General features: G+C 65.7%; 61 protein-coding genes and 1 tRNA gene (2 of these 62 cut by a window edge). 38 read left to right on the top strand and 24 right to left on the bottom strand.

The genetic code is table 11. The features are described from left to right. From ABMA46_RS06480 to ABMA46_RS06470, 3 genes are all read right to left on the bottom strand, one after another. On the bottom strand, window positions 1–355 hold the 5' portion of the coding sequence (locus tag ABMA46_RS06480; RefSeq protein ID WP_348998478.1) for a sensor histidine kinase. The gene continues 674 nt to the left of window position 1, outside the view; only the first 355 of its 1029 coding nucleotides appear in the window; the start codon lies at window positions 353–355; its stop codon lies off the left edge, out of view. Window positions 356–523: 168 nt separating this feature from the next. Beyond that, window positions 524–688 carry a DUF1328 domain-containing protein gene (locus ABMA46_RS06475; protein ID WP_348998477.1) on the bottom strand — a complete coding sequence of 55 codons (165 nt, stop codon included), beginning with the start codon at window positions 686–688 and terminating at the stop codon, window positions 524–526. Window positions 689–778: 90 nt separating this feature from the next. After that, a complete protein-coding gene (locus tag ABMA46_RS06470) occupies window positions 779–1573 on the bottom strand; it encodes a response regulator (RefSeq protein ID WP_348998476.1) in 795 nt (264 codons plus the stop codon). Window positions 1574–1799: 226 nt separating this feature from the next. On the opposite strand from ABMA46_RS06470, the gene ABMA46_RS06465 reads away from it, so the two are divergent. Then, a complete protein-coding gene (locus ABMA46_RS06465; RefSeq protein ID WP_348998553.1) occupies window positions 1800–1985 on the top strand; it encodes a NepR family anti-sigma factor in 186 nt (61 codons plus the stop codon). 2 nt (window positions 1986–1987) lie between these two features. Beyond that, complete coding sequence (locus ABMA46_RS06460; protein ID WP_348998475.1) at window positions 1988–2536, top strand: sigma-70 family RNA polymerase sigma factor; 549 nt, start codon at window positions 1988–1990, stop codon at window positions 2534–2536. A gap of 46 nt (window positions 2537–2582) precedes the next feature. Here ABMA46_RS06460 and ABMA46_RS06455 read toward each other — a convergent pair whose 3' ends face one another. After that, a complete protein-coding gene (locus ABMA46_RS06455; protein ID WP_348998474.1) occupies window positions 2583–2966 on the bottom strand; it encodes a response regulator in 384 nt (127 codons plus the stop codon). Window positions 2967–3091: 125 nt separating this feature from the next. Here ABMA46_RS06455 and ABMA46_RS06450 point away from each other — a divergent pair, with 125 nt between their 5' ends. The 4 genes from ABMA46_RS06450 (at window position 3092) to ABMA46_RS06435 (ending at window position 5059) form a co-directional block, all read left to right on the top strand. Next, window positions 3092–3853 (top strand): Crp/Fnr family transcriptional regulator, encoded by a 762-nt coding sequence (locus tag ABMA46_RS06450; protein WP_348998473.1) that lies wholly within the window; start codon window positions 3092–3094, stop codon window positions 3851–3853. 114 nt (window positions 3854–3967) lie between these two features. Continuing rightward, complete coding sequence (locus ABMA46_RS06445; RefSeq protein WP_348998472.1) at window positions 3968–4303, top strand: ElaB/YgaM/YqjD family protein; 336 nt, start codon at window positions 3968–3970, stop codon at window positions 4301–4303. Between the two features lie 6 nt (window positions 4304–4309). Beyond that, window positions 4310–4777 carry a hypothetical protein gene (locus tag ABMA46_RS06440; protein WP_348998471.1) on the top strand — a complete coding sequence of 156 codons (468 nt, stop codon included), beginning with the start codon at window positions 4310–4312 and terminating at the stop codon, window positions 4775–4777. A gap of 117 nt (window positions 4778–4894) precedes the next feature. Next, a complete protein-coding gene (locus ABMA46_RS06435) occupies window positions 4895–5059 on the top strand; it encodes a hypothetical protein (RefSeq protein WP_348998470.1) in 165 nt (54 codons plus the stop codon). A 16-nt stretch (window positions 5060–5075) separates the two neighbouring features. Here the strand turns inward: ABMA46_RS06435 and ABMA46_RS06430 are convergent, their stop codons facing one another. After that, window positions 5076–5984 carry a diacylglycerol/lipid kinase family protein gene (locus ABMA46_RS06430; RefSeq protein ID WP_348998469.1) on the bottom strand — a complete coding sequence of 303 codons (909 nt, stop codon included), beginning with the start codon at window positions 5982–5984 and terminating at the stop codon, window positions 5076–5078. Between the two features lie 202 nt (window positions 5985–6186). Here ABMA46_RS06430 and ABMA46_RS06425 point away from each other — a divergent pair, with 202 nt between their 5' ends. The 6 genes from ABMA46_RS06425 to ABMA46_RS06400 all read left to right on the top strand — a co-directional run bounded on the left by ABMA46_RS06425 (window position 6187) and on the right by ABMA46_RS06400 (window position 10927). After that, the gene (locus ABMA46_RS06425; RefSeq protein WP_348998468.1) at window positions 6187–7593 is read left to right on the top strand and encodes a PRC-barrel domain-containing protein; all 1407 of its coding nucleotides are present in this window, start codon (window positions 6187–6189) and stop codon (window positions 7591–7593) included. Between the two features lie 194 nt (window positions 7594–7787). After that, a complete protein-coding gene (locus tag ABMA46_RS06420) occupies window positions 7788–8720 on the top strand; it encodes a VOC family protein (RefSeq protein WP_348998467.1) in 933 nt (310 codons plus the stop codon). Between the two features lie 8 nt (window positions 8721–8728). Next, window positions 8729–9358 carry an alpha/beta hydrolase gene (locus tag ABMA46_RS06415; protein WP_348998466.1) on the top strand — a complete coding sequence of 210 codons (630 nt, stop codon included), beginning with the start codon at window positions 8729–8731 and terminating at the stop codon, window positions 9356–9358. Further along, the gene (locus ABMA46_RS06410; RefSeq protein WP_348998465.1) at window positions 9355–9654 is read left to right on the top strand and encodes a GNAT family N-acetyltransferase; all 300 of its coding nucleotides are present in this window, start codon (window positions 9355–9357) and stop codon (window positions 9652–9654) included. The genes ABMA46_RS06415 and ABMA46_RS06410 overlap by 4 nt, the downstream gene beginning before the upstream one ends. A gap of 101 nt (window positions 9655–9755) precedes the next feature. Next, window positions 9756–10292 (top strand): sigma-70 family RNA polymerase sigma factor, encoded by a 537-nt coding sequence (locus ABMA46_RS06405; protein WP_348998552.1) that lies wholly within the window; start codon window positions 9756–9758, stop codon window positions 10290–10292. Next, complete coding sequence (locus ABMA46_RS06400) at window positions 10289–10927, top strand: NrsF family protein (protein WP_348998464.1); 639 nt, start codon at window positions 10289–10291, stop codon at window positions 10925–10927. The genes ABMA46_RS06405 and ABMA46_RS06400 overlap by 4 nt, the downstream gene beginning before the upstream one ends. Window positions 10928–10980: 53 nt before the next feature. Here ABMA46_RS06400 and ABMA46_RS06395 read toward each other — a convergent pair whose 3' ends face one another. The 7 genes from ABMA46_RS06395 to ABMA46_RS06365 all read right to left on the bottom strand — a co-directional run bounded on the left by ABMA46_RS06395 (window position 10981) and on the right by ABMA46_RS06365 (window position 16347). After that, the gene (locus ABMA46_RS06395) at window positions 10981–11859 is read right to left on the bottom strand and encodes a 3-hydroxybutyryl-CoA dehydrogenase (RefSeq protein WP_348998463.1); all 879 of its coding nucleotides are present in this window, start codon (window positions 11857–11859) and stop codon (window positions 10981–10983) included. A gap of 117 nt (window positions 11860–11976) precedes the next feature. Further along, window positions 11977–12906, bottom strand: coding sequence for an electron transfer flavoprotein subunit alpha/FixB family protein (locus ABMA46_RS06390; protein ID WP_348998462.1), 930 nt, complete (start codon window positions 12904–12906; stop codon window positions 11977–11979). 23 nt (window positions 12907–12929) lie between these two features. After that, window positions 12930–13679: an electron transfer flavoprotein subunit beta/FixA family protein gene (locus tag ABMA46_RS06385; RefSeq protein WP_348998461.1), complete on the bottom strand. Its 750-nt coding sequence runs from the start codon at window positions 13677–13679 to the stop codon at window positions 12930–12932. A 205-nt stretch (window positions 13680–13884) separates the two neighbouring features. Continuing rightward, entirely contained in the window at window positions 13885–14655 is a 771-nt protein-coding gene (locus ABMA46_RS06380; RefSeq protein ID WP_348998460.1) for a rhomboid family intramembrane serine protease, read from the bottom strand. A gap of 24 nt (window positions 14656–14679) precedes the next feature. Further along, complete coding sequence (locus tag ABMA46_RS06375) at window positions 14680–15261, bottom strand: cob(I)yrinic acid a,c-diamide adenosyltransferase (RefSeq protein ID WP_348998459.1); 582 nt, start codon at window positions 15259–15261, stop codon at window positions 14680–14682. Window positions 15262–15277: 16 nt separating this feature from the next. Then, the gene (locus ABMA46_RS06370; RefSeq protein WP_348998458.1) at window positions 15278–15469 is read right to left on the bottom strand and encodes a twin transmembrane helix small protein; all 192 of its coding nucleotides are present in this window, start codon (window positions 15467–15469) and stop codon (window positions 15278–15280) included. Between the two features lie 17 nt (window positions 15470–15486). Continuing rightward, window positions 15487–16347: an SDR family oxidoreductase gene (locus ABMA46_RS06365; RefSeq protein ID WP_348998457.1), complete on the bottom strand. Its 861-nt coding sequence runs from the start codon at window positions 16345–16347 to the stop codon at window positions 15487–15489. 56 nt (window positions 16348–16403) lie between these two features. Between ABMA46_RS06365 and ABMA46_RS06360 the strand changes: the two genes are divergently transcribed. Beyond that, on the top strand, window positions 16404–17258 hold the full coding sequence (locus ABMA46_RS06360) for a YihY/virulence factor BrkB family protein (RefSeq protein ID WP_348998456.1): 855 nt from the start codon (window positions 16404–16406) through the stop codon (window positions 17256–17258). On the opposite strand, the gene ABMA46_RS06355 is transcribed toward ABMA46_RS06360, so the two are convergent. Together ABMA46_RS06355 and gluQRS are read right to left on the bottom strand one after the other, a co-directional pair. Then, on the bottom strand, window positions 17225–18115 hold the full coding sequence (locus ABMA46_RS06355) for a DMT family transporter (RefSeq protein WP_348998455.1): 891 nt from the start codon (window positions 18113–18115) through the stop codon (window positions 17225–17227). The genes ABMA46_RS06360 and ABMA46_RS06355 overlap by 34 nt on opposite strands. A gap of 113 nt (window positions 18116–18228) precedes the next feature. Then, the gene (gene gluQRS / locus ABMA46_RS06350) at window positions 18229–19101 is read right to left on the bottom strand and encodes a tRNA glutamyl-Q(34) synthetase GluQRS (RefSeq protein WP_348998454.1); all 873 of its coding nucleotides are present in this window, start codon (window positions 19099–19101) and stop codon (window positions 18229–18231) included. Window positions 19102–19192: 91 nt separating this feature from the next. On the opposite strand from gluQRS, the gene ABMA46_RS06345 reads away from it, so the two are divergent. Together ABMA46_RS06345 and ABMA46_RS06340 are read left to right on the top strand one after the other, a co-directional pair. Then, window positions 19193–19834 (top strand): DNA-3-methyladenine glycosylase family protein, encoded by a 642-nt coding sequence (locus tag ABMA46_RS06345; RefSeq protein WP_348998453.1) that lies wholly within the window; start codon window positions 19193–19195, stop codon window positions 19832–19834. Between the two features lie 129 nt (window positions 19835–19963). Beyond that, window positions 19964–20521, top strand: coding sequence for an HNH endonuclease (locus tag ABMA46_RS06340; RefSeq protein WP_348998452.1), 558 nt, complete (start codon window positions 19964–19966; stop codon window positions 20519–20521). A 42-nt stretch (window positions 20522–20563) separates the two neighbouring features. Here the strand turns inward: ABMA46_RS06340 and ABMA46_RS06335 are convergent, their stop codons facing one another. Both ABMA46_RS06335 and ABMA46_RS06330 read right to left on the bottom strand, forming a co-directional pair. Beyond that, window positions 20564–21082, bottom strand: coding sequence for a disulfide bond formation protein B (locus ABMA46_RS06335; RefSeq protein WP_348998451.1), 519 nt, complete (start codon window positions 21080–21082; stop codon window positions 20564–20566). A 25-nt stretch (window positions 21083–21107) separates the two neighbouring features. Beyond that, on the bottom strand, window positions 21108–21695 hold the full coding sequence (locus tag ABMA46_RS06330; RefSeq protein WP_348998450.1) for a YqaA family protein: 588 nt from the start codon (window positions 21693–21695) through the stop codon (window positions 21108–21110). A 298-nt stretch (window positions 21696–21993) separates the two neighbouring features. Here ABMA46_RS06330 and ABMA46_RS06325 point away from each other — a divergent pair. Continuing rightward, window positions 21994–22078, top strand: a tRNA-Leu gene (locus ABMA46_RS06325). 184 nt (window positions 22079–22262) lie between these two features. On the opposite strand, the gene ABMA46_RS06320 is transcribed toward ABMA46_RS06325, so the two are convergent. From ABMA46_RS06320 to secA, 3 genes are all read right to left on the bottom strand, one after another. After that, a complete protein-coding gene (locus ABMA46_RS06320) occupies window positions 22263–23546 on the bottom strand; it encodes a GNAT family N-acetyltransferase (RefSeq protein WP_348998449.1) in 1284 nt (427 codons plus the stop codon). After that, window positions 23546–24946 (bottom strand): oligosaccharide flippase family protein, encoded by a 1401-nt coding sequence (locus ABMA46_RS06315; RefSeq protein ID WP_348998448.1) that lies wholly within the window; start codon window positions 24944–24946, stop codon window positions 23546–23548. The genes ABMA46_RS06320 and ABMA46_RS06315 overlap by 1 nt, the downstream gene beginning before the upstream one ends. Window positions 24947–25207: 261 nt before the next feature. After that, window positions 25208–27985, bottom strand: coding sequence for a preprotein translocase subunit SecA (gene secA / locus ABMA46_RS06310; protein WP_348998447.1), 2778 nt, complete (start codon window positions 27983–27985; stop codon window positions 25208–25210). A gap of 240 nt (window positions 27986–28225) precedes the next feature. On the opposite strand from secA, the gene ABMA46_RS06305 reads away from it, so the two are divergent. Beyond that, complete coding sequence (locus tag ABMA46_RS06305) at window positions 28226–29149, top strand: peptidylprolyl isomerase (protein ID WP_348998446.1); 924 nt, start codon at window positions 28226–28228, stop codon at window positions 29147–29149. A gap of 40 nt (window positions 29150–29189) precedes the next feature. Here the strand turns inward: ABMA46_RS06305 and ABMA46_RS06300 are convergent, their stop codons facing one another. Further along, on the bottom strand, window positions 29190–29789 hold the full coding sequence (locus ABMA46_RS06300) for a TetR/AcrR family transcriptional regulator (protein WP_348998445.1): 600 nt from the start codon (window positions 29787–29789) through the stop codon (window positions 29190–29192). 115 nt (window positions 29790–29904) lie between these two features. On the opposite strand from ABMA46_RS06300, the gene ABMA46_RS06295 reads away from it, so the two are divergent. The 6 genes from ABMA46_RS06295 to ABMA46_RS06270 all read left to right on the top strand — a co-directional run bounded on the left by ABMA46_RS06295 (window position 29905) and on the right by ABMA46_RS06270 (window position 33554). Continuing rightward, window positions 29905–30231: a putative antibiotic biosynthesis monooxygenase gene (locus ABMA46_RS06295; protein ID WP_348998444.1), complete on the top strand. Its 327-nt coding sequence runs from the start codon at window positions 29905–29907 to the stop codon at window positions 30229–30231. A gap of 187 nt (window positions 30232–30418) precedes the next feature. Next, the gene (gene argJ, locus ABMA46_RS06290; RefSeq protein ID WP_348998443.1) at window positions 30419–31660 is read left to right on the top strand and encodes a bifunctional glutamate N-acetyltransferase/amino-acid acetyltransferase ArgJ; all 1242 of its coding nucleotides are present in this window, start codon (window positions 30419–30421) and stop codon (window positions 31658–31660) included. Continuing rightward, on the top strand, window positions 31660–32439 hold the full coding sequence (locus ABMA46_RS06285) for a GNAT family N-acetyltransferase (RefSeq protein ID WP_348998442.1): 780 nt from the start codon (window positions 31660–31662) through the stop codon (window positions 32437–32439). The genes argJ and ABMA46_RS06285 overlap by 1 nt, the downstream gene beginning before the upstream one ends. A gap of 1 nt (window position 32440) precedes the next feature. Then, the gene (mutT, locus tag ABMA46_RS06280) at window positions 32441–32854 is read left to right on the top strand and encodes an 8-oxo-dGTP diphosphatase MutT (protein WP_348998441.1); all 414 of its coding nucleotides are present in this window, start codon (window positions 32441–32443) and stop codon (window positions 32852–32854) included. Between the two features lie 125 nt (window positions 32855–32979). Beyond that, window positions 32980–33294, top strand: coding sequence for a hypothetical protein (locus ABMA46_RS06275; protein ID WP_348998440.1), 315 nt, complete (start codon window positions 32980–32982; stop codon window positions 33292–33294). Between the two features lie 86 nt (window positions 33295–33380). After that, entirely contained in the window at window positions 33381–33554 is a 174-nt protein-coding gene (locus ABMA46_RS06270; RefSeq protein ID WP_348998439.1) for a Flp family type IVb pilin, read from the top strand. A 77-nt stretch (window positions 33555–33631) separates the two neighbouring features. Here the strand turns inward: ABMA46_RS06270 and ABMA46_RS06265 are convergent, their stop codons facing one another. Beyond that, window positions 33632–34501: a methyltransferase domain-containing protein gene (locus ABMA46_RS06265; RefSeq protein WP_348998438.1), complete on the bottom strand. Its 870-nt coding sequence runs from the start codon at window positions 34499–34501 to the stop codon at window positions 33632–33634. Between the two features lie 117 nt (window positions 34502–34618). Here ABMA46_RS06265 and ABMA46_RS06260 point away from each other — a divergent pair, with 117 nt between their 5' ends. The 4 genes from ABMA46_RS06260 to ABMA46_RS06245 are packed head-to-tail and all read left to right on the top strand — an operon-like array spanning window position 34619 to window position 36991. Continuing rightward, the gene (locus ABMA46_RS06260) at window positions 34619–35407 is read left to right on the top strand and encodes a ComF family protein (protein ID WP_348998437.1); all 789 of its coding nucleotides are present in this window, start codon (window positions 34619–34621) and stop codon (window positions 35405–35407) included. Window positions 35408–35436: 29 nt separating this feature from the next. After that, on the top strand, window positions 35437–35712 hold the full coding sequence (grxC, locus tag ABMA46_RS06255; protein WP_348998436.1) for a glutaredoxin 3: 276 nt from the start codon (window positions 35437–35439) through the stop codon (window positions 35710–35712). Beyond that, on the top strand, window positions 35709–36569 hold the full coding sequence (locus ABMA46_RS06250) for a carbon-nitrogen hydrolase family protein (protein ID WP_348998435.1): 861 nt from the start codon (window positions 35709–35711) through the stop codon (window positions 36567–36569). The genes grxC and ABMA46_RS06250 overlap by 4 nt, the downstream gene beginning before the upstream one ends. Then, window positions 36566–36991, top strand: a complete 426-nt coding sequence (locus ABMA46_RS06245; RefSeq protein ID WP_348998434.1) for a DUF1178 family protein — start codon at window positions 36566–36568, stop codon at window positions 36989–36991. Before ABMA46_RS06250 ends, ABMA46_RS06245 begins: the two co-directional genes overlap by 4 nt. Before the next feature lie 30 nt (window positions 36992–37021). Here ABMA46_RS06245 and ABMA46_RS06240 read toward each other — a convergent pair whose 3' ends face one another. Beyond that, window positions 37022–37510 (bottom strand): MarR family winged helix-turn-helix transcriptional regulator, encoded by a 489-nt coding sequence (locus tag ABMA46_RS06240; RefSeq protein WP_348998433.1) that lies wholly within the window; start codon window positions 37508–37510, stop codon window positions 37022–37024. Between the two features lie 97 nt (window positions 37511–37607). On the opposite strand from ABMA46_RS06240, the gene ABMA46_RS06235 reads away from it, so the two are divergent. The 3 genes from ABMA46_RS06235 to ABMA46_RS06225 are packed head-to-tail and all read left to right on the top strand — an operon-like array spanning window position 37608 to window position 39189. Continuing rightward, complete coding sequence (locus tag ABMA46_RS06235; protein WP_348998432.1) at window positions 37608–38495, top strand: DMT family transporter; 888 nt, start codon at window positions 37608–37610, stop codon at window positions 38493–38495. 53 nt (window positions 38496–38548) lie between these two features. Further along, window positions 38549–38794, top strand: coding sequence for a type II toxin-antitoxin system VapB family antitoxin (locus tag ABMA46_RS06230; RefSeq protein ID WP_348998431.1), 246 nt, complete (start codon window positions 38549–38551; stop codon window positions 38792–38794). After that, window positions 38794–39189 (top strand): type II toxin-antitoxin system VapC family toxin, encoded by a 396-nt coding sequence (locus tag ABMA46_RS06225; protein ID WP_348998430.1) that lies wholly within the window; start codon window positions 38794–38796, stop codon window positions 39187–39189. Before ABMA46_RS06230 ends, ABMA46_RS06225 begins: the two co-directional genes overlap by 1 nt. Here the strand turns inward: ABMA46_RS06225 and ubiG are convergent. Further along, window positions 39186–39947, bottom strand: coding sequence for a bifunctional 2-polyprenyl-6-hydroxyphenol methylase/3-demethylubiquinol 3-O-methyltransferase UbiG (ubiG, locus tag ABMA46_RS06220; protein WP_348998429.1), 762 nt, complete (start codon window positions 39945–39947; stop codon window positions 39186–39188). The two genes, ABMA46_RS06225 and ubiG, sit on opposite strands and share 4 nt — an antisense overlap. Before the next feature lie 259 nt (window positions 39948–40206). On the opposite strand from ubiG, the gene ABMA46_RS06215 reads away from it, so the two are divergent. The 8 genes from ABMA46_RS06215 (at window position 40207) to ABMA46_RS06180 (ending at window position 53058) form a co-directional block, all read left to right on the top strand. Continuing rightward, window positions 40207–41481 carry an aspartate kinase gene (locus tag ABMA46_RS06215; RefSeq protein WP_348998428.1) on the top strand — a complete coding sequence of 425 codons (1275 nt, stop codon included), beginning with the start codon at window positions 40207–40209 and terminating at the stop codon, window positions 41479–41481. 81 nt (window positions 41482–41562) lie between these two features. Further along, window positions 41563–43833 carry a phosphoenolpyruvate--protein phosphotransferase gene (gene ptsP / locus ABMA46_RS06210; RefSeq protein WP_348998427.1) on the top strand — a complete coding sequence of 757 codons (2271 nt, stop codon included), beginning with the start codon at window positions 41563–41565 and terminating at the stop codon, window positions 43831–43833. Between the two features lie 160 nt (window positions 43834–43993). Continuing rightward, complete coding sequence (gene prfA / locus ABMA46_RS06205; protein ID WP_348998426.1) at window positions 43994–45070, top strand: peptide chain release factor 1; 1077 nt, start codon at window positions 43994–43996, stop codon at window positions 45068–45070. Between the two features lie 113 nt (window positions 45071–45183). Continuing rightward, window positions 45184–46071 carry a peptide chain release factor N(5)-glutamine methyltransferase gene (prmC, locus tag ABMA46_RS06200; RefSeq protein WP_348998551.1) on the top strand — a complete coding sequence of 296 codons (888 nt, stop codon included), beginning with the start codon at window positions 45184–45186 and terminating at the stop codon, window positions 46069–46071. A gap of 310 nt (window positions 46072–46381) precedes the next feature. Next, the gene (locus tag ABMA46_RS06195) at window positions 46382–47191 is read left to right on the top strand and encodes a DUF4167 domain-containing protein (protein ID WP_348998425.1); all 810 of its coding nucleotides are present in this window, start codon (window positions 46382–46384) and stop codon (window positions 47189–47191) included. A 342-nt stretch (window positions 47192–47533) separates the two neighbouring features. Further along, window positions 47534–50143, top strand: a complete 2610-nt coding sequence (clpB, locus tag ABMA46_RS06190) for an ATP-dependent chaperone ClpB (RefSeq protein ID WP_348998424.1) — start codon at window positions 47534–47536, stop codon at window positions 50141–50143. A gap of 78 nt (window positions 50144–50221) precedes the next feature. Then, the gene (locus ABMA46_RS06185) at window positions 50222–51241 is read left to right on the top strand and encodes an LLM class flavin-dependent oxidoreductase (RefSeq protein WP_348998423.1); all 1020 of its coding nucleotides are present in this window, start codon (window positions 50222–50224) and stop codon (window positions 51239–51241) included. 227 nt (window positions 51242–51468) lie between these two features. Next, the gene (locus ABMA46_RS06180; RefSeq protein ID WP_348998422.1) at window positions 51469–53058 is read left to right on the top strand and encodes a L,D-transpeptidase family protein; all 1590 of its coding nucleotides are present in this window, start codon (window positions 51469–51471) and stop codon (window positions 53056–53058) included. Between the two features lie 87 nt (window positions 53059–53145). On the opposite strand, the gene ABMA46_RS06175 is transcribed toward ABMA46_RS06180, so the two are convergent. After that, window positions 53146–53984, bottom strand: the 3' portion of a protein-coding gene (locus ABMA46_RS06175; protein WP_348998421.1) for a peptidoglycan DD-metalloendopeptidase family protein. Its footprint extends 1117 nt past the window's final position; 839 of the gene's 1956 nt are visible here — the last part of the coding sequence; the start codon falls outside the window, past its right edge — the gene reads right to left on this strand; it ends in the stop codon at window positions 53146–53148.

Raw genomic sequence — 53984 nt, 5'->3', positions numbered from 1 at the left:
TACTGAAATCGGCGTCCACCCATATATCGAACCAGCGCATGCCATCTTCGCCGGGGACGCTCAGTTCGAGGCGTTCGGGATTTCCGGTGGCGATGACATTGCGGCGCGCGGCCGCCAGACGCTCAGCCTGTAAGGGAGGGAGACCGCCCGCGCCGTCATCGGCGAACCACGGCGCCCGCATATTGCGCGCCCACACGGTCTTCAGGTCCCGATCCTGATAAAGAACGGCGATGCCGGCGTTGCGCAAGGCATGCAGCAATGCACGGCCAAGCTGATCGTCCTTCGACCCATCGGGCAGAGCCACGACCTCTTCCGCGTCCTTACTCTTTCCTTGCTCGCCGTTCCCTGAGCTCATCTGCCACCATTCGCCCCCGATATAAGCCGGCCGCCTGCTTGCCGCACGGGGATTTCTCCCTTGTCCCCCAGAAACAGTTCCGCCGGGCCGCTCTCCATGAGGAGCGCTGCCCGGCGGCGACTGGAATCCGCTTGAGGGGTGCGGTTTCCAGCGTTCCCATCTTTCGCGTCACGCCCGGCGGAATATACCGGCAAGCAGGGAAATCACCAGGAAGGCGAGGAAGATGAAGAACAGAATCTTCGCCAATCCTGCGGACGCCCCGGCGATGCCGCCGAAACCGAGCGCTCCGGCGATGATCGCCACGACGAGAAAAACTAGCGCCCAGTAGAGCATGGTCGTCTCCTTAGAATGCTGCGCCACAACGTCCGCGCGCCGGCCTTGGTTCCGTCTGCGTGAGAAAAAGCGCCATGAGCGCGTCCAGCCTCAGGCCGCTGCCTTGGCCTGCCGGTCGAAGAACAGCGCCTGGCTTATCAGCGCCTTGACCATGTCTGGATTGAACGGCTTGGTGACCAGGAAAGCCGGCTCCGGTCGCTCGCCGGTCAGCAGCCGCTCCGGGAAGGCCGTGATGAAGATGACCGGCACCGGCGTCGAGGAGAGGATCTCGTTGACGGCGTCGATGCCCGAACTGCCGTCGGCGAGCTGGATGTCGGCCAGCACCATGCGGGGATGCGTCCTGGCGAACATGGCGACGGCCTCGGCCTGGGTGCGGGCCGTGCCGACCACGCGGTGTCCGAGGCTTTCCACCATTTCCTCGATGTCCATGGCAATCAGCGGCTCGTCCTCGATGATGAGGATGTCCGTGGCCACCTGTCGCGAAATCTCGTTGCTCGCCTCGACCAGCAACCTGGAAAACTCGTCCTCGTCCACGTCGAGGATTTCAGCGGCTTCGGCTTCGCTGAACCCTTCGACCGAGACCAGCAGGAACGCCTGACGCGGCAGGGGAGCCAGGGCGTTCAGATTGGCGGCGGCGCGCTGCTCCCAGGCGGATTGCGGCTCGGATTGCGGAACGCGGATGGCGACCGACGTGAACAGCTTGGCGAAAACCTTGTAAAGCGCGATCCGGTCGCTCGACGCCTTTGGAAACATGTCGACATCGGCGATGATCGCTTCAAGCAACGCTGCAACCAACGCATCGCCGCTTTCCTGCGATCCCGAGACGGCTCTGGAGAAGCGGCGCAGGAACGGCAGATGCGGCGCGATGGCAGTGGACAAACTCATGTGGAACGTCTCCCTCAGATGACGTGTTTCAATTTCTTGAGGTCAGGCTTGATGCAAGTCCCTGGGAACGAAAATGCCAATCTGGCAAAAAAGTTCCATCGACAGGGAACGAATTTGTATGAGAAGCGTTTAATCGCCAAATCGGGCAACCGGGTGAGGGTGTCGTTTGCCCTGTGTGTAGAGTAGGCAGGGCCGATAGGGGACAAGAAGCGGGCTGATGACAAGCATGAAAGATTCGACAGTGGCGGGCGGTCGCTCCCGCGCGGGCGGCGATCCGCTGGGACCGAACTCGGAAATCGGCCGCAAACTCAAGCAATATTATGACGAACTTGTCTCCGACGACGTGCCGGATCGCTTCGCACAACTGCTTGCGCAGTTGGAAACCGCCGAGCCCGCGCGCAAGAAGGACTGACGATGGCTGTCTCGCAGGACTTCAAGGTCGACCTGCTCGGGGCGATTCCTTCGCTTCGCGCGTTCGCGGTTTCGCTGTCGCAGAACGCCGACAAGGCCGACGATCTCGTCCAGGAAACGCTCGTCAAGGCGTGGGACAAGCATGAAAGCTTCCAGCCGGGCACGAATCTCAAGGCATGGCTGTTCACCATCCTGCGTAACGAGTTCTATTCGCAGATGCGCAAGCGCGGCCGCGAGGTTCAGGACAGCGACGGCATCATGACGTCTCGGCTGGCCGTGCACCCGGCCCAGCAGGGCCAGCTCGACCTGAAGGATTTCAGGACGGCGCTCGAACAGTTGCCCGAGGACCAGCGCGAAGCGATCATCCTGATCGGCGCGTCCGGTTTTTCCTACGAGGAAGCGGCGGAAATCTGCGGTTGCGCGGTCGGCACGATCAAGAGCCGCGTGTCGCGCGCCCGCGCGCGGCTGCAGGACATATTGAAGATTTCCGGCGAGGACGAATTCGGCCCGGATGCCATCGCCACCCATGTGATCGGCTCGTCGGCCGCCTGATTTCGTGGCGGCGCCTGTCGATCGCCAGGCCGTCGCAAGGAGGGGATCAGGCCTGGGGAGCCGCCTCGCGCCCGGCGACGGCGGCAACCGCTCCGATGAGATCGGCTCCCGAATAGGGTTTGGGCACCATCGGGATATCGGTAAACTCCGCGACGATGTCGTCGGTGCTCGAATAGCCGGAGGCAAAGACGAAGGGAATGGCGCGCGCGCGCAATTGCCTTGCGAGGTCCAGCGTGGAAACGCCGCCGAGCATCAAATCCACGATCGCGACGTCGAAGCCGGGCGATCCGTCGAGATCGATGCCGCTCAACGTGCCCGCAACGATCACGTCAGCCGCGCCGTTGTCGCGGCACAACTGCTCGACATCCATCGCTATGAGAAATTCGTCTTCCAGAACGAGGACACGCAAACCATCGAGCAGGGCGGACAAGCAAATCACTCCTTCAAAGCGGGGCGATTCCTGTACTCAAATTATTTTTCTGTCATTTAAAAAAGACATGCCGCGACGAGAAGCGAGATGATACTGCGTCCTGAGGGGACAGACAAAGAGGCGTCATGGCCGAGCTGAAGGGACGTGCGTCGTCGACGCGCAGATATCCATGCGAGCGCTGCCCGCTCAGGCCGCTCCCCGTCTTTCGCGAATTCACCGGCGAGGAACTGGATTTCATCAGCCGTTTCAAGACGGGCGAGCTGGCGGTCGACCGTGGAGCCGCCGTGCTGGTGGAGGGAAGCCACAGCGCGCATCTCTATACCGTTCTCGCCGGCTGGGGGTTCCGCTACAAGCTCCTGTCGGACGGCCGGCGCCAGATCCTGAACTACGTGATGCCCGGCGACCTGATCGGTTTGCAGGGAAGCGTCATGGGCGAGATGCAGCACTCCGTCGAGGCGCTTTCGCCGATGCTTCTGTGTGTTTTCGAGCGGGAGAAGCTGCACGATCTCTACCGGAACTATCCCAGCCTCGCCTACGACATTACCTGGCTGGCGTCGCGCGAGGAGCGGATGCTGGACGAGAACCTGCTCAGCGTGGGGCGCCGGACGGCCATAGAGCGCTGCGCCTACCTGATCGCCTTCATCGGCACGCGCGCCAAGGTCGTCGGCCTCAACGGCAGGAAGCGGGTCCAGATACCCATCACGCAATCGCACGTTGCCGACACGCTGGGGCTGTCGCTGGTCCATACCAACAAGACGATCCGCAAGCTAGCCGATCGCGGGCTGATCGCCTGGCGCGACGGTGGCTGCGAGATCATCGACATGGACGGCCTGTGCGCGCTGGCCGGTTGGGACGGGCCGGACGAAGGGCCGCGGCCACTGCTTTGAAATGCTGGACATCGGCCGTGAAAGGCCCTTTGCTTCGTCGACGCGGCAGGGCTGGAACCGGAACCTTGCCGTGGCGAGCACGTTGTTGCCCGTATCCATCAAAAGGAGTTGAGAATGGCCACAACCGCAGGAAAGACAGCCGGCGCCGCGCGGACCGAGAAGGATGTTTCGGAACTCGAAGCCGACATCCGGCAATTGAGGACCGATATCGAAAAGCTGACCAAGCAGCTTGCCGCCACGGGCCAGCATGGCTACGGCACGGCCAAGCGCGCGGCTGCCGAGGGTGTCGAGCAGTTGCGGGCGCAGGGCGAAGCGGCGTTCGACAGCCTGCGCAGCAATGCGCGCGACCTTGAGGATCAGGTCATCGCCAATGTGCGCGAGAAGCCGGTGACCTCGCTCGCCATCGCCGCGGGCGTGGGCTTTCTCTTCGCTGTCCTGTCGCGGCGCTAGGCCTCTATGGGCACTCTTGCATCGCTGATCGCAGGGTTGGCGTCCGGCGAGACGCTGGCGGCCGTCAAGCGCGCGAAGACGGCGGCGATCGTCTATCTCGCCGCCGCCGCCGCCGTCTGCATAGGTGCCGGCTTTCTCCTGGCCGCCGCCTTCATATGGACCGAGCGGCGGTACGGTCCGATCGAGGCCGCGTTGGGGTTCGGCGCGGGCTTTGTGGTGCTGGCGGGGCTTATCCTGCTCGTCTATCGCGTCACGGCGGGATCGCGCGCGCGCCGTCAGGCGCGTCGGCGACGGTCGGATCTGACCGCGCTCGGCGCCACCGTCGCGCTGGGGCTTTTGCCGGCACTGGCACGCGCGAAGCCCGGCCCCGGTCTCGTCCTGTGGCCGCTGGCGACGCTGGTCGCCTATGCCATCTACAAGGAGAACACGGGGTCGCCGCCCAAGGGCGACGATCACCCCGGCGAAGGCACCTGAGCCTTCGCCGGGAGCTTCCATAGCCGTCACCTGCCGTCGTCGCCCGTGTCCGGGAAAACGGAACCTGCCCGGCCGGCATCCGTTGCGCCTGGACAGTTCACGTCGAGGAGGCAGACCATGACCAAGACCGTTCCGACCAACAAAGCACGCCAGGGCAGATGGGGCTGGCATGTGCTTGCCGTGCTGATCGTGGGACTGGTGCTGGCCTTTGCCGTATGGGGAGCCGTGGAGATCTACGGCGTTTCCATCGAGCAGCCGCAACAGCAGACGCCCAAGGGCTGAAGCGCGAAGCGACCGGTCAGGCCGGTGCCTGCGCGGGAACGAGCACGTTGAGCGCACCGGGATGGATTTCCAGGCGCGTCACGGGTTCCAGCCGCACCAGTTCGCCGTCGATCACGGCGGGAAAGCGCCGTGTGCGGCCGCTGACCTTGAGAACGGCCGATGCCGCCTGCAGCGCTTCGACATGCTGGCTGTCGCGCCAGCGTCCCCTCGCCATGTCCACGAAGAATCCCAGCATCTCGCCGCGTTGGCGGGGACTGGCCACATAGATGCCCAGCACGCCGCCGGACGGATTGTCGGCATAGGGCAGGTGGCCTTCCCCGAACACGTTGTTGCTGACGCCGATCCCGGTGGTGCGCATCTTCATCTCGGCCTCGCCGACCGTCAGGTCGACCGCCATCCTGGGTGGGTTCTTCATTATCGCCCAGGCGGCACGGAAAGAGGCGCCGATCTTTCCCAGCCGCGATCCGAACTCCATCTTTTCGCGCAGATGCACCATTTTGGCATGCAGGCCGATGGAAAACTGATGGATGAACGGCCTGCCGTTGGCGCTGGCCATGTCCACCGCGATCACCTTGCCGGTGGCGAAGGCGGCGATCGCGCCTTCCAAGTCCTGCGGTATGCCGAGCCCGCGGGCGAACAGGTTCATGGTGCCGGCCGGCAGCACCGCCAGAGCCTTCTTCTTTCCCATCAGGAGCGCCGCCGCGGTCGAGATGGTGCCGTCGCCGCCGCCTGCCAGCACCACGTCGACCGCGCGGCTGGCGGCTGCCTTTTCGAGCCGTTCGCCGATCCGGTCGCCGCCGGCGATGTCGATCTCGAGCGTATGGCCCGCCTCTTCCAGCAACTGGCGCATGCGGGCTGCAAGCGCATCCAGATCGGCCGTGCGCAACGTGCCGCCGTCGCGGTTGAGAACGGCTGTGAACCGCATCGCAGTCTCCTTTTTTGCCGATCCTGATGAACGGGCAACGCCCAACGCCGCTCGCGCCGCCGGGTTCCGGCGCCCGCCGCGGAACGCGGAACGGAACCGGCTTCACCACGTTGTGAAGTCGTAGGAGATGCCGCGCCCGGCTTCCCCACCACGGTTCACCAGGCGCGGCGTGCATGAGATCACGCACCGAGGAGAGATTACCATGATCCGCAAACTGTTGGCTACAACCGCTCTGGTTACGTTCGTGGCTTCCGGCGCCTATGCCCAGACGGCCACCCAGCCTGCCCCTGCCGCGCCGGCTACCGAAAACGCCGCGCCGGCCGCCCCCGTCGTCAAGGCTGACGGCAGCCTCGCCACCAATATCGTCGGCGAGAGCGTCTATAACGGGACGGGCGATGATGCCGAGAGCATCGGCAAGGTCAGCGACATCGTCTTCGACAAGGACGGCACGGCCAAGTCGATGGTCATCGGCGTCGGGGGCTTCCTGGGCGTCGGCACCAAGAATGTCGCGTTCGACTACGACAAGCTGAAATGGGCCGAGAAGAACGGCGACCGCTGGCTGGTGGCCGAGACCTCGAAGGAAGCGCTGACGGCACTGCCGGAATTCGACAAGACACCCTACGAGCCGGCTCCGGCGCCTGCCGATACCGCCATGGCCCCGTCGGGCGGCGGCGGGGCGATGGCCCCGGCAGGCGATGCCACGCAGACCGCGCCGGGCGGCGACGCCCAGACCATGCCGGCCGAGCCCCCTGCCAAGGAGGCGGACATGTCCCAGGGCATGCTGGCCAGCAGCGTGCTCGGCGAGGATGTCTATAACGGCATGGAGTCCAACGCCGAGAAGATCGGCAGCGTCAACGACATCGTGCTGAGCAAGGAAGGCAAGGCCGAGCAGTATGTGATCGGCGTCGGCGGCTTCCTCGGCGTCGGCCAGAAGAACGTCGCCTTCGATCTCGGCAAAACGAGTTGGGCCGAGAAGAACGGCGACCGGTGGATGGTCGTTCAGGCGTCCAAGGAAGAGTTGCAGGGTCTGCCGGATTTCGACCGCAAGGCCTATGATCCTGCGCCGGCCTCGTCGGCGGCCGCCAGCGACGCGCCCGCGGCCGTGACGCCGACCACGACGACGGCCGACAGCGGCACGGCCGATAGCGGCACGGCCGGCGAGAAGCCAGCCGATACGGCGATGGCCCCCGCAACCACAGATCAGGCCCAGGCGCCGGCCGACGCTGCGAAGTCGGGTACAGATGCGACCGAGACCGCGGCGATCGACAAGTCGACCCTCACCGAGGTGCCGGCGGACAAGATCAGCGCCGACAATCTGATGGGTACCACGGTCTATGGCGCCAATGACGCAAAGGTGGGCGAGATCGGCGACGTGGTTCTGTCGGCAGACAATCGCGTCGATGCCGTGATCGTCGACGTCGGCGGTTTCCTCGGCATCGGTTCCAAGCCGGTGGCGATCGGCATGGACAAGCTGAAGTTCCTGGCCGACAAGGACGGCAACCAGTATCTCTACACCGACTTCACCAAGGACCAGCTCGAAGCACAGGCGGCCTATGACAAGGGCAGCTACGCCGACAAGCGCGACGAGCAGCGGATGATCATCCAGTAGAGATCGTCCTGGGCACGACTAAAATGACCCGCGCCGGCAACGGCGCGGGTTTTTCTTCTTCGTGAACGATAGAGGCATCATCGTTCACAATCGTGAAACAGTCCATTCTGCGATCACCGTCTTTGCCGGGCTCCGGTGCCGCCTCATATTGAGCGGGACAGCGGCGAGGGCCGCACCGGACAGGAGCAAGCAACATGCTCGACCAGATCAAGGGACTTCATCACGTAACCTCGATGGCGGCGGATGCACGCCAGAACAACGACTTCTTCACCCACAAGCTCGGGCTGCGGCGGGTCAAGAAGACGGTCAATTTCGATGCGCCGGACGTCTATCATCTCTACTATGCCGACGAGGTAGGCACGCCGGGCACGGTGATGACCTATTTTCCGTTCCCGAACATCGGCAAGGGTCGTCACGGCGTCGGCGAGGTCGGCACCACCGTCTTCTCCGTGCCGGAGGGCACCTTGCCCTATTGGGAGCAGCGTTTCGCCGAGCAAGGCGTGACCGGCCTCCAGCGTGAGGAGACGTTCGGCGAAAAGCGGCTGCGTTTCGCAGGTCCGGACGGCGACGGCTTCGCGCTGGTCGAAGACAAGGCCGATTCACGCGCTCCGTGGGTCAAGGGCAGTGTCCCGGCCGACGAGGCGCTGCGCGGTTTCCATTCCGTCTCGTTGCGCCTCAGGGACGCCGGAGCGACCGAGGAGCTGCTGAAGTTCATGGGCTACGAGGAAGTCGACCGTTCCGGCAACACGCGCCGGTTGGCCGTGAAGGGCGGCAACGGCGCCGACGTCGTCGACATCGAGACGCTGCCGGATGCCGGCTTTGCCGATCTCGGCGCGGGATCGGTCCACCATGTCGCCTTCGCCGTCGAGAACCGCGAAAAGCAGCTCGAGGTGCGCAAGGCGCTGATGGACACTGGCTACCAGGTCACGCCGGTCATCGATCGCGACTATTTCTGGGCGATCTATTTCCGCACGCCCGGCGGCGTGCTCTTCGAGGTCGCGACCAACGAGCCCGGCTTCGACCGAGACGAGGACACCGCGCATCTGGGCGAGGCGCTGAAGCTGCCGCCGCAGCATCAGCATCTGAGGCCCTATCTCGAAGACCATCTGCAGCCGCTGGACGATTGAGGCCTGCCATGACACTGGACAGCTATATCCACAAGGTCGTGCCCGGTACGCCGGGCGGACCGCTCCTGTTCGTGTTTCACGGCACCGGCGGCGACGAAAACCAGCTTGCGGCGCTCGGCCGCGAGTTGTCGGCGGAGGCGACCATCGTTGCCCCGCGCGGCGATGTCGCCGAATTCGGCGCGGCACGGTTCTTCCGCCGTACAGGCGAAGGCGTCTACGACATGGACGATCTGGCCCGCGCCAGCGCCAAGATGGCGGCCTTCGTCAAGGCGCATGTCGCCGCGGCCAGGCCGTCGGCTGTGCTGGGGCTCGGCTATTCGAACGGCGCCAACATACTGGCGGCGACGCTGTTTTCGGCGCCGACGCTGTTCGACGGAGCGGTGCTGATGCATCCGCTGATTCCGTTCGAACCGCACATCGCCGGAAGCCTCGCCGGCAAGCGGGTCCTGATCACGGCGGGCAGGCGGGATCCGATCTGCCCACCGGTGCTGACCAGCCGGCTCGAAGCCTGGCTGGAGGCGTCGGGCGCGGAAGTCGCCCTTGAATGGCACGACGGTGGCCACGAACTACGTCCCAACGAAATCGCGGCGGCCAGACGATTCCTGTGCGCCAGCATCGAGAAAGGAAAACAGCCATGAACGACGCTTTGCCGACCATACGCCTCGAGGACAGCGGCACGAAGGGCCGCTACGTGATTGCGGGGCCGGACGGTGCCGAGGCCGAGATGACTTTCACCAAGGTCGGCCAGCACCAGATCATCATCGACCATACCGGCGTGCCGGATGCCTTCCGGGGGCAGGGCGTCGGGCTCAGCTTGGTCACCCGCGCGGTCGAGGACGCGCGCGCTCAAGGCAAGAAGATCATCCCGCTCTGCCCGTTCGCCGCCGCGCAGTTCCGCCGCCATCCGGAATGGGCGGACGTTCTGAAGACGTAGAAGGGTCGCCGTCCGGCCCTGCTTCCACTTTGGCTTGGACTTTGCGCGCCCGGCACCGTAACAAAACGCTGCCGGAATGCGAATGGACCAAGGTGGAGCCTGTGATCGGCAAGGACGAGGCCGAACTTGCCGGACTGCTGCGCGCGGCGATCGCCGGAGACGAGAAGGCCTATGCCGACTTCCTCCAGCGCGCCGCGGGGCTGGTGCGTGGCTTTGCTCGCCGCAGGGTGACGCATGGCGGCGTGGATCCGGAGGACGTGGTGCAGGAGACCTTGCTCGCCATTCACCTGAAGCGGCAGACCTGGCGCGAAGACGCGCACGTGCTGCCCTGGATCTACGCCATCGCGCGCTACAAGCTGATCGATGCCTTCCGCCGGCGCGGCCGGCGGATCGAAGTGGAGATAGACGAGATCGCCGACAGCATCGCCGCGCCTGAACCGGAGACGCTCAGTGAGCGCGACCTCAATCGCGCGCTGGATACGCTGCCGCCGGGCCAGAGGTCGGTGGTCTCGGCGATCTCCGTGGACGGCCGGTCGATCAGCGAGACGGCGGGAAAGCTCGGCATGAGCGAAGTCGCGGTCAGGGTGGCGCTGCACCGCGGGCTTCAGGCTATCGCCAAGCGGTTCAAAAGCACATGAAGACCGACGACCTCATCCGCGCGCTTGGCGCAGACAGCCGCAACGCCGGACCGTCCATCGACCGGGCCTGGTTGACGGGCGGTGCCGCCGCCGTGGCGCTTGCCGCGATCGTCTTCTTCGCCACGATCGGCCCGCGTGCCGATTTCATGGCGGCCGCGCACACGATGCGTTTCCTGTTCAAGTTCGTCTTCACGGCAAGCCTGGCGCTGACCGCCTTCCTGTGCGCCAGGGCCTTTTCGATGCCGGGCGCCTATTCCAGACGCATGGGACTGGCGCTGCTTCTGGCGCCGGCGCTGATGATCGCTGCGGTGATGGCCGAACTCACGGTCATGCCAGAACAGACCTGGATGCCGAGGATGATCGGCACCAACTCCATGATCTGCATGAGCTTCATTCCGCTGATCGGCATCGGCCCGCTGGCGGTTTTCATCGCGGTGCTGCGTTACGGAGCACCGACGCGGCCTGTGCTGGCGGGCGCGCTCGCCGGCCTGCTGGCCGGCGGACTGGGGGCGACGTTCTACGCGGCCCATTGTTTCGACGACTCGCCGCTGTTCGTGGCGGTCTGGTACACGATCGCCATCGCCGTCATGGCGGCTCTCGGAGCGATCGCGGGGCGGGTGTTCATCCGCTGGTAGCGTCGCAGCCGGCTGACCGGCTCCGAATGCCCTGGCCGGCTGTTCTGCCGCGTTCAGCGGGTCGGGACGGGGTGCTCGCCGCGGTAGTCGTAGAAGCCGCGGCCGGCCTTGCGGCCGAGCCATCCGGCCTCGACATATTTCACCAGCAGCGGGCAGGGGCGATATTTCGAGTCCGACAGGCCATCATGCAGCACCTGCATGATCGACAGGCAGGTGTCGAGGCCGATGAAGTCGGCAAGCTGCAGCGGTCCCATCGGATGGTTGGCGCCGAGCCGCATGGCGGTGTCGATAGCCTCGACGGTGCCGACGCCCTCGTAAAGCGTGTAGATGGCCTCGTTGATCATCGGCAGCAGGATGCGGTTGACGATGAAGGCCGGGAAATCCTCCGAGACGGTGACCGTCTTGTCGAGCTTGCCGACATAAGCCTTGGCCATCTCGAAGGTCTGGTCTTCCGTGGCGATGCCGCGCACCAGCTCCACCAGCTTCATCAGCGGAACCGGGTTCATGAAATGGATGCCAATGAAACGCTCCGGCCTGTCGGTCGAGGCGGCCAGACGGGTGATGGAGATCGAGGAGGTGTTGGTCGCCAGGATGGCCGTGGGGTTCAGCACCGGACAAAGCTGGTTGTAGATCTTGCGCTTGACGGTCTCGTCCTCGGTCGCGGCCTCGATCACCAGATCCGCGGCTGCCAGATCCGCCATCTCGGCGGCCGAGGCGATGCGGCCCATGGCGCCCTTGCGGGCATCCTCCTCCAGCTTGCCCGAGGAGACCTGCCGCGCCATGTTGCCGTTGATGGTGGCGATGCCGTTTTCGATTCGGTCGGCCGACACGTCGTACAGCAGGACGTTATATCCCGCCAGCGCCGAGACATGGGCGATGCCGCCGCCCATCTGGCCCGCGCCGACGATGCCGATCGTTTCGATCTTGCCCATCACACCGATCCCGTCCGCGGCTGACGCCGCCTGTTTTTTTGTGCAGTGCAAACTAGAAGGGCGGGGCAGCTTCGTCTACCCCGCCCTTCACAATTTAATACCGAAGTCGAAAGAGCGTCAAAGCGCCTTTTCGAGTTCGGGCAGGACGGTGAAGAGGTCGCCGACGATGCCGTAGTCGGCGACCTGGAAGATCGGCGCTTCCTCGTCCTTGTTGATGGCGACGATGACCTTCGAATCCTTCATGCCGGCGAGATGCTGGATGGCGCCGGAGATGCCGCAGGCGATGTAGAGGTCGGGAGCGACCACCTTGCCGGTCTGGCCGACCTGCCAGTCGTTGGGGGCGTAGCCGGCGTCGACCGCCGCGCGGCTGGCGCCGACGGCGGCGCCGAGCTTGTCGGCGACCGGCAGGATGACTTCCTGGAACTTCTCCGCCGAGCCGAGCGCGCGGCCGCCCGAGATGATGATCTTGGCCGAGGTGAGTTCGGGGCGGTCGCTTTCCGACAGCCTGTTTTCCACAAAGGTGGACAAGCCCGGGTTGTCGGCGGCCTTGACGGTCTCCACCGCGGCCGAGCCACCGTCGGGCGCCGACTGGAAGGAGGCCGTGCGCACGGTGATGACCTTCTTGGGCTCGCTCGCCTGAACCGTCTGGATGGCGTTGCCGGCATAGATCGGCCGCTTGAAGGTGTCGGGCGAGACCACCTCGATGATCTCCGACACCTGGGCGACGTCGAGCAGGGCGGCGACGCGGGGGGCGACGTTCTTGCCGGTCGAGGTGGCGGGCGCGACGATGGTGTCGTAGTTGCCGGCGAGCGAGACGACCAGCGCGGCGGTTGGCTCGGCCAGGCGCTCGGCGAGTTCGTCGGCCTCGGCCAGCAGCACCTTGCGCACGCCCTTGAGCTTGGCGGCTTCGTCGGCGGCTGCCTTGGCGCCCTTGCCGGCGACCAGCACGTCGACGTCGGAACCGATCTTGAGGGCCGCCGACAGCGCCTTGGCGGTCTGGTCGGACAGCGTTGCGTTGTCGTGTTCGGCGATCAGGAGAATAGCCATATTTTTTGTCCTTCCTTTTCGCTTCAGAGCACGCCGGCTTCGTTCTTCAGCTTGTCGACCAGTTCGGCCACCGAGCCCACCTTGACCCCTGCCTTGCGGCCGCCCGGCTCCTCGGTCTTGAGGACCTTGAGACGCGGCGCGACGTCGGCCCCGAAATCGGCCGGGCTCTTCTCGTCCAGCGGCTTCTTCTTGGCCTTCATGATGTTGGGCAGCGAGGCGTAGCGCGGCTGGTTCAACCGCAGGTCCGCCGTGACGATCGCCGGCATCTTCAGCTCGATCGTCTGCAGTCCGCCGTCGACCTCGCGGGTGACTTTGGCCTTGTCGCCGTCCAGTTCCACCTTGGAGGCGAAGGTGCCCTGGCTCCAACCGAGCAGCGCGGCCAGCATCTGGCCGGTCTGGTTGGCGTCGTCGTCGATCGCCTGCTTCCCGAGGATGACGAGGCCAGGCTGCTCGGCCTCGACCACGCCCTTGAGCACCTTGGCGACGCCGAGCGGCTCGACCGCCTCGTCGACCTTGACCAGGATGGCGCGGTCGGCGCCCATGGCGAGCGCGGTGCGCAGCGTCTCGGCGGCCTGCGCTGGGCCGATCGAGACCACCACGATCTCCTCGGCCTTGCCGGCTTCCTTGAGGCGGATCGCCTCCTCGACCGCGATCTCGTCGAACGGGTTCATCGCCATCTTGACGTTGGCGAGCTCGACGCCCGAACCGTCCGCCTTCACGCGCACCTTCACATTCGCGTCCACAACCCGCTTCACCGGGACAAGCAGCTTCATCGTGGTATCACCTCTCGACTGTTCTGGAGTGCGCTATAGCAGCGCCGGACCGCCCGGATTTGCCGAAAGCCGACATCCTTGGCGGGAATTCTGTTCTTCGGCCGCCCCTTGGTGGCATCTGGGCTGCCGCAGGCGCGCGGACCCTAGTTGCGGCGGACAGGGCCGTCAATATCGGCAAACGGTCCAAATCGGTTGAATGATGACGTTAGCGGCGCCCCCAGCGCTGCACCGGTCCGGCCTCGCCGGGTTCGACGGCACTCTTCTGCACGACCTTCACCGAGCGGGGCGTCACCAGTTCCTTGTCCATCAGCGGAACGTCGCCGCGCCGCAGGATCAGGACCAGAACCGCGCCGGCCAGGATGCCGCCGACATGGCAGGCCCAGGAGATGCGGTCGTCGCCGCCGATGGCGAACATGACGAATTGCAGCGCGATCCACAGCGCGATGATGATGTAGGCGGGGATGCGAAGAGGGATGCGGGCAAAGGCCAGAATCCAGATCTTCACGCGTGGATGAAGGACCAGATAGGCGGTGACGACGCCGGCGATCGCGCCAGACGCGCCGATCAGCGGCTCCTGCGAATCAGGCGCGACCAGCCCGTGGACGAAAGCGCCGGCGACCGCGCACAGGAGATAGAAGACCAGGTAGCGCACATGGCCGAGCGCATCCTCGACATTGTCGCCGAACACCCACAAAAACAGCATGTTGCCACCGAGATGGATGATGTCGGCATGCAGGAAGGCATAGGTCAGGTAGCTCCAGTCTTCCGGGATGACGATGAACTGCACGGGAAGCCCGGCGGTGTGATGGACGACGGAGGGAATGAAGCCGAGGCCGAGAACGGCGGCGTTGGTGAATTGTTCGCCGCCCAGCGTGGTGGCGAGGTAGATGATGACGTTCGCCGCGATCAGCCCGAGCGTGACGTATTGGAGCTTGATGTGATGGAGACCGTTCGCGTCATGAAGCGGAATGAACATGGGCGCCCTTGCTGCGTGACGTACTCAGCGGTTCTTGCCGGGCACCCATAGCACATCGGCTTTTCCGTTGTCATTGACGGCGCGGGCGACGACGAACAGCAGGTCGGAGAGGCGGTTGAGAAACTTCACCGTTTCCGGATTGACGGGTTCGTCCGGTTCCCGGGATAGCGCCACCGCCAGACGCTCGGCGCGGCGCGTTACGGTGCGGGCAAGGTGGAGGGCGGCGGCCGCCGGCGTGCCGCCGTTGAGCACGAAGGATTTCAGCGGCGCCAGGACCCGGTTCAGCGCGTCGATGTCGCGCTCCAGCCGCTCGACCTGCGAGGCAACGATGCGAAGCGGCTCATAGCCGAGCGGCTCGCCGGTGTCGGGTACGGACAGGTCGGCGCCGAGGTCGAACAGGTCGTTCTGGATGCGGGCGAGCATGGCGTCGATCGCCGGATGCAGCGGGCCGGTATGGATGCGCGCCATGCCGATGCAGGCGTTGGCCTCGTCGACCGTGCCGTAGGCCTCGACGCGCAGGTCGCATTTCAGGCGGCGCGCGCCGTTGCCGAGCCCGGTGGTGCCGTCGTCGCCGGTGCGCGTATAGATCTTGTTGAGCTTGACCATGCGGCCCTCCCGAAACCTATTTCCGGGTCAGGTAGACGACGATGAGGATCAGGACGATGGCGACAGCCTGGAGCGCGACGCGCGCCTGCATCAGCTTGTTGGAGGTCGCGCCGGAACCGCCCCGCATCATGTTGACGAGGCCGCGGATCAGCACCGCCACGACGGCCACCATGACGACGATGGTGAGGAATTTGAGAAAGGTGTCCATGGGCGCTTCCGATCGGTTCAGACGTTGCGTGCGAGAATTCGATAAAGCAGGCCGGCCGGCAGCAACCGCTTCATCGCCACGCCGATGCGAGCCGGCAAGGTTACCACATAGTGCGCGCGGGGTCTCTTCGACAGCAGGGCGTGGCTGAGCGCGGCGTAGACGGCTTGAGGATCGCTGCGATGCGCTTCGGCCTGCTCCGAGCGGACCTGGCGCATCTGCGCCTTGTAGCCGGCGCGATGGACGGAACCGGCATAGTCGATGTTCTTTAGAAACCAGGTCATGCCGTTGGCATGGATATTCGAACGGATCGGGCCGGGCTCGATCAGCGAAACCTGGATGCCGGCGTCGGCGACTTCCTGCCGCAGGCTCAGCATCAGCCCTTCGAGCGCGTATTTGGAGGCGCAGTAGGCGCCGCGGTAGCGCGCCGGCAGCAGGCCGAGGATGGACGAGCAGTGGACGATGCGTCCATGTCCCTGCGCCCGCATGACGGGAACGATGCGCCTTGTGAGGTCATGCCAGCCGAAGACATTGGCCTCGAACTGCTCGCGCAGCGCCTCGACCGGCAAATCCTCGACGGCGCCGGCTTGGGCGTGCGCGCCGTTGTTGTAGAGCGCATCAAGCCGGCCGCCCGTGCGCTCCAGAACCGAGGCGACGAGAGCCTCGATCGAATCGGATTGGCGATAGTCGAGAAAGAAGGCCTCCATTCCCTCTGCTTCGAGGGCGGCGATGTCGTCCGGCTTGCGGGCGGTGGCGAAAACCCGCCAGCCGTCGGCCTTCAGGGCGCGCGCGCAATAGGCTCCGATGCCGGAAGAGGCGCCGGTGACGATGATGCCGCGTTGCCGCGAGGCCGTGGAAGAAGGGCTGCCGAGACTTGCCATTTGCACCAAACCCTTCCCATATTCGCGGCCGCTAGACAATTGCAGGGAAAGTGCCGTTGCTGCGCAACATCGTCGCCGTCAAGCGTGTCCTCTACGACGCGCTCGGTCACTTCAACAATGACGACGGATGGGCGATGTCGAGCCATCTGGCGATCACCGCCTTGATGGCGCTTTTCCCCTTCCTCATCTTCGCCACGACGCTCGGAAGCTTTCTCGGCGCGCAGGCGTTCGCGCAAACGGCGGTGCATATCGTGTTCGACACCTGGCCCGAGCAGATCGCCGAGCCGATCTCGCGCGAGGTGCTGCGCGTGCTAACCGTGCAGCGCACCGACCTTCTGACCTATGGCGTCGTGCTGGCCGCCTATTTCGCGTCCAACGGCATCGAGGCCGTGCGCACCTCGCTCAACCGCGCCTACCGCGTAACCGAAACCCGGGGCTTCCTGCTCCGCCGTGCGCAAAGCCTGATCTTCGTGCTGATCGCCACGGTCGGCTTCCTGGTGATCTCGGTGCTGCTCGTCTTCGCGCCGCTGATCGCGCGGCTGGCGGAGCAGCGCTTCGAGTGGATCGAGCCCTATATGGGAACGTTCACGCTGTGGCGCTTCATCATCGCCTCGACCGTGATCGTGCTCGGCCTGTTCGCCGTGCACGTATGGCTGCCGGCCGGCAAGCGGCGTTTCGTGTCGCTGATCCCGGGCATTCTCTTTACCCTGATCGCCTGGCTGATCGGGTCGACGGTCTTCGCCGCCTATATCGATCATTTCTCGTCCTATGTGACGACCTATGCGGGGCTGGCTTCGATCATGATCGCGGTGGTGTTCCTCTATATCGTCTCGGCGATCTTCATCCTGGGTGGAGAGCTCAATGCCGCCATCAGCCGCTATCTGGAAGCGCGCGCCCGCGTCGGCGGCTGAGCCGTCGCCAGGCCGACGCCGACGGTGGCGATCGCCATGCCGGCGAGCTGGATGGCGTCGAGCTGCTCGCCGAACAGGAAAAAGGCGAGGATCGCGGTGACGGCGGGCACCAGATAGAACAGCGACGCCACCTTCGAGGTCTCGCCGTCGCGGATCATGACCATCAAAAGGAAGATGGCGCCGATCGACAGCACCAGGACCAGCCAGGCCAGCGCGAAGAGCAGTTCGCCGTTGACGGTCACCTGTCGCGTCTCGAACAGGAGCGAGCCCAGCGCCATCATCACCGTCCCGCCGACATATTGCCAGAAGGTGGCGGCGACGAGATCGCCGCCGCGGATGGAGCGCTTCTGCCAGATGGTGCCGACGCTGATGGCGAGCACCGCCGCCAGGCAGGCCGACAGCGTGGCGGCATCGACGCCGCCGCCGGCCGCGCCGAGTTTCGGCCAGAACACGATGACGACCCCTGCGAAGCCGGCGGCGAGGCCGAGCCAGTGGCGCGGCAGGATGCGCTCGCCGAGCATGGTGCCGGCGAGCACCGCCGTGATCAGCGGTTGCAGCCCGGCGATCAGCCCGGCGAGGCCGGCCGGCATGCCGTGATGCACCGCCCAGAACACGCCGCCGAGATAGACGCCCTGCATGAGGATGCCGACGCCGATGGAATGCAGCGCCTGGTTGTGCGGCAGCCTGGCCCTGCCGCGCGCAAGCATGGCGATCAACAGAATGGCGGCCGCGAGCGCGAAGCGCATGCCCAGGAAGGTGAACGGCTCGGCCCACGGCATGGCATAGCGCGCGCCGATGAAGCCTGTCGCCCACAACACCACGAAGGTGGCGGGTATGAACTTCTTGAGAGTTTCCATGAAGACCTGTCCGTGAGGGCGATGCGCCGGTCGCCGGATGCTCTATTGCGATTGCCGCGCGCAGGCAAAGCGAAACCGCTGATCCATAGATTCATCGAAACTGAAGGCGGCAGTCAGAGGCCGACGAGGGCCTTGACGCCGGCGGGCGCCATGCCGCTTTCGCGCAGCGCCGCGAGCCCGGTGTCGCGCAGGCTCTTGGAGAGCTTGCGGCCGTCCGGCCCGAGGATCAGCCGATGGTGCAGGTAACGCGGCCGAGGCAGGCCGAGCAGTTGCTGGAGGAGCCGTTGCACCGATGTCGCCAGATAAAGGTCCTTTCCCCTGACGACATGGCTGACGCCCTGCAAGGCGTCGTCCACCACGACGGCCAGATGGTAGCTGGTCGGGATGTCGCGGCGGGCGACGATCACGTCGCCCCAGTCCTGCGGCCGCGCCTCGACCTGCCGGACGGTCGAGAGGGTTTCGTCGGTGAACTCCTCCCAGGCGAGGTCCTTGCCCGCCTGTTCCCGCGCCGCATCCACGTTCAGGCGCCAGGCGAAGGGCTGGCCGTCGTCCACGCGTCTTCGGCGTTCGCGGGTGGAAAGCTCTCTTTCGCCCGTCGGGTAGAGCGGCGCGCCGTCGGGATCGCGCGGCCATGTCGCGGCCCTGCCGCTGTCGGCGATCACGGCGCGGATGTCGCCGCGGCTCAGGAACGCCGGATAGACGACGCCCTGCGCGATCAGACGGTCGAGCGCGGCATGGTAGTCGGCGAAATGCTCCGATTGGCGGCGCACCGGCGTTTCCCATTCGATCCCCAGCCATTCGAGATCGCGCAGGATCGCGGCTTCGAACGGCGGCGTGGAGCGGGCGATGTCGATGTCCTCGATCCTGAGCAGCAGGCGCCCGCCCGCCTGCCGTGCCAGCTCCCGGTTCAGCAGGGCGGAATAGGCGTGCCCGAGATGCAGGGCGCCGTTCGGGCTCGGGGCGAAGCGGAATGTCAGCAGCGTCATCGGGCAGGCGGCTATCGGGTTGTGCGGCGTTCTCGCCGATTGCTACCTTGCAGGCCGGTCCGGGACAAGCGACCGGCGGAGGAAGGACGGCATGCGGCGTATTGCGACGCTGGAAGACGTGGCCCGCGGGCTCGACGCGCTGTGCGCCGTCGATCCGCGGCTGGAAGCCGTGCGCCGTGCGGCGGGCGAGGTGCCGCTCAGGCTGTCGCCGCCGGGTTTCGCCAGCCTCGCCTCGATCATGGTGTCGCAGCAGGTGTCGCGCGCCAGCGCGAATGCCATCTTCGGCCGGCTGACGGGACTGCTCGATCCGCTGACGCCGCAGGCGGTGCTGGCGGCGGACGAGGCGGTGTTCCGCGAGGCCGGCCTGTCGCGACCCAAGCAGCGCGGCCTGCTGGCGGCGGCGAGGGCGGTGGCGGACGGGCTCGACCTCGACCATCTCTGTTCGCTGGACGCGGCGGAGGCGATCGCCGCGCTGACGGCGGTGCCGGGCATCGGCCCCTGGACGGCCGAATGCTACCTTCTGTTCGCCGCCGGCCACCCGGACGTGTTTCCGGCGCGCGACGTGGCGCTGCAGAGCGCGGTCGGCCATGCGCTCGGCATCGCCCCGCGCCCACCGGAGAAAATGCTGATCCGGCTGGCCGAATCATGGGCGCCGTTCAGGGGCGTCGCGTCGCGCCTTTTCTGGGCCTATTATCGCGAGATGAAGGGCAGGGACGCCACGCCCGTGGCTTAGCCTTGCAAAAAACCATAAAAATCATGCGCTTTTGCATGCCGCTGTGGCCGACAAGCCGCTTCACATCGCTGTCATGTCGGGCTTACAGTATCCGCGCCAATCGGTTGCAGGACCAAGGAGGCGAAGAACGTGACGGTCGCCGTATCCCCGGATGCGCTTCCCGCACTGGTGCTGAACGCGGACTACCGTCCGCTCAGCTATTACCCCCTGTCGCTCTGGTCGTGGCAGGACGCGATCAAGGCCGTGTTCCTCGACCGCGTCAACATCGTGGCCGAATACGAGCACGCCGTCTCTTCGCCGACCTTCTCCATGAAGCTGCCGTCGGTGGTCAGCCTCAAGGCCTATGTAAAACCCTCGCGGCATCCCGCCTTCACCCGCTTCAACGTGTTCCTGCGCGACCGTTTCCAATGCCAGTATTGCGGCACCGGGGAGGACCTCACCTTCGACCATGTCGTCCCGCGTCATCGCGGCGGCGCGACGACGTGGGAGAACGTGGTGGCCGCCTGTTCGCCCTGCAATCTGAAGAAAGGCGGCATGATGCCCTCGCAGGCCAGGATGTGGCCGCTGCAGAAGCCCTTCAAGCCGACCGTGCACGACCTGCACAACAACGGAAGGCTGTTCCCGCCCAACCATCTGCACGAAAGCTGGATGGACTATCTTTACTGGGATGTGGAGCTGGAGCCGTAGGGCGCTGTCTTTCCCTCCCCTCGGGGAGGAGAACGGCGCTCCTCAATCCTTTCCGAATGCGCCCTTGAACGCCACCGCGCCCAAGATGAGCGCGGCGATGGCCTGCCAGCCGGCGAGCGACAGGCCGAGGATGCGAAGCGCGGCCTTGTCGCAGGACGGCGGCACGAACTTGTCGAGTGCGTCGAGCACGCCGTTGCCGCCGGTGTCGACCGAGATGCCGACCGTGGTGCAGTCGGTCGGCCCCGGCCACCAGCCCCATTCGACGCCCGAATGATAGACGCCCAGATAAAGGCCGTAGAGCATCAGCAGGCCGCCGACGGCCAGCAGGCCTCGCGAGACCCAGGCCGGCAGTTTCAGCGCCGACGCCAGAAGGGCGAGCACCATCGCCGGCACGCCGATGTAATAGGGAATGCGCTGTTCGTAGCAGAGCTTGCAGGGAATGTAGCCGCCTATGTACTGGAAGGCGAGTGCCGAGCCGACCGTCGCGGCCATCGCCACAGCGAGGAAACCGGCAATGACGGTGCGGCGACGGGGCTGGGCCGGTGAAGCGAGTGCAGTCATGGAGAGATCATCCCGAAAGGATCGTTCACAGAGCGTATTTGACGACGATATAAAGCAGAATCAGGGCGGCGGCAGCGGCACCCGCGATCATGCCGAGGCGCTTCTCGATGAAGTCGCGGATCCGCTCGCCATAACGCCGCAGCAGCCAGGCGAGCAGCAGGAAGCGCCCGCCGCGCGCGACGATGGCGAGGCCGACGAACAGGGGCAGGCTGACGCCGATGACGCCCGACAGGATGGTGACAACCTTGATCGGCGGCAGGTGCGCGGCGCCGGACGTGATCAGCATCAGGATGATGAAGCCGACGCCCGACGAGGTGCGCAGGGCCTCGAATTCGTCGTACTTGCCATAGAACTGCAGCACCGGAACGGCGATGGCTTCATAGGCGTAGTGGCCGATGAACCAGCCGGCGATGCCGCCGAGCACGGAGGCGATGGTGGCCACCAGCGCGTAGCGATAGGCCCGCTCGGGGCGCGCCAGGGTCATGGGCAGGTAAAGCACGTCGGCAGGCACGAGAAAGATGGAGCTTTCGACGAAGGCGATGAAGGCCAGCCACCACTCGGCGGATTTCCTTGCCGCGAGCGACAGGGTCCAGTCGTAGAGTCCGCGCAGCATGAAGGTCCCTCGTGAGCCTCAGCCTGTCCAGAGCAACGCGCGTCCTGACGAACGCAGTTCCGCTGCTCCAGTCTGTTTTCCTTGGCCGCATTTGTGCGGACACCAGAAGATTCCGTCTGGCTGCAAAATGCTCTAGAAAGTTTCATCGCGCCGCACAATGGCGGCGGAGTCACGAAATGGACAACGCCGTCACAGTCCGATCGGCCGGTGCGGCCAAAGATTGCGAGGCTCGCTCAGCAGTTGACGAACCGGGGGCGGACCGTATAGTCCGCGCCCATGCGGGCCGCCCTGGCCCGATGCCCCTATGGCGGAATTGGTAGACGCGCTCGACTCAAAATCGAGTTCCGCAAGGAGTGCTGGTTCGATCCCGGCTAGGGGCACCACCCTTCGCTCTTCGAGCTTCGGGTGGCTTGCCACCCGGAGATCATTTGACGAGGGAGTGTCCTCCGAAGCCTTGGCGCAGGAGGACGCGTTCGAGCTTTCTCCTTCCGGCATCACCATTTTTTCCCGTCGTGCATGCCGCTTGGGCACAAACCCGGTCTGCCTGGCTGGCGGGCGCGACCTGCCCTAGCCGCGCCCGAGCAGGCTTTTGATGCGGTTGCGCAGGATGCGCGCCACGTTGCGGGTCTCGCGGTAGAGATGAAGCTGCGAGGCGGCCTGGCGGGCAAGGCGGTCGGTGTCGGGCGTCAGGCCGACGACGATCGTGCCCATCGGCCGCCGCTCGCTCCACAGCCGGCTCATCACCGGATGGTCCGGCACGGCGCAGGAATCGGTCAGCATGATGTTGGGGTCGTCGAGGTGCTGCCCGGTCACCTCGATCATCAGAAGGGTGCCCGGCGAAAACGACGCGTAGTTCTCGTCATAGGCCGTCTTCCAGGTATAGGCGTAGCCGGACTCGACCAGCACGATCAGGCTGGCGATGGGCTTGGCGTCGAGGGTCAGGGTGTGGATGCGGCACAGGTCCCGCTCCGAGAGCCGGTGAACCGCTTCGCGCGCGAAGGCGGCGCGGTAGCGGTCGATCGCCATCGCCGTGCGCTCGCGGCCCTTCCAGCCAGACGCTTCCAGCGTCAGGAAGGCCTCGATCGCATGGCGGATATCCTCCGGCCCGCGCGCCACGTGGTGCTGGAGGGCGCCGGTGTCGGCGAGCCGGCGCTTCAGGCGCCGGAATTCCCGGAAATGATGCGGCCTCAGCGACGCCTTGAGGTAGGGCTCCATATCCAGGTCGCTCCGGAGCACGGGGCGCATCAGCTCGCCCGTCGTGACGAGCGGAAGATCGTGCGTTTCGGCGACGGTCCCCAGCAGCGAGGCCGTGGCGCCGTCGAGCCGCATGTCGGGAAGCACGAGCAGCTTCGGCAGCTTCAGGTGCGGCCGCCTCAGCATCGCGAAGAAATCCTCGATCACGCCGACCGGATCGTCGCGGTCGACCAGCGGCGTGCCGACCGGCCCGAAGGGGCTGGACCATATGCGCATGATCGGAACGCCGAGCGGCATGGCGGGGCGCTCCACCGAGAAGGGCGCGAGCAGCCGCAGCCTGGAGCGATACTCGTCGCCGTCGCGGATCACGGCGAGCCGCACTTCGCGGTCCTCCAGGCGCGGCATCGCCGGCGCCAGGAAGCGCGGGTTGAAGAAGACGTTCGGCTCGATGGTCCGCGCGCTCAGGTAATCGAGTTCGTCGACAAGGTCGAAGCCGGCGGAAGCGGGATAGATGGCGAGCTTGCGTTCCGGCCGGTTGGCGGCGAGCAGTTCGATCTGGGCGAGATCGGCCGCGTCGCGTGCCAGTCCGGCCAGGCCCGACATCATCGCGCCGGCCGGCCCGCCGCTGGTTTCCTCGATCAACGGGATGGCTGCCATCAGGAAACGGTCCTCGCGGGAATGAAGATCACCATGACGATGCCGAAGCGGCGCCAGACGGTGTAGGACAGCGCGGCCGCCTCGAAGACCATTGCGAAGGCGGTCGACATCGCCGCGCCCCACAAATGGAAGTGCGGGATGAGGGCGACGTTGAGGCCGATGTTGAGCGCCAGCGTCAGCGCGTAGACGAACGCGCAGATGTTCTGGTTGCCGGTCATGGTGAGCAGGCTTTCGCAAGGGCCGACGGCGGCGCGGGCGACGACGCCCAGCACCAGCAGAAAGAGCAGCGGATAGCCGGCGACGAATTCGGGGCCGAAGAGGGTCAGCATGGGTTCGCCCAGCACCAGCACCAGGGCCGCCATCGCCAGCGACGGCCAGAAGGTCCACGACACGGTCTCGCGGGCGAAGGCGGCGAGCCTGTCGGGCTGGCCGTGCATGAACTGGGCGTAGCGGGTGGCGACGCCGGCCTTCACGGCGAAATAGACGAAATGGACGAGCGCCAGCGTCTTCACCGTGGCGAAATAGACGGCGACGTCGTCCGGTTGCAGGTAGAAGCCCACCATCAGCACGTCTGCGTTGGTGAGCAGGAAGAAGAAGCTCTCGACCAGGAAGATCGGCAGCGAGATCATGAACCACTGCCCGAGATGGATGGCCATCGGTCCGCCGGGCAGTTTCAGGTCGATGCGCCGGGTGACGCCGGCGAGCTGCACCACGCTGGTCGTGTAGGTGGCGGCGATGGAGGCCAGGATGCCGGTTCGGGCATCGGGCGCGAAGCCGGTCCACACGGCAAGCGCCATGAAGGCCAGGATCAGCAGCGGACGCATGATGTAGGTCGGCGTCAGGGCGAACAGCGCCCAGGAATGGGCGCGGGCGATGCCCTGCAGCAGGTCCGTCAGCGCGATCATCGGCAGGCACAACGCGCCGAGCAGGAAGGGAACGACATAGTAGCTCTCCATCCAGTCGGACAGGAACCAGACGCCGAGCGCGCCGAGCGCGGCGACCAGAGTGGATATGCCGAGCACGAAAAGCCGGCTGGCGAGCAGGATGCCGCGCAGCTCCGCAAGAAGGCCGCGTTCGCGATATTCGGGAATGAAGCGGATGACGGATGTGTGGAAGCCGAGGCAGGCGAGGCTGCCGACGATGATCGCGGTGGTCCAGACCAGGACGAGGATGCCGTATTCGAAGGACCCCATCCAGCGCGCCATCAGGACCTGGCTGGCAAAGGCGATGACGGCGCTGACGACGCGGACGACGAAGGCGATCAGCGATATGCGGCCGGCTTCGCCGCGCTCATCGGTCGCGAACAGCAGGCCGTCGACACGGTCGAGCAAAGGCTTGGCACGCAGCGCCATGCGCTGCGGCAACAACCGCTCGGCTGTGATGGCCGCGGAAAAGCGCACGCGATACTCCGTCTTCCGCCAGATGGTTCAGGGCCTAGCACAAAACGCGTTAAGAAACCGTGGGCGGGGTGGGGTCGGACAGCAGGTTCACGCAGGCACGATTGGCTACCCTCGTTCGCGTCATTCCGGGGCCGCGCAGCAGAACCCGGAAACCAGCTCTCCAGCCTTGCCGATTGAAATCGGAGAAGGCCTATTCTGGTTCGGCAACGTCACCGCCCTGGGTTCCGGGTTCCGCTGCGCGGCCCCGGAAGGACGCTCGTCCTACGCGAAAGCGCCGTGGCAGTGCTTGTACTTCTTGCCGGAGCCGCAGGGGCAGGGCTCGTTGCGGCCAACCTTGCCCCAGGTCGAGGGATTGTTCGGATCGCGTTCCTCGGCGGGCACGACGCGATTGTCCGCGAGAACGGCAGTCGCGACGCCGACTTCGGCGAAATCGTCCTCTCCGGTCGAGCCGTCGATATGCGAGCCGATCGTTTCGGGCGCCTGTGGCGGCGGGGCGTCGGCGGCCTCGCGCACGAGCTCGACGCGCATCAGCTGCGCCGTCACGGCCTGGCGCAGATTGCCGAGCATGGCCTGGAAGAGTTCGAATGCCTCCTGCTTGTATTCCTGGAGCGGATCGCGCTGGGCATAGCCGCGGAAGCCGACGACCGAGCGCAGGTGGTCGAGGTTGACGATGTGGTCGCGCCACAGATGGTCGAGCGTCTGGAGCACGATGGAGCGCTCGACATAGTTCATCACGTCGGAGCCGAAGCGCTCGGCGCGGTCATTGGCCGCCTCGTCGGCGGCGGCGGTGATGCGCGCGTGGATGTCGTCCTCGGCGATGCCCTCTTCCCTCGCCCAGTCGTCCACCGGGAGGTCGAGGTTGAGGAACTGCCGCACCTCTTCCTTGAGGCCTTCCATGTTCCACTGCTCGGAATAGGCGTTCTCGGGAATGGCCTTGGCGACGATCTCGTCGATCACGTCGTTGCGCATCCCGGCGACGGTTTCCGACAGGTTCTCGCCGTCCATCAGCTCGAGACGCTGCTCGAACACCACCTTGCGCTGGTCGTTGGCGACGTCGTCATATTTGAGGACGTTCTTGCGCATGTCGAAGTTGCGCGCCTCGACCTTGGTCTGCGCCTTTTCGAGCGCCTTGTTGATCCAGGGATGGATGATGGCCTCGTTTTCCTTGAGGCCGAGCTTCTGCAACATGCCGTCCATGCGCTCGGAGCCGAAGATGCGCATCAGGTCGTCCTGCAGCGACAGGTAGAATTTCGACCGGCCGGGGTCGCCCTGGCGGCCGGAGCGGCCGCGCAACTGGTTGTCGATGCGGCGCGATTCGTGGCGCTCGGTGGCCAGAACGTAGAGGCCGCCGGCGGCGAGCGCCCTTTCCTTCAGCCGCGCCACGTCGGTGCGGATCTTTTCCTCGGCGGCGGTCCGCTCCGGTCCCTCGGGCATCTCAGCGAGTTCCGATTCGATGCGCATGTCGGCGTTGCCGCCGAGCTGGATGTCTGTGCCGCGGCCGGCCATGTTGGTGGCGATGGTGACGGCGCCCGGCACGCCGGCCTGGGCGACGATGCCGGCTTCCTGCTCGTGGTAGCGGGCGTTCAGCACCTGGAAGACCGGCTTCTTGGAGCCCGTGTCCTCGAACAGCACGGAGAAGTCGCGCTGCTCGAAACCGTTCTGCTGCAGCAGCTTGGCCAGATATTCCGACTTCTCGATCGAGGTGGTGCCGACCAGGATGGGCTGGCCCTTGGCGTTGGCCTCGCGGATCTCGGCGATGATGGCACGGTATTTCTCCTCGACCGTGCGGTAGACCTCGTCGTCCTCGTCGATGCGCTTGACCGGCAGGTTGGTGGGAACCTCCGTCACCTCGAGGCCGTAGATGTTGCCGAATTCCTCCGCCTCGGTCAGCGCCGTACCGGTCATGCCGGCCAGCTTGCCGTACATGCGGAAGTAGTTCTGGAAGGTGATGGACGCCAGCGTCTGGTTTTCCGGCTGGATCTGGACGTGCTCCTTCGCCTCCAGCGCCTGGTGCAGGCCTTCGGAGAAACGGCGGCCGGGCATCATGCGGCCGGTGAATTCGTCGATGATGACGACCTCGTCGTTGCGCACGATGTAGTCGCGGTCGCGCTGGAACAGTTGATGCGCCTTCAGCGCGTTGTTGACGTGATGGACCATCGCGACGTTCTCGACGTCGTAGAGCGACTCGCCCTTGAGCAGGCCGCCGGAGCGCAGCATGGTCTCGATCTTCTCCGTGCCGTCCTCGGTGAAGATCGCCGTCTTCTGCTTCTCGTCGATCTCGTAGTCCTCGGGCTTGAGCTGGACGATGAAGGCGTCGACGGTGTTGTACATCTCGGACCGGTCCTCGAGCGGGCCGGAGATGATGAGGGGGGTGCGCGCCTCGTCGATCAGGATGGAGTCGACCTCGTCGACGATCGCGAAATTATGTCCGCGCTGCACCATCTGCGCGCGCTCGTATTTCATGTTGTCGCGCAGATAGTCGAAGCCGAGCTCGTTGTTGGTGGCGTAGGTGATGTCGCAGGCATAGGCCTCGCGGCGCTCCTCGTCCGACATGCCGTGGACGATGATGCCGACGGTCAGGCCGAGGAACCTGTAGACGCGGCCCATCCATTCGGCGTCGCGGCGGGCGAGGTAGTCGTTGACGGTGACGACATGGACTCCCTTGCCCTCGAGCGCGTTGAGATAGACGGGTAGGGTGGCGACAAGGGTCTTGCCTTCGCCGGTGCGCATCTCGGCGATGCCCTTGTTGTGCAGCACCATGCCGCCGACGAGCTGAACGTCGAAGGGGCGCAAGCCGAGCGCGCGCCTGGCTCCCTCGCGCACGGTGGCGAAGGCGGGGATCAGGAGGTCGTCGAGCGAGGCGCCGTTCTTCAGGTCTTCGCGGAATTTCTGGGTGCGGGCGAGGAGATCGGCGTCCGACAGCGCCCGCATCTCGTTTTCCATCGCGTTGATCGCCTCGACGCGGGGTCGCGTCGACTTGACGCGACGGTCGTTCGCGGAACCGAAAACCTTGCGGGCGAGGCCGCCGAGACTGACCATCCAGATGGTCCTTTCGCTTGCATTCCGGCCACGGCAGCGGGCCGGAAGCGGCCCCGTCAAGCCCGGCCTGAACGGATGAAACACCGAAAAGCGCCCAAAACGGTTCTGGACGCAAAGTCGCTGGACAGATAAGAGGGGCCACAATCGATGTCAACGCCGCGCACATTCGCTTGAACGCGCGAAAATCCGCCACATTTGGGCTGATCTGGAAGTCCGAGCAATCCCATTGGAGTCGTGTTCATGACCTTGTCCCTTCGCGCGCCGGCGCTGCTTCTCGGAGCGGCCATCGGCTTCTCGGCGCTCGCGCTCTATCCCGCCCTTGCCCAGGAAAGCCAGCCGGCCAAGCCCGCCGACGCTGCGGCGGCGCCCGCCACGGTCGATCCCAAGGCCGTGGTCGCCACGGTCAACGGCGAGCCGATCACCGAGTCCGACCTGATGCTTGCCGAGGGCGAGCTTTCCCAGCAGTTCGCGCAGCTTCCGCCGGACCAGCGCCGCGCCGCGGCACTTTCGGCCGCGATCGAAATCAAGGTGCTCGCCGACAAGGCGGTGAAGGACGGGCTCGACAAGGATCCCGACTTCCAGCGCCGCGCGGCCTTCCTGAAGGAGCGGGCGCTGCATGGCGAGGTGGTCGAGAAAGACGTCATCGGCAAGATCACCGACCAGGAAGTGCGCGCGCGCTACGACAAGGAAATCGCCGCCCGGCCCGCCGTCAATGAGGTTCATGCCCGTCACATTCTCGTGAAAACGAAGGAAGAGGCGGAAGCCATCATCAAGCAGCTCAACGACGGCGCCGATTTCCAGAAGCTGGCCAACGAGCACACCACAGATCCGAGCGGAAAATCGAATGGCGGCGACCTCGGCTATTTCGGTCCGGGCCAGATGGTGCCGGAATTCGAAAAGGCGGCGATGGCGCTGGAGCCGGGCTCCTATACCAAGGAGCCGGTGCAGACGCAGTTCGGCTGGCACGTCATCAAGGTCGAGGACAAGCGGCCGCAGCAGCCGCCGCCCTTCGACCAGGTGAAGGACCAGGCCCGCTCGGCGGTCATGCGCGACAAATATTTCGCGCTGGTCAAGGAGGCGCGCGCCGACGCCAAGGTCGAGATTCCCGACGAAAAGCTGAAGAAGGCCGTGGATGCGGCCGAGGGCGGCGGCCAGCAGCAGTAAGAGGCCGTTTCCAAAGCCTGTGAACGGTAGGGCGGTGCCGTCAGGCGCCGCCCTTTTTCATGATGCCGTGCGTGATGGCGCGGGCGGCGGCCCGTATCTCCTCCTCGTTCACGTCCAGGCGCCCGGTCAGCAGGTGCACCCAGGCGAAGGACGAGACGAGATCGGCTATGACGGCGGGATCGACGCCGGCGGCGACCTCGCCGCGCGCCACGGCGCGTTCGACCATCCTGCCGGTTTCGATGCGGCGGCTCGCCGCATAGGCGGCAAGCGCTTCCGCAGCGCTCCCGTCCGACTGCGCCTCGGCAATGATCGAGCGGAAGACCGGACCGGTGACGGTATCGCGCCAGTTCGCCAGCAGATTGGTCAGGAAAGCGACAATGTCACTCTCGATGCGGCCGGTATCGGGATAGGCGAACTGCTTCTGCCGCTGGTAGACATCGAGCAGCAGCGCGGCCCTGGAGGGCCACCAGCGATAGATGGTGGGTTTGCCGGCCCGGGCGCGGCGCGCGACCGCCTCGATCGAGAAGCCGGCATGGCCTGATTCGGCCAGCACCGCCTTGGCGGCCTCCAGGATCGCTTCGGCGCTGGCCGGATTGCGGCGCGCGCCGATCGACTTGCGGATTTTTTCCTCGCTGTTCACTGGCGCGCTCCGGTCGATTGCAGATTCCAGCTCGCACTATACACAGGCCCTTGACGAAACGAAACGGCCCGTTCTATATATGTAACGAAACGTATCGTTCATATGGAGAGAGACCATGACATTCGCAACAACCCGTTCGCTGGAGAAGTCCAGTATTGCCGCGTCTGCCGGGCAGGCGTCGAGAAAGGCCGTAGGCACGTCCGTGGCTGCAGTAGCGGCCAAGCGTCGCTTCTCGCGCCCGCGCTTCGCGCTCCTGGTGCTGGCAGGCGTCTATCCGCTCATCACCGCGCTGCTCTATATCGTCCTGCCGCTGCTCGACGGCTGGTCGATCTGGCAGGAAACGCTGCTGATCGCACCGCTGATGGTCACCATGATGGTGTGGGGCGTCATCCCGACGATCCAGACGCGGTTCCAGCGCTTCATCAATCCGTCCGCGGGGTGAGCCGGGCCCGGCAGGCCTCGTGCGCTTCGCGGACCGCCGGCCCCTCGCTATGGCTCGGGGCGTTCGTCGCTTGAAAAGCCCGTTTAGGGGCTTTTCATCCGCTTTGCGGATTGCTCCTCACCCCCTTGCGCGGCCCGCCGCTATGGGGCAAACCGGCGTTCTTCCGCGTTTTGCGCCCGAGGGACCGATGTCCGAAACCGTTTCGCCGCTCGCTCCGAAAAAATATCCGAAGATGCCGGCGATCGAGGGCGTGCGCATCGCGACGGCGGAGGCCGGCATCAAATACAGGAGCCGCACCGACCTGCTCGCCATGGTGTTCGATCCGGGCACGACCGTTGCAGGGGTGTTCACGCGTTCCAAGTGCCCGTCGGCGCCGGTGGATTTCTGTCGCCGGAACCTGCCTGCCGGCAAGGCGCGGGTGCTGGTGGTGAATTCCGGCAACGCCAACGCCTTCACCGGCCGCAAAGGCCAGGAGGCGACGGCGATGACGGCAGAGGCCGCCGCGAAAGCCGGCGGCTGCACGTCCGGCGAGGTTTTCCTGGCCTCGACCGGCGTGATCGGCGAGCCGCTCGACGCCACCCGGTTCAGCCACCTGCTGGACGGGCTGGTGAAGGACGCCCGGCCCGAACAATGGACCGAGGCGGCGAGGGCAATCATGACCACCGACACCTATCCCAAGGTGGCCACCGCGACCGTGAAGCTCGGCGACGCCGACGTCACCATCAACGGCATCGCCAAGGGCGCCGGCATGATCGCGCCCGACATGGCGACGATGCTGTCCTTCGTCGCCACGGACGCGCCAATCGCGGCGCCCGTGCTGCAGGACCTGCTGGCGCGCGGCGTCGGCAAGACCTTCAACGCCGTCACCGTCGACAGCGACACCTCGACCTCGGATACGCTGCTGCTGTTCGCGACCGGCAAGGCCGCCGCGCGCGGCGCGCCGTCGATCACCGATGCGAAGGATGCGCGGCTCGGGCCGTTCCGGCGCGCGCTCGGCAAGATCCTCAAGCAGCTCGCGGTCCAGGTGGTGCGCGACGGCGAGGGCGCGCGCAAGCAGATCGAGGTGACGGTGACGGGCGCGAAATCGGCCCGCTCGGCCAAGCGCGTGGCGCTGTCGATCGCCAATTCGCCGCTGGTCAAGACGGCGGTCGCCGGCGAGGACGCCAATTGGGGTCGCGTCGTCATGGCCGTCGGCAAGGCCGGCGAGCCGGCGGACCGGGATCGTCTGTCGATCTGGTTCGGCGACAACAGGCTCGCGCATGAAGGCGAGCGCGACCCCTCCTATTCGGAGGAGCGCACCTCCGCCTACATGAAAAAAGATGCCGTCGTCATCCGCGCCGATCTCGGCATCGGCCGCGGCAAGGCGACCGTGTGGACCTGCGACCTGACCAAGGAATACGTCGCCATCAACGGCGACTATCGCAGCTGATGGCGGAGAACCGGAACCGGCAGGCGGCGACGCTCGCCACCGTGCGGCGCTTCGAGGCCGCGGGATTCAGGGCATGGCCGGCGGCGACGGTGCACTATGACGGCACCTGGGCCGTCCGGCTCACCGCAGGGCTGCCCGCCAAGCGGCTGAATTCCGTCAATCCGCTCGATCCCACCGATGTCGGCCGCATCGACGAACGCGTGGTGCGCGCCGGGCGGCGTTTCGAAGCCTATGGCCGGCCGCTGACCTTTCGCATGTCGCCGCTGGCCGGAGCCGAATTGTCCGCCCATTTCGACGCCGAGGGATGGAGTCGCTTCGACGATTCGCTGGTCATGCGCATGGATCTTGCGAAGGCGCCGGTCGAAGGCGCGATCGACCAGATACCGCTCAAGGACATCGGACGCTTCATCGGCGCCTCCATGAAGGTGCATGAGTCCGAACCGTCGCTGAGGCCCGGCCTGTCCGAAATCATCGGCGCCATCCAGCCGGAGGTCGGGCTTTTCGTGCTGGAGCGCGGCGAGGAGCCGCTGGCGACCCTTATCTGCGTGCATGAAGGCGACATTGCCGGCCTGTTCGAGATCGCCACGGCCCGCGCGGTGCGTAACCAGGGCCATGGCCGCAATCTTATCCTCTCGGCGCTCAAATGGGCACGGCTGCGCGGCGCCCGGCAGGCCTGGCTGCAGGTCGAGGCCGGCAACGCGCCGGCACTTGCCCTGTATGGATCGCTCGGCTTCGAGGTCGTCTATCACTATCATTACCGCCGCCCTCCGGAGGCATGATATGAGCGGGCCGGACAAGCGCCTCCTGCTGGTCGTCGCCTGCGCGCTGGTGGATACGGACGGCCGCGTGCTGATCGCGCAGCGGCCCGAAGGCAAGCAGCTCGCGGGCCTTTGGGAATTTCCCGGCGGCAAGGTCGAGAAAGGCGAGACGCCGGAAGCGTGCCTGATCCGCGAGCTTCGCGAGGAACTGGGCATCGAGACGCAGGAGGCCTGCCTGGCGCCGCTGACCTTCGCCAGCCATTCCTACGACGACTTTCATCTTCTCATGCCGCTCTATGTCTGCCGCCGCTTCTCCGGCATTCCGCAGCCGAAGGAGGCGCAGGCGCTCAAATGGGTGCGACCGGCCCGCCTGCGCGACTATCCTATGCCGCCTGCCGACGCGCCGCTGATCCCGTTCCTGATCGACCTGCTGTAGCTTTCCGCCCCCCTTCCGCTATGCAGGAGGCGAATTGTGGCAGCGTTAATGAATGATTTATCCGGCTGTGGAAGAGTGACCAGCGCGGCCATGCCGCATCGGGGATTCGCTTGGGGAACAGCTCGATGAGCCTTGAAAGGGACTGGGATTCGATCCGCCCGGATCGTTCGTTTCGCGCAGCCGATGCAGGCGTGGGGCTCCTGCGCCTCACGCTGCTGTTCGGATCGGCGGCGGTGGCACTGGCGCTTCTGGCCGCGCCGGTGCTCGACAGAAGCACCCGCCAGCAGTTCGCCGGCGCCGATTATCCGGCCGGCCTCGACATGGTGAGCACCGGCTCGATCGGATCCAGGACCTATACGGTGCGCCGTTCGGTGCTGCAGGCGTCGCCGGAGTCGGTCTGCATCATCAGTGCCAACGGCCACCGCAGCGGCGATTGCTGAGCGCCGGTCTTCATCGCGCGTTAAGCCTGCTTTGTTAACCTTCCTTAATATGTGCGTGAGATGGTGCGGACCAAAGGATGGCGACCATGACATTTGTGCGGCAGTTCCTGCGGGACGAGCGAGGCGCGACGGTCGTTGAATATGGCCTGATCGCCGTCGTTCTGTCGCTCGCCATCGTCGCCGGCTTCAGCACCTTGGCCGATCGGCTCCAGTCCCTCCTCGGCGTCGACATCGTCGGAAAGCTCGCCGAAACGGATTGAGGACGCAGCATCCGGGCACGCCGGACTTCGCGTTCGGCCGAAACGTTCAATCCCTGTCTTGACAAATTTTGCCGCTCCTAACGGGAGCGATCGCCCAGGACCTCCGTCAACGACACCTGGCCGCTGCCGGGCTTGAGCGGCTTCTGCTGCGAGGCGTGCGGCGCCCAGCCGGACAGCCAGACGGTCGAGAAAGTTGCCCGCACGCGCCCGTCCGGGTCCGAAAAGCGCTCCGCGTAGATGTGGGCCGCGCGCTGGAACAGGCGTCGCGCGGCGGGGCGGCGGGTGCGGTCGACAAGCGCGTTCTGCTCGCCGACAGTCCTCAAATCCGCCATCAGATGGAGCATCGTGTCGTAGCGCACGATCGAGGTCTCGACATCGGCGACCGGCAGGGCGAAGCCGGCGCGTTGCAGCAATGCGCCGGCGTCGCGGACGTCGGTGAAAGGCAGGACGCGCGGGCTTGCGCCTCCGTACAGTTCGGTTTCGGCCGCGAGCAGGCTTTCGCGCAGTTCCGCCAGCGTGCCGGCGCCGGCGAAGGCGGCGAGCAGCAGCCCGTCCGGCCGCAGCGCGCGACGGATCTGCGCCAGGAATCCCGGAATGTCGTTCATCGACTGGAGCGAAAACAGGGAGACGGCCAGGTCGAGGCTTTCCGGCTCGAAGGGAACCGTCTCGAAGGGCGAAACTGTTCCCTCCGCGCCGCCGAGGAAGAGATCGGCAGCCTCGACGCGCGTCACCGTCTCCACCTTCCCGCTCGCCGCCAGTACGTCGGAGGCAGCCCTGGTCTGGCAGAACAGCGCGGCGGCGTCCGCAAAACGGCGCTCGACGGCGGACAGCCTGTCCGCCAGATCCTCGGCGGCGCGGCGCATCAGGAAGTCTGCGCCCTCGACGGGACGGGCAGCGGCACGGCGCTTGTGCGCCATCCAGAGTTCGGTATCGACGATCGGCTGCACTGGCGATCCCGTTATTGTGCGTTGTGCGAGGCTTCGGGCCGCGCTGCCCCACGCCCGTAGGTATGCTATCGTCGGGTGTATGGCCAGTCCGGCTGGCAATCCAGAGGCGGGAGGCCGATGGGCGGGGAAAGAGCGGAACGGATCAAGGCGCTCACGCGCGGCGCGCTGCAATGGCCGGCACGGCTGCTGTTCCCGCCTGTCTGCGCGGGATGCCGCCGGCAGGTCTCGCAGCCGGGCGTGCTGTGCGGCGAATGCTGGACGAGGCTGCGTTTCATCGATCATCCCGTCTGCCCCGTCATGGGAACCCCGTTCATGCACGACATGGGCGAGGGCTTCCTGTCGGCCGAGGCGATCGCCGACCCGCCGCCGTTCGAGCGGGCGCGGGCGGCGGTGGTCTACTCCGGCGTGGCGCGGCAGATGGTGCAGGGGCTGAAATACCAGGACCGCACGGACCTGGCGCCATGGATGGCGGGCTGGATGCAGCGTGCCGGCGCAGAGCTGATCGCGGACGCCGACATCATCGTTCCGGTGCCGCTGCACTGGCGGCGCTTCTTCCGCCGCCGGTTCAACCAGTCGGCGGAACTCGCCCGGGCGCTCGCCGGGCGGACCGGCCTGCCGTTCGCGCCCTCGGCGGTCGCGCGGGTGAAGCTGACGCGCCAGCAGGTCGGGCTGGAACGCCGGCAGCGCGAGGAGAACGTCCGCGCCGCCTTCAAGGTGCCGACGGAGGCCGAGATCGAGATCGCCGGCCGGCGCGTGCTGCTGGTCGACGACGTCTTCACGACGGGCGCCACCGTCCGGTCGGTGTCCAAGGCGCTGAAGCGGGGCGGGGCGAGCGCCGTCGACGTGCTGACCTTCGCGCGCGTGCTGCCGGGGGACTTCCGGCCGGACGAGTCCGCGACTATATAGTCTGCGTGACACGGCAGGACTTCTGACCAATGGTCGATGTGACGATCTACACGAGGATGATGTGCGGCTACTGCGCCGCGGCGAAGCGGCTTCTGGAGCGCAAGGGCGTCGCCTATACGGAGCACGACGCCTCGTTCTCGCCGGAGCTGCGCCAGGAGATGATCGGCCGGGCGCACGGCCGCAGCACCTTTCCGCAGATATTCATCGGCGACACCCATGTCGGCGGGTCCGACGAGTTGCATGAACTGGAACGGCAAGGCCGGCTGGACGCGCTTCTGGCCGGAGCAGGGGAAGAACGGCCATGACGATCATGAAAGTGGCGGCGGTCCAGATGCGTTCGGGCACGAGCCCCGAGCGCAATGCGGCCGATATGGAGCGCATGGTCCGCGAGGCGGTACGCCAGGGCGCGGCCTATGTGCAGACGCCCGAGGTGACCGGTGCGATGGTGCGCGACGAGGAGGCGCGCGCCGCCGCCTTCACCAGCGAGGACAAGGATCTGGTGGTGGCGACCGCGCGGCGGCTCGCCCGCGAACTCGGCATTTTCGTCCATATCGGCTCGACGGCGATCCTGCGCCCGGACGGCAAGCTCGCCAATCGCGCGCTGCTTTTCTCGCCGCAGGGCGAACGCGTCGCGGCCTATGACAAGATCCACATGTTCGACGTCGATCTCGACAATGGCGAAAGCTGGCGCGAATCCTCGGCCTACGAGCCGGGAACCGAGGCCATTGTCGCCGATCTCGGCGCGGCGAAGCTCGGCTTCGCGATCTGCTACGACGTCCGCTTTCCGCAGCTGTTCAGAACGGAAGCGCTGGCCGGCGCGGAAATCCTGTCCGTTCCGGCCGCCTTCACGCGCCAGACCGGCGAAGCGCACTGGCATGTGCTGCTGCGCGCCCGCGCCATCGAGAACGGCGCCTTCGTGGTGGCGGCGGCGCAGGGCGGCAGGCACGAGGACGGCCGCGAGACCTACGGCCATTCGCTGATCGTCGATCCGTGGGGCAGGGTGCTGGCCGAAGCCGATCATGACGAGCCCGGCGTCATCGTCGCCGAGGTCGACACGGCCGCCGTGGCGGCGGCCCGCGCAAAAATCCCCAATCTGAAGAATGCGCGCGAGTTTGCACTGGCGACGGCGGGCGCGCCGCTGTTGCGGGGCGCGGCTTCGTGATCCGCTTTTCCCTGGTCTGCGACCACGAGCACGCGTTCGAGGCCTGGTTCCGTTCCAACGAGGATTTCGAGACGCAGAAGAAGCGAGGCTTCATCGATTGTCCCCATTGCGGCTCCGGCAAGGTGGAAAAGGCGCTGATGGCGCCTGCCGTCTCGACCGGGAGGAAGCGGGAAAAGATCGCCGTCGCGATGGGCGAGGCGCAGCGGCAGGCGATGGCCGAACTCAAGGCGCTGTCGAAGAAAATGCGCGAGAACGCCGACTATGTCGGCGACAAGTTCGCCGAGGAGGCGCGAAAAATCCATTTCGGCGAGGCCGATGCGCGCGGCATTTATGGCGAGGCGACGCCGGAAGAGGCGAAAGGCCTGGCCGAGGACGGCGTGGAGTTCATGCCGATCCCGGTCTTCCCGGACGAGCGGAACTGAGGCGCCTTCAGGCGATCCGTGCCGGCTCGATCAACCGGCCAGATCTGCGATCAGTTTTTCAAGCAGGCCGGCGAGCGTTTCCCGTTCCTTCGGGTTCAGCGCCGCCAGGATGGTGTGCTCGTTCTCGACATGGGCCTCGACTGCCCGGTCTATCAGGCCGAGCCCCTCGTCCGTCAGTTGAACGAGAAGGCCGCGGCGATCCTGCGGATGCGGCATACGCCTGATCAGGCCCGCCTTCTCCAGCCGATCGAGCCGGTTGGTCATGGCTCCGGAGGTCACCATCGTGGCTTCGTAGAGCGCCGTCGGCGTCAGCGCGAAAGGCGAACCCGAGCGCCGCAGGGTCGCCAGCACGTCGAATTCGCCCGCCTGCAGGCCGAAGCGGGCGAACAGCGGCGCCAGGCGCTCGCGCGAGATCAGCGACGAGACCTCGTTCAACCGGCCGATGACGGCCATCGGCGATATGTCCAGATCGGGACGTTCCCTTTGCCATTGTGCGATTGCCTTGCCGGCGCGATCCATAGCTTTCCACGAAGTATCTTGATATTAAGAATCTTTGTATTAATTATACTCGGAAACCCGAGGCAGGCAAGCCTGCCCGTATGTTGTGGAAAGCGCCATGAAACTCGTCTGGAACTCGGCCTTCGCCCTTCTCCTCGTCACCGGCGCGCTGCTCGGATTGACCCTGCCGTTCGGCAAGATCGCGACCCAGTCAGGCGTGCCGGGCATGGTGTGGGCGTTCGTCGTGTCGCTCGGTGCCGGCGGCATCCTCTTCGCGGCGCTGCTTGCGAGCGGACGGCGCATCCGGCTGACCGCGCATCGGCTGCGCTATTTCGTCGTCACCGCCGCGATTTCCTATGCTTTTCCCAATCTCCTGATGTTTTCCGCGATCCCGCATCTCGGCGCCGGCTATACCGGCATCATGTTCACGCTGTCGCCGGTGATCACACTGGTGTTCTCGATCCTGCTCGGCGTGCGTCGCCCCAATCCGGCCGGCGTGATCGGTATCGGAGTCGGTTTCGTCGGCGCGGCGATGGTGGCGCTGACGCGTGGCGAGGCGGGCCAACCGGCGTCCCTGTTCTGGGTTCTCGTGGCGCTGCTCATCCCGGTGAGCCTCGCCGCCGGCAACATCTACCGCACCGTCGACTGGCCCGAAGGCACCGGGCCGATCGAGCTTGCAGTGGGCAGCCATCTGGCGGCGGCCGTCCTATTGCTCGCCGGCATCGTCGCGCTCTACGGGCCGGCGGCGTTCGGCACGCTGGCGACGGTGCCGCTGGCGGTGATTGGCCAGGCGGCCTCGGCCTCGGCCATGTTCGCCTTCTTCTTCCGCCTCCAGGCGGTGGGCGGGCCGGTCTATCTCAGCCAGATCGGCTATGTCGCGGCGGCAATCGGCCTGTTTTCCGGCACGTTCTTCCTCGGGGAGCACTATCAGCTTCTGACATGGGCCGGCGCGCTCATCATCATCGCCGGCGTCGCCATCACGACCAAGGCGCAACGACAGTCTTGATGTGGTGTATCCTTCGGAGTATATAAGGCTATCTTAAAAAGGATACACCGGAGATGGCTTTTCATATCAAGAACGCCGAAACCGATGCCTTGGCTCGCAAGGTCGCTTCCATCAAGAAAGTCGGATTGACCGATGCGGTGCATTTGGCCCTGCGCCATGAGTTGGAGCGCGTGCAGGATCAGCCGTCCAAAGTTGAAACGCTTCTAAAATTCGCTCGGGATTTCAGAGCCAGCGGCGACTTCGAGAAAGGGTTGCCTGCAGACAAGGATTTCATCGACAGCCTCTATGAGGACGATTGATGTTCGTCGACGCTTCAGCTCTCACGGCAATGATTGCAGGCGAATCGGATGCTTCCGAACTCGTCGCAAGACTGGATCAAGCGCAAACACTTCTCACATCACCAATCGCAGTGTGGGAAGCGACCGTAGCGCTTGCACGGCTGTCCGGAAAATCCATCACGGATGTTCGCGAAGACGTTGAGCGATTTCTGGAATTGGCTGAAATCCGGACTTTGCCAGTGCCCCCGGAAATCGCCGCGATCGCCCTTGACGCATTCGACCGCTTCGGAAAAGGGCGGCATCCAGCAAAGCTGAACATGGGCGATTGCTTCGCCTATGCCTGCGCCCGTCACTTCGGCGAGCCGCTCCTGTATAAGGGCGCAGACTTTCCCTTGACGGACATCGAAGCCGGTTAGGCCACTTTCTCGGCCAGCACCATGTAGTTGACGTCCATGTCACGCGACTGCTGCCAGCGGTCGGCGAGCAGGTTGTAGGTGACGCCGGTGCGGTCGAGTACGGCCAGCCCGGCGTCGGACAATGCCTTTTCCAGTTCTTCCGGCCGCACCAGCTTGCCGAACTGGTGGGTGCCGCGCGGCAGCCAGCGCAAGACGTATTCGGCGCCGACGATTGCCAGCCCCAGCGCCTTCAGGGTGCGGTTGATGGTGGCGACGAACATGATGCCGCCGGGCCTGACCATCTCGCCGCACTTGTTGACGAAAAGAGCGATGTCGGCGACATGCTCGACCACTTCCATGTTGAGGATGACGTCGAACGTTTCGCCGGCGTCGGCCAGCGCTTCGGCGGTGGTCGCGCGGTAGTCGACGCTCACGCCCGACTGTTCGGCATGCAGCCTGGCCACCTCGATGTTGGTCGCCGAGGCGTCGGCGCCGACGACTTCGGCACCGAGCCGCGCCATCGGCTCGCACAGCAGCCCGCCGCCGCAGCCAATATCGAGGAAGCGCAGGCCCTCGAACGGCCGTGCCTCGCGCGGGTCGCGGCCGAAGCGTTCGGCCACCTTGTCGCGGATATAGGCCAGCCGCACCGGATTGAACTTGTGCAGCGGACGGAACTTGCCGTTGGGATTCCACCATTCCGCCGCGAGGGCGGAGAATCGCTCGACTTCGCCGGCGTCGATGGTCGATCCGGCGGCTTCGGACTTTCTGGCTTCAGGCATGACGAGCCTCCTGGGAACACAAGCAAGTCGTGTCTGGCGGATCGAAAGTCAAGCCGTTCGGTTCAACTGCCTCGAGGACGGCGGCCGCCGTGCGGGGACGGGACCTTGCCGGGGGCGCGCGCGGCCCTGCCGCCGGTCGGCGGGCGCTTGCGAAAGGGGGGCTGTTTGGCTAAGGAGGCGGCGCATCCGGTGCGCTTGCGCCGGCGGCTTCCATTCGTTTCCGGGGCCTCGGCCGCAGATCCAAGGGCATATCGCTTTCATGGCGCGCATCGTGATGAAGTTCGGCGGGACCTCCGTCGCCGATCTCGACCGCATCCACAATGTGGCGCGGCACGTCAAACGCGAAGTGGATGCCGGCCACGAGGTCGCCGTCGTGGTCTCGGCCATGTCGGGCAAGACCAACGAACTGGTTGGCTGGGTGCAGGGCATGCCGAAGGCGACGGGCGCCTCCAGTCCCTTTTTCGATGCGCGCGAATACGACGCGATCGTCGCGTCGGGCGAGCAGGTCACCTCCGGCCTGCTGGCGATCGCGCTGCAATCGATGGGCGTCAATGCCCGCTCCTGGCAGGGCTGGCAGGTGCCAATCCGCACAGACGGTGCACATGGCGCGGCACGCATTGCCGACATCGACGGTTCGCTGCTGGTCAAGCGCTTCGGCGAGGGGCAGGTGGCTGTCGTCGCCGGCTTCCAGGGCATCGCGCCCGACAACCGCATCTCGACGCTGGGGCGCGGCGGCTCCGATACCAGCGCCGTCGCCATCGCGGCGGCGGTCAAGGCCGACCGCTGCGACATCTATACCGACGTGGACGGCGTCTACACCACCGACCCGCGCATCGAGCCCAAGGCGCGGCGGCTTGCAAAAATCTCCTTCGAGGAGATGCTGGAGATGGCCTCGCTCGGCGCCAAGGTTCTGCAGGTGCGCTCGGTGGAGCTTGCCATGGTGCACCGGGTGCGCACCTTCGTCCGTTCGTCCTTCGACGATCCGGACGCGCCCGGCATGGGCGATTTCGACAACCCGCCCGGAACGCTTATTTGCGACGAGGATGAAATCGTGGAACAGCAGGTCGTCACCGGAATTGCCTACGCCAAGGACGAAGCGCAGATCTCGCTGCGGCGCGTCGCCGACCGGCCCGGCGTGGCCGGAGGCATCTTCGGTCCGCTGGCCGAGGCCAACATCAATGTCGACATGATCGTCCAGAACATCTCGGAGGATGGCAAGTCCACCGACATGACCTTCACCGTGCCATCGGGCGACGTGGCCAAGGCGCTCGCGGTGCTCGACAAGGTGAAGGAGACCGTCGGGTTCGACGTCGTCCAGCATGACGACGGCATGTCCAAGGTATCGGTCATCGGCATCGGCATGAGGAGCCATGCCGGCGTCGCGGCCACCGCCTTCAAGGCGCTGGCCGAGAAGTCGATCAACATCCGCGCCATCACCACCTCGGAGATCAAGATATCGATCCTGATCGACGGTCCCTATACGGAATTGGCGGTGCGGACTTTGCATTCCGTCTACGGTCTCGATAAGCAATAATCTGGTAGAGTGATTTGTCGGATCGTGTCGCGCGCGGCGGGGGCCGCGCCGGAACGATGGCCATTGGAGAACACCGTCGCGATGCGTGATACGGCCAGCGGCCCGCGCGTACTGCTGAGACGGCTCCGCGAGCTCATGCAGGAGCCGATGGAGCCGCAGGATCGGCTCGACCGGATCGTGCACGACATCGCCGCCAACATGGTCGCGGAAGTCTGCTCGCTCTACGTGCTGCGCTCCGACTCGGTGCTGGAACTCTACGCCACCGAAGGTTTGAACAAGAATGCGGTCCACCTCGCCCAGCTTCGGCTCGGGCAGGGCCTCGTCGGCACGATCGCCGCCAGCGCGCGGCCGCTCAACCTGTCCAACGCGCAGGAACACCCCGCCTTCGCCTATTTGCCGGAGACGGGCGAAGAGATCTATCACTCTTTCCTCGGCGTGCCGGTGCTGAGGGCAGGGCGCACACTCGGCGTGCTCGTCGTCCAGAACAAGACCATGCGCAACTATCGCGAGGACGAGGTCGAGGCGCTGGAAACCACGGCGATGGTCATCGCCGAGATGATCGCGACTGGCGATCTGTCGCGGCTGAACAGGACCGGCGTCGAGCTGGACCTGAGGCGGCCGGTCTCCTTCACCGGTTCGGCGTTCAACGACGGCATCGGGCTCGGCCATGTCGTCCTTCACGAGCCGCGCATCGTGGTGACCAACCTGTTCAACGAGGACAGTGAAGAGGAGGTGCGGCGGCTGGAGACCTCGCTCAACTCGCTCAGGCTGTCCATCGACGACATGCTGTCGCGCCGCGACGTGGCTTTCGAAGGCGAGCATCGCGAGGTGCTGGAAGCCTACCGCATGTTCGCCAACGACCGCGGCTGGGTCAGGCGTCTGGAGGAGGCGATCCGCAACGGCCTCACGGCGGAAGCGGCCGTGGAGAAGGTGCAGTCGGACATGCGCGCGCGCATGATACACATGACCGATCCCTATCTGCGCGAACGCATGAGCGACTTCGACGATCTCGCCAACCGGCTCCTGCGCCAGCTGATGGGCCGCGGGCCGGAGGACATCGCCCAGTCGCTGCCCAAGGACGCCATCATCGTCGCCCGCTCGATGGGGGCGGCCGAACTGCTCGACTATCCGCGCGAGAAGCTGCGCGGGCTGGTGCTGGAGGACGGCGCGGCCACCAGCCATGTCGTCATTGTGGCGCGCGCGATGGGCATTCCCGTCGTCGGCCAGATGAAGGGCGCGGTTTCCATGGCGGAAAACGGCGATCCGGTCATCGTCGACGGCGAGGAGGGCGCGATCCATCTGAGGCCGCAGCCCGATCTCGAGACGGCCTATGCGGAGAAGGTGCGCTTCCGGGCGCGTCGGCAGGAACTCTATCGCGAGCTGCGCGACAAGCCGTCCGAAACGCGCGACGGCGTGGGAATAGACCTGCTTATCAATGCCGGCCTGTCGGTCGATCTTCCGCACCTGGCCGATTCGGGCGCGGCCGGCATCGGCCTGTTCCGCACCGAGCTGCAATTCATGGTGGCCTCCGCCTTCCCGCGCGCCGAGGCGCAGGAGAGGCTCTATCGCGACGTGCTGGAAGCTGCGCACGGCAAGCCCGTCACCTTCCGCACCATCGATATCGGCGGCGACAAGGTCCTGCCCTATTTCAAGGACGCCGAACAGGAGGAGAACCCCGCGCTCGGCTGGCGCGCCATCCGCCTCACGCTCGACCGGCCGGGCCTGCTGAAGACGCAGATCCGCGCGCTGCTCAAGGCGGCCGGCGGGCGTGAGCTCAAGCTGATGCTGCCGATGGTCACGGAACTGTCCGAGATCGCCCAGGCGCGCGAGATCATCGACAAGGAGGTGCGCCACCTGTCGCGCTTCGCGCATCACCTGCCGACCAGCCTGAAGCTCGGCGCGATGCTCGAGGTGCCGTCGCTGCTGTTCCAGCTCGACGAGCTGATGAAGGCGGTGGATTTCGTCTCGGTCGGCTCCAACGACCTGTTCCAGTTCGTCATGGCGGTGGACCGCGGCAATACGCGGTTGGCCGACCGCTTCGATCCGCTTTGCGCGCCGTTCCTGCGCGCGCTGAAGACGATCGCCGATGCGGGCCGCCGCAACCGCACGCCGGTGACGCTGTGCGGCGAACTGGCCGGCAAGCCGATCTCGGCCATGGCGCTGGCCGGCATTGGCTTCCGGTCCATCTCGATGTCGCCGGCCTCCATCGGCCCGGTCAAGGCGATGCTGAGGGAACTGCCGCTGAAGGAACTGGAGGCGTTCTTCGCCGACAATCTCGACGCGCCGGCGGCAAAGGTGCCCATGCGGGCGCTGCTGCAGGCCTTCGCCGACGACCGTGGAATACCGGTTTAGGGCGCTGGCTGGCCTGTTTCCGTTGGCATGGCGAGGGCGGACGGCCGCCCGGACTCCGGCGTTCCAGGATGGCTGACCGCCGCATTCCGCCACGGCTCGTTGAGATTTCAGGCGATCTCGGCTATGTGCCGGCCATGCACTCCAACCGTCACACAGCATCATGATCTCCCTTCCCCGCGACCGCATGGACCAGGTGGTCAAGCGCTTCGAGATGCTCGAGGCGCAGATGGCCGCCGGCCCGGCGCCCGACGCTTATGTCAGGATGGCGTCGGAATATGCCGACATGCAGGACATGGTCGCCAAGATCCGCGCGCTGCGCGGCGCCGAGCAGGAGGAGGCCGATCTCCACGCCATGCTCGAGGACAGGGCGACGGATGCGGAGATGCGGGCGCTGGCCGAGGCCGATCTTCCCGGCGTCGAGGAGAAGATCGAGGCGCTCCAGAAGGGTATCCAGATCCTGCTTCTGCCGAAGGACGCGGCGGACGAGCGCAGCGCCATCCTGGAAATCCGCGCCGGCACCGGCGGCGACGAGGCCGCGCTGTTCGCCGGCGACCTTTTCCGCATGTACGAGCGCTACGCCGCCGGGAAAGGCTGGCGGGTCGAGGTGGCCTCGGCGAGCGAAGGCGAAATGGGCGGCTACAAGGAGATCATCGCGCAAGTCGCGGGAAAGGGCGTGTTCGCCCATATGAAATTCGAATCCGGCGTGCATCGCGTGCAGCGCGTGCCGGAGACCGAGGCGCAGGGGCGCATCCACACCTCCGCCGCCACGGTGGCGGTGCTTCCCGAGGCGGAGGAGGTCGACATCGAGATCAGGCCGGAGGATATCCGTATCGACACGATGCGCGCCTCCGGCGCCGGCGGTCAGCACGTCAACACCACCGATTCGGCCGTGCGCATCACCCACCTGCCGACCGGCATCATGGTGGTGCAGGCGGAGAAGTCGCAGCACCAGAACCGGGCGCGCGCCATGCAGATCCTGCGCGCCAAGCTCTACGACATGGAGCGCAGCCGCGCGGCCGAGGAACGTTCGGAATCGCGCAAGCTCCAGGTCGGCTCCGGCGACCGCTCGGAGCGCATCCGCACCTACAATTTCCCGCAGGGAAGGCTGACCGACCACCGCATCAACCTCACCCTCTACAAGCTCGACCGGGTGATGGAAGGCGAACTCGACGAGGTCGTCGACGCGCTGATCGCCGACCACCAATCGAAGCTTCTGGCGGACATGGAGGAGGGGTGAATGCCGCTGCCGTTCATTACCGTCGGCCGTCACTTGCGATGAAATCACCCCCACCCCTAACCCCTCCCCGCAAGGGGGAGGGGGAGTTGCCGCACACCAAGTCCCCCTCCCCCTTGCGGGGAGGGGTCAGGGGTGGGGGTAAGTCGCTTTCTCTTCGGGAAACACTTCAGCGCGCCCGCCAGCACCTGACCGACGCCGGCATCCCCGAGGCCACCCTTGATGCGCGCCTCCTCGTCGAGCATTTTTCCGGCACGACGCGCATCGATGCGATCACGTATCCCGAGCGCGAAGTCGGGTCCGACCTCGTCGAGGCGATCGATGCCGCGCTTTCGCGCCGCATATCCGGCGAACCTGTCCACCGCATCCTCGGCTTCCGCGATTTCTACGGGCTGCGGCTGTCCCTGTCCCCGCAGACACTGGAACCGCGGCCGGACACCGAAACGCTGGTCGATGCCGTGCTGCCCTTCGTGCGGGAGAGCGTAGCGCGCCAAGGCGAATGCTCCATTCTCGACCTCGGCACCGGGACGGGAGCGATCGCGCTGGCGCTGCTTCATCTGGCGCCGGCGGCGCGGGCAACGGGAGCGGATATTTCCGATGACGCGCTGGCAACGGCTGCCACCAATGCCCGGACCCTTGGCCTCGCGGAGCGGTTCTGCGCCAGAAAATCCGACTGGTTCGCGAAAATTTCGGGCCGATACGATGCAATCGTCTCGAACCCGCCCTATATATCGTCGAACACCATCGAAACGCTGCAGAAGGAAGTGCGCGATTTCGATCCGCACAGGGCCTTGGACGGCGGCCAGGACGGGCTTCATGCCTATCGGGCTATAGCGGACAGTGCGGCGAACCATCTGGAAGAAGACGGCATCGTGGCGGTCGAGATCGGCAACACGCAGAAACAGGACGTCAGCGCGATATTCGCCGAAGCGGATTTCGATGTGGTCGACGCGCGGCGCGATCTTGCGGGAAACGATCGCGTTCTGGTCTTCAAGCCCAGGTAAAATGCCGTGCGCGACAAAAATAACGCTTGGCAAGCCGGTGAAAATACGATTAGGGTCCGCCCCAACCGGATGAACGAAGCAGGCAGTGCTCCTAAGCGATTCGGTTTCCTTGGAAATATCTGCCTTCTTGCGCAAACGACGCCCAAGCTTCGTGCGGGAATCATTCGGCAAGTGATGTAACCGGAACGGGATGACGTGACGCCAACGCTATCGATGCGGGCGATCGCCGGTGGAACAGCGAAACGGCAGGCTGCATGAGCGCCGCCGTGCGCACCATATTTTTCAAGCTTCGCAATGGAAGAGAGTCCTGATGAGGCCACAACAGCAGAACAGGCGCATGCGCGGCCGTAATGGCGGCGGTGGAAACAACAACAATAACAACAATCGCCGCGGGCCGAATCCGCTCAACCGCAATTACGAGAGCAACGGGCCGGACGTGAAGATCCGCGGTTCCGCCCAGCAGATCGCCGAGAAATACGCCGCGCTCGCCCGCGATGCGCAGAGCTCCGGCGACCGGGTGATGGCCGAGAATTATCTCCAGCACGCCGAGCACTACAACCGCATCATCGCCGCCGCTCAGGCGCAGATGCCGATCCAGCAGAATCAGCAGAACCGCGACGACCTCGACGACGAGGAAGAGGACCGTGAGGACTTCGAGAACGGCGCGGCCGTCGGGGAAGCCCAGGTTCCCGCCGTCAACCACGGCGCCGGCCCACAGCCGGTGATCGACGGCACGCCGGCCGAAGTGGCGCTCAACGGCAGCCATGGCGGCCGCGATGAGGCAAGCCGCGACAATGGTAACAACGAAGGCGGCAACCGCGGCAATCGCCAGAACCGGGACCGTCGCAACGGCCAGCGCCACGAGCGCAACGCCTCGCAGGGCGAGGCCAATGGTTCCGACGATGCGACGGAGACCGAAAGCGCGCCGGTTTCCTCTGCGGATATGGGGCCGGCCGGACTGGCCGCCCAGGTCGAGCAGAACGAGAACGGCGCCGAGGCGTCGGCGCCTCGGCGGACCCGCCGCCCGCGCCGCAGCGCCCGGCCGGAGGCCGAACAGGCCGGATCCGATGCCGCCGAGCCGGCTTCGGGCGAAGCCGCGGAAGCGGTGGCCGAGGGCTGACGCGCCGGCGGCATTGGCGAACTGTTTTCCGCCTTGATGGCGGGTGAAAGGCGGGGCTTGTGCCCCGCCTTTTGGTTTCCGGCGTTCGGAGCCTCGGTGTTCAAGAAGCCCCAGTGTTCGTGAAGCCCTGGTGTTCGGGAAGCCAGGTTCAGGTGCGGGCGTATGTCTTTCGGGCCGTCATGTGGTTCGATTTTTTTGCGCTGCCGCGTCGCCTCATCCTTGAGCAAACGGGACGACCTGCCCATATTCCTTCCAGCGAGACTTTGCTCTTCCAGAGAGAGTCTGTCGCCAAGGCTGATCCGGTGCCGCGAAGCGGGCCGGTGACGGAAGGAGACAACATATATGAATCTTGAAAAATACACCGAGCGCGTGCGCGGCTTCATCCAGTCTGCCCAGCAATATGCGCTCAACCGCGACAACCAGCAGTTCACCCCCGAGCATCTTCTCAAGGCCCTGATCGACGACAACGAAGGCCTGGCCGCCTCGCTGATCGAGCGTGCCGGCGGCCGGCCGCGCGACGTCGAACTCGGCGTCGACGCCGCGCTCGACGCGCTGCCGAAGGTCGAGGGCGGCAACGGCCAGCTCTACATGGCGCAGCCGCTGGCCAAGGTGTTTTCCACTGCCGAGGATCTGGCCAAGAAGGCCGGCGATTCCTTCGTGACGGTCGAGCGGCTGTTGCAGGCGCTGGCTATGGAGAAGTCGGCCAAGACGTCCGATATCCTGGCCAAGGCCGGCGTTACCGCGCAGGCGCTGAACGCCGCCATCAACGACCTGCGCAAGGGCCGCACGGCCGACAGCGCCTCGGCTGAGCAGGCCTATGACGCGCTGAAGAAATATGCGCGCGACCTCACCAAGGACGCCCGCGAAGGCAAGCTCGATCCGGTTATCGGCCGCGACGACGAGATTCGCCGCACCATCCAGGTCCTTTCGCGGCGCACCAAGAACAATCCGGTGCTGATCGGCGAGCCCGGCGTCGGCAAGACGGCCATCGCCGAAGGCCTCGCCTTGCGCATCGTCAACGGCGACGTGCCCGAATCGCTCAAGGACAAGCAGTTGATGGCGCTCGACATGGGCGCGCTGATCGCAGGCGCCAAGTATCGCGGCGAATTCGAGGAGCGGCTGAAGGCGGTGCTCAACGAGGTCACGGCGGCCGCGGGTGGTATCATCCTGTTCATCGACGAGATGCACACGCTGGTTGGCGCGGGCAAGGCGGACGGCGCGATGGACGCATCCAACCTGTTGAAGCCCGCTTTGGCGCGCGGCGAGCTGCACTGCGTCGGCGCCACCACGCTGGACGAATATCGCAAATATATCGAGAAGGACGCGGCTCTTGCCCGCCGCTTCCAGCCGGTCTTCGTCGACGAGCCTTCGGTGGAGGACACCATCTCCATCCTGCGCGGCTTGAAGGAGAAGTACGAGCAGCACCATAAGGTGCGCATCTCGGACTCGGCGCTGGTGTCGGCGGCGACGCTGTCGAACCGCTACATCGCCGACCGCTTCCTGCCCGACAAGGCCATCGACCTGGTGGACGAGGCCGCCTCGCGGCTCAGGATGCAGGTCGATTCCAAGCCCGAGGCACTGGACGAGATCGACCGCCGCGTCATGCAGCTCAAGATCGAGCGCGAGGCGCTGAAGGTCGAGAAGGACGATGCCTCCAAGGATCGGCTCGCCAGGCTAGAGAAGGAACTGGCCGGGCTGGAAGAGGAGTCTGCCGCACTCACCGCAAAGTGGCAGTCCGAGAAGGCCAAGCTCGGCGAGGCTGCCGACCTGAAGAAGCAGCTCGACGAGGCGCGCAACGAGCTTGCCGCCGCCCAGCGCAAGGGCGAGTTCCAGAAGGCCGGCGAACTGGCCTATGGCCGCATCCCCGAACTGGAGAAGAAGCTGAAGGAGGCCGAAGCCCAGGACGGCAAGACCGGCGGCATGGTGGAAGAGGTGGTCACCCCCGACCACGTCGCCCATGTGGTGTCGCGCTGGACCGGTATTCCGGTCGACAAGATGCTGGAAGGCGAGCGTGACAAGCTGCTGCGCATGGAAGACGAGATCGCCAAGCGGGTCGTCGGCCAGGGCGAGGCGGTACAGGCCGTTTCCAAGGCCGTTCGGCGCGCCCGCGCGGGATTGCAGGATCCGAACCGACCGATCGGCTCGTTCATGTTCCTCGGCCCCACCGGCGTCGGCAAGACGGAGCTGACCAAGGCGCTGGCCTCGTTCCTGTTCGACGACGAGACGGCGATGGTGCGCATCGACATGAGCGAGTTCATGGAGAAGCATTCCGTCGCCCGCCTCATCGGCGCGCCTCCCGGCTATGTCGGCTACGAGGAGGGCGGCGTGCTGACGGAAGCGGTCAGGCGACGGCCCTATCAGGTGATCCTGTTCGACGAGATCGAGAAGGCGCATCCGGACGTGTTCAACGTGCTGTTGCAGGTGCTGGACGACGGTCGCCTGACCGACGGGCAGGGTCGCACGGTCGATTTCCGCAACACGCTGATCGTCATGACCTCGAACCTCGGGTCGGACTATCTGGTCAATCTGACGGAGGACCAGGATGTCGACCTCGTGCGCGAGGACGTGATGAACGTCGTCAGGGCGCATTTCAGGCCGGAGTTCCTCAACCGGGTGGACGAGATCATCCTGTTCCACCGGTTGCGCCGGCAGGATATGGGCCGGATCGTGGAGATCCAGCTCAAGCGGCTGGAGAAGCTGCTTGTCGATCGCAAGATCACGCTCGATCTCGATCACGATGCGGTCGAGTGGCTGGCGAACAAGGGCTACGACCCAGCCTACGGCGCCCGCCCGCTCAAGCGCGTCATGCAGAAGGAACTGCAGGACCCGCTGGCCGAAAAGATCCTCGGCGGCGACATCCTCGACGGTTCGACCGTCAAGGTGACCGCCGGCTCCGACAGGCTGAACTTCCGGTCGAAGCCGACCGTGGTGAAGGAAGAAGCGGCGGCCTGAACGCCGCTCTTTACAGCCGCTCCGAACGAGACGCCCCGCCGCGAGGCGGGGCGTTGATTTTACGACAAGGGTTCTCCCATGAAAAAGATTGGGTTTCTGTCCTTCGGGCACTGGACGCCGTCGCCGCATTCGCAGACGCGGTCGGCATCCGATGCGCTTGTGCAGTCGATAGAGCTTTCGGTCGCCGCCGAGGAACTCGGCGCGGACGGTGCTTATTTCCGGGTCCATCACTTCGCGCGACAGCTTGCTTCGCCGTTCCCGCTGCTGGCTGCCGTCGGCGCGAGGACGAAGCGCATCGAGATCGGCACGGCGGTCATCGACATGCGCTACGAGAACCCGTTCTATATGGCCGAAGACGCCGGCGCAGCCGACCTGATCGCCGGCGGGCGCCTGCAACTCGGCATCAGCCGTGGTTCGCCTGAACAGGTGATCGACGGCTGGCGGCATTTCGGCTACGCGCCGGAGGAGGGCAGGACCGACGCCGACATGGCGCGCCGGCACGCCGAGGTATTCCTGCAACTGCTGAAGGGCGAGGGGTTCGCGCAGCCGAATCCGCGTCCGATGTTTCCCAACCCGCCAGGCCTTCTGCGGCTTGAACCGCATTCGGAGGGTTTGCGCGACAGGATATGGTGGGGCGCGGCCACCAACGGCACCGCGCAATGGGCCGCGCAGCTCGGCATGAACCTGCAAAGCTCGACGCTCAAGTTCGACGAGAACGGCAAGCCGTTCCATATCCAGCAGGCCGAGCAGATCAGGCTCTACCGCGAGGCCTGGAAGGAAGCCGGCCACGCGCACGAGCCGCGCGTGTCGGTCAGCCGCAGCATCTTCGCGCTGATGGACGACCGCGACCGCGCCTATTTCGGCAACAGCGGCGGCAGCGACCAGTTCGGCTATATCGAGCCGGAGGTGCGGGCCGTGTTCGGCCGCGGCTATGCCGCCGAGCCCGACGTTCTGGTCAAGGAACTGGCCGAGGACGAGGCGATCGCCGAAGCCGACACGCTTTTGCTCACCGTGCCGAACCAGCTCGGCGTCGACTATAACGCGCATGTGATCGAGGCGATCCTGACCCATGTCGCGCCGGCGCTCGGCTGGCGCTGACACGAACACGATTGGCCGACAGCGGCCGCTTGTCGCGGGGTTTGGGCTCTTTCGCATCGCCGCAGCCGGCCATGCGGCAAAAAGGGGAAAGCGGAATCGACTCGCCCCGCCATCTTCATGCCCGGTTCATGTTGGAACCAATAGGCAGGGTAGCCGGTTGCGTGGCTTTGGAGTTCGCCGCGCATCGATCGGCACGGCGGCGGGAAAGACCGGAGATATTCGACCACATGGTCCGCACGATTCTTGTCCTCTCCACCTTGGCGGCAGGGCTGACGGCACAGGCGGCGCAGGGCGCGCCGCTGGCGGAGCCTTCCGCTCCCGCGGCGCACGCGGCCGGGCAAAGCGAGATCCTCGTCGCACAGGCAGGCGACTATCAGGTCTTCTATGACGGGCGAGGCAACCGCGTGATCGTCGATGCCGGCACCGGCCGGGTCATCGCCGTGCAGCCGCCGGGCTCGCGCTTCGACCGCCGCGCGATGCGCCTTCGCGAGCGGGCGCGCCGTTTCGACGGGCCGCAGGGGGACGACCGTTACTATCTCGACGATCCCGAGGACACGGCGCGATTCCGCCGCCGCCAGCGCGAGCAGGAAGGCGAATTGCTCGGACCGGCCGACGGCTACGACGATCCTTATGGCGACGGCGGCAATGGCGGTCGCTATACATATCGTGACGACCAGTTCCCGCCAGCCCCAACGCCAGCCCCGGCGCCGCGCGACTACGGCAACGGGGACTACGGCGGCTATGGCGACAATGGTTCCGGAGGCACCGGGGCAGGCGCGCCGCCGGTGGCCAACGATGCTCCGGTCGAGCGCCAGCCGCTCGACGAGGCGTCGATCGATCCGTCGCAGTCCGGCGCAGAGGACGCCGCGCCAGCCATCCAAAAGCCCCTCGGCGAAGCGCCTTCGAACGAACCGCCGTCCATCGAGCCGCCGCGAATCGGCGATACGGTCGTCGATCCGTCGCTGTCGCTCGGATCGCGCGCCGATGTCGCCGCGCTTCAGGTCCTGCTCGACCGCGGCGGGGCGTCGCCGGGCGTGATCGACGGGCGCTTCGGCTCCAACGTCGACAAGGCGCTCAAGGCCTACGACCGCATCAACAGCACAAATCTCAGATCGACCGACACCGCCGCCATCAAGGAGGCGCTGGCGAAATCCGGTGGCGACGCCTTCGCCCGCTACACCATCACGCCGCAGGACGTCGCCGGTCCCTACGTCGCCTCCGTCCCGGAGGACTACGGCGCGAAGGCGAAGCTCGATCGGCTGTCCTATACCTCCGTGACCGAGGCCCTGGCCGAGCGCTTCCATATGGACGAGGCCTATCTCAAGGCGATCAATCCGGGCGTCAATTTCAACCGGCCGGGCACCATCGTCAACGTCGCCAATTTCGGGCGGCTGGCCTCCACGCCGGTGGCGCGCATCGTTGCCGACAAAGGCAGGAAGCAGGTCTTCGCCTATGATGAGGACGGCAAGCTGGTCGCAGCCTACCCGGCCACGATCGGCTCGTCCGACACGCCCTCGCCGAGCGGAACCCATGCGGTGTCGCGCGTCGCGGTCGATCCCAACTACACCTATAATCCCAAGATCAACTTCAAGCAGGGCGACAACGACAAGGTGCTGACCATCCCGCCCGGACCGAACGGGCCGGTGGGGTCGATCTGGATCGCGCTCGACAAGCCGACCTACGGCATCCACGGCACGCCGGAACCGTCGAGGATCGGCAAGACCCAGAGCCACGGCTGCGTGCGCCTGACCAACTGGGACGCGGCGGAACTGGCGAAGCTGGTGAAGCCGGGCGTGCCGGTGGAGTTTGTGGATTAGGGAAATAAGGCAGTAAGGCAGTAAGGCAGTAAGGCAACAAGGTTCCAGGCAACCCTTATTGCCCTATTCACTTACTGCCTTACTGCCTTATCCTTCCACCTTCGCGCTGGCCACCTTCAGCGGGTCTGATTCCTGCTGTTTCAGCAGGTCGTCGATGCGCTCGCGCTCGCGCTTGAAGGCGACGAGGTCGTCGCCCTTGAGCGTCCTTCCCTGCGGCAGGCGGACCCGCATCGGGTCGACCTTGGTGCCGTTGACGATCAGCTCGTAGTGAAGATGAGGGCCGGTGGCGAGGCCGGTCTGGCCGAGATAGCCGATGACCTGCCCCTGGCGCACCTTGACGCCGGGCTGGATGCCCTTGGCGAAAGCGGACTGGTGGTTGTAGGAGGTCTCGTAGCCGTTGGCGTGGCGGATCATGATCTGCTTGCCGTAGCCGCCGGCCCAGCCGGCCTTTTCGATGACGCCGTTGCCGGCCGCGATGATCGGGGTGCCGACGGGGGCGGCCCAGTCGACGCCGGTATGCATGCGCACATAGCCGAGGATCGGGTGCTTGCGCGCGCCGAAGCCTGAGCGGAACCTGCCGCCGGGCAGGGGGTTGCGCAGCAGGAACTGCTCGGCGCTGCGCCCGTCCTGGTCGAAATAATCGAAGGTGCCGTCCTCGAGCTGGAACCGGTAGAGGTTGCGCGTCATCCCGCCGATCGAGGCCGATACATAAAGAAGCTCGGAGTCGTCGGAGGCGCTGTCGTCCTCCTCGGGCTGCGAGAACAGCACCTCGATGCGGTCGGTCGGGCTGAGCCTGGACTGGAAATCGACGTCGGAGGCGAGCAGCCGGATGAGCTGCTGCGTCATCTTCTTCGACATGCCATAGGAGTAGGCCGCCCGGTAGATGCCGTCATAGATGTCGGGCAGGCTGCCGCGGACCACCGGCG

The sequence above is a fragment of the Mesorhizobium hunchu genome (assembly GCF_040081975.1).
Lineage (GTDB): Bacteria > Pseudomonadota > Alphaproteobacteria > Rhizobiales > Rhizobiaceae > Mesorhizobium > Mesorhizobium hunchu.
The sequence above is the reverse complement of the archived record's forward strand: the minus strand, read 5'-3'. Positions and strand labels throughout refer to the sequence as shown.

Bases quoted from the DNA above. Each gene is read 5' to 3' on its own strand.
- ABMA46_RS06475 (WP_348998477.1), bottom strand. From the start codon at position 688: ATGCTCTACTGGGCGCTAGTTTTTCTCGTCGTGGCGATCATCGCCGGA.
- ABMA46_RS06470 (WP_348998476.1), bottom strand. From the start codon at position 1,573: ATGAGTTTGTCCACTGCCATCGCGCCGCATCTGCCGTTCCTGCGCCGC.
- ABMA46_RS06465 (WP_348998553.1), top strand. From the start codon at position 1,800: ATGAAAGATTCGACAGTGGCGGGCGGTCGCTCCCGCGCGGGCGGCGAT.
- ABMA46_RS06460 (WP_348998475.1), top strand. From the start codon at position 1,988: ATGGCTGTCTCGCAGGACTTCAAGGTCGACCTGCTCGGGGCGATTCCT.
- ABMA46_RS06450 (WP_348998473.1), top strand. From the start codon at position 3,092: ATGGCCGAGCTGAAGGGACGTGCGTCGTCGACGCGCAGATATCCATGC.
- ABMA46_RS06445 (WP_348998472.1), top strand. From the start codon at position 3,968: ATGGCCACAACCGCAGGAAAGACAGCCGGCGCCGCGCGGACCGAGAAG.
- ABMA46_RS06440 (WP_348998471.1), top strand. From the start codon at position 4,310: ATGGGCACTCTTGCATCGCTGATCGCAGGGTTGGCGTCCGGCGAGACG.
- ABMA46_RS06435 (WP_348998470.1), top strand. From the start codon at position 4,895: ATGACCAAGACCGTTCCGACCAACAAAGCACGCCAGGGCAGATGGGGC.
- ABMA46_RS06430 (WP_348998469.1), bottom strand. From the start codon at position 5,984: ATGCGGTTCACAGCCGTTCTCAACCGCGACGGCGGCACGTTGCGCACG.
- ABMA46_RS06425 (WP_348998468.1), top strand. From the start codon at position 6,187: ATGATCCGCAAACTGTTGGCTACAACCGCTCTGGTTACGTTCGTGGCT.
- ABMA46_RS06420 (WP_348998467.1), top strand. From the start codon at position 7,788: ATGCTCGACCAGATCAAGGGACTTCATCACGTAACCTCGATGGCGGCG.
- ABMA46_RS06415 (WP_348998466.1), top strand. From the start codon at position 8,729: ATGACACTGGACAGCTATATCCACAAGGTCGTGCCCGGTACGCCGGGC.
- ABMA46_RS06410 (WP_348998465.1), top strand. From the start codon at position 9,355: ATGAACGACGCTTTGCCGACCATACGCCTCGAGGACAGCGGCACGAAG.
- ABMA46_RS06400 (WP_348998464.1), top strand. From the start codon at position 10,289: ATGAAGACCGACGACCTCATCCGCGCGCTTGGCGCAGACAGCCGCAAC.
- ABMA46_RS06395 (WP_348998463.1), bottom strand. From the start codon at position 11,859: ATGGGCAAGATCGAAACGATCGGCATCGTCGGCGCGGGCCAGATGGGC.
- ABMA46_RS06390 (WP_348998462.1), bottom strand. From the start codon at position 12,906: ATGGCTATTCTCCTGATCGCCGAACACGACAACGCAACGCTGTCCGAC.
- ABMA46_RS06385 (WP_348998461.1), bottom strand. From the start codon at position 13,679: ATGAAGCTGCTTGTCCCGGTGAAGCGGGTTGTGGACGCGAATGTGAAG.
- ABMA46_RS06380 (WP_348998460.1), bottom strand. From the start codon at position 14,655: ATGTTCATTCCGCTTCATGACGCGAACGGTCTCCATCACATCAAGCTC.
- ABMA46_RS06375 (WP_348998459.1), bottom strand. From the start codon at position 15,261: ATGGTCAAGCTCAACAAGATCTATACGCGCACCGGCGACGACGGCACC.
- ABMA46_RS06370 (WP_348998458.1), bottom strand. From the start codon at position 15,469: ATGGACACCTTTCTCAAATTCCTCACCATCGTCGTCATGGTGGCCGTC.
- ABMA46_RS06365 (WP_348998457.1), bottom strand. From the start codon at position 16,347: ATGGCAAGTCTCGGCAGCCCTTCTTCCACGGCCTCGCGGCAACGCGGC.
- ABMA46_RS06355 (WP_348998455.1), bottom strand. From the start codon at position 18,115: ATGGAAACTCTCAAGAAGTTCATACCCGCCACCTTCGTGGTGTTGTGG.
- gluQRS (WP_348998454.1), bottom strand. From the start codon at position 19,101: ATGACGCTGCTGACATTCCGCTTCGCCCCGAGCCCGAACGGCGCCCTG.
- ABMA46_RS06345 (WP_348998453.1), top strand. From the start codon at position 19,193: ATGCGGCGTATTGCGACGCTGGAAGACGTGGCCCGCGGGCTCGACGCG.
- ABMA46_RS06335 (WP_348998451.1), bottom strand. From the start codon at position 21,082: ATGACTGCACTCGCTTCACCGGCCCAGCCCCGTCGCCGCACCGTCATT.
- ABMA46_RS06330 (WP_348998450.1), bottom strand. From the start codon at position 21,695: ATGCTGCGCGGACTCTACGACTGGACCCTGTCGCTCGCGGCAAGGAAA.
- ABMA46_RS06320 (WP_348998449.1), bottom strand. From the start codon at position 23,546: ATGGCAGCCATCCCGTTGATCGAGGAAACCAGCGGCGGGCCGGCCGGC.
- secA (WP_348998447.1), bottom strand. From the start codon at position 27,985: ATGGTCAGTCTCGGCGGCCTCGCCCGCAAGGTTTTCGGTTCCGCGAAC.
- ABMA46_RS06305 (WP_348998446.1), top strand. From the start codon at position 28,226: ATGACCTTGTCCCTTCGCGCGCCGGCGCTGCTTCTCGGAGCGGCCATC.
- ABMA46_RS06295 (WP_348998444.1), top strand. From the start codon at position 29,905: ATGACATTCGCAACAACCCGTTCGCTGGAGAAGTCCAGTATTGCCGCG.
- argJ (WP_348998443.1), top strand. From the start codon at position 30,419: ATGTCCGAAACCGTTTCGCCGCTCGCTCCGAAAAAATATCCGAAGATG.
- ABMA46_RS06285 (WP_348998442.1), top strand. From the start codon at position 31,660: ATGGCGGAGAACCGGAACCGGCAGGCGGCGACGCTCGCCACCGTGCGG.
- mutT (WP_348998441.1), top strand. From the start codon at position 32,441: ATGAGCGGGCCGGACAAGCGCCTCCTGCTGGTCGTCGCCTGCGCGCTG.
- ABMA46_RS06275 (WP_348998440.1), top strand. From the start codon at position 32,980: ATGAGCCTTGAAAGGGACTGGGATTCGATCCGCCCGGATCGTTCGTTT.
- ABMA46_RS06270 (WP_348998439.1), top strand. From the start codon at position 33,381: ATGACATTTGTGCGGCAGTTCCTGCGGGACGAGCGAGGCGCGACGGTC.
- ABMA46_RS06260 (WP_348998437.1), top strand. From the start codon at position 34,619: ATGGGCGGGGAAAGAGCGGAACGGATCAAGGCGCTCACGCGCGGCGCG.
- grxC (WP_348998436.1), top strand. From the start codon at position 35,437: ATGGTCGATGTGACGATCTACACGAGGATGATGTGCGGCTACTGCGCC.
- ABMA46_RS06250 (WP_348998435.1), top strand. From the start codon at position 35,709: ATGACGATCATGAAAGTGGCGGCGGTCCAGATGCGTTCGGGCACGAGC.
- ABMA46_RS06240 (WP_348998433.1), bottom strand. From the start codon at position 37,510: ATGGATCGCGCCGGCAAGGCAATCGCACAATGGCAAAGGGAACGTCCC.
- ABMA46_RS06235 (WP_348998432.1), top strand. From the start codon at position 37,608: ATGAAACTCGTCTGGAACTCGGCCTTCGCCCTTCTCCTCGTCACCGGC.
- ABMA46_RS06230 (WP_348998431.1), top strand. From the start codon at position 38,549: ATGGCTTTTCATATCAAGAACGCCGAAACCGATGCCTTGGCTCGCAAG.
- ABMA46_RS06225 (WP_348998430.1), top strand. From the start codon at position 38,794: ATGTTCGTCGACGCTTCAGCTCTCACGGCAATGATTGCAGGCGAATCG.
- ubiG (WP_348998429.1), bottom strand. From the start codon at position 39,947: ATGCCTGAAGCCAGAAAGTCCGAAGCCGCCGGATCGACCATCGACGCC.
- ABMA46_RS06215 (WP_348998428.1), top strand. From the start codon at position 40,207: ATGGCGCGCATCGTGATGAAGTTCGGCGGGACCTCCGTCGCCGATCTC.
- ptsP (WP_348998427.1), top strand. From the start codon at position 41,563: ATGCGTGATACGGCCAGCGGCCCGCGCGTACTGCTGAGACGGCTCCGC.
- prfA (WP_348998426.1), top strand. From the start codon at position 43,994: ATGATCTCCCTTCCCCGCGACCGCATGGACCAGGTGGTCAAGCGCTTC.
- ABMA46_RS06195 (WP_348998425.1), top strand. From the start codon at position 46,382: ATGAGGCCACAACAGCAGAACAGGCGCATGCGCGGCCGTAATGGCGGC.
- clpB (WP_348998424.1), top strand. From the start codon at position 47,534: ATGAATCTTGAAAAATACACCGAGCGCGTGCGCGGCTTCATCCAGTCT.
- ABMA46_RS06185 (WP_348998423.1), top strand. From the start codon at position 50,222: ATGAAAAAGATTGGGTTTCTGTCCTTCGGGCACTGGACGCCGTCGCCG.
- ABMA46_RS06180 (WP_348998422.1), top strand. From the start codon at position 51,469: ATGGTCCGCACGATTCTTGTCCTCTCCACCTTGGCGGCAGGGCTGACG.